The 55,745-nt window shown below is 73.6% G+C and carries 52 protein-coding genes, 1 tRNA gene and 1 riboswitch (1 of these 54 only partly in view); of the genes, 19 read left to right on the top strand and 34 right to left on the bottom strand.

The features are described from left to right. The 4 genes from AB0D67_RS04860 to AB0D67_RS04845 form a co-directional block, all read right to left on the bottom strand. Positions 1-820, bottom strand: the 5' portion of a protein-coding gene (locus AB0D67_RS04860; protein WP_362929976.1) for an alpha/beta fold hydrolase. Its footprint begins 38 nt before the window's first position; 820 of the gene's 858 nt are visible here — the first part of the coding sequence; the start codon lies at positions 818-820; its stop codon lies beyond the left edge, outside the window. Between the two features lie 380 nt (positions 821-1,200). Then, positions 1,201-1,956: a hypothetical protein gene (locus tag AB0D67_RS04855; RefSeq protein WP_362929974.1), complete on the bottom strand. Its 756-nt coding sequence runs from the start codon at positions 1,954-1,956 to the stop codon at positions 1,201-1,203. A 243-nt stretch (positions 1,957-2,199) separates the two neighbouring features. Beyond that, positions 2,200-2,344: riboswitch (cyclic di-AMP (ydaO/yuaA leader) on the bottom strand. A 267-nt stretch (positions 2,345-2,611) separates the two neighbouring features. Continuing rightward, positions 2,612-3,439, bottom strand: a complete 828-nt coding sequence (locus AB0D67_RS04850; protein ID WP_362929972.1) for a DUF4253 domain-containing protein — start codon at positions 3,437-3,439, stop codon at positions 2,612-2,614. Between the two features lie 93 nt (positions 3,440-3,532). Further along, positions 3,533-4,447, bottom strand: a complete 915-nt coding sequence (locus AB0D67_RS04845; RefSeq protein WP_362929970.1) for a LysR family transcriptional regulator — start codon at positions 4,445-4,447, stop codon at positions 3,533-3,535. A gap of 106 nt (positions 4,448-4,553) precedes the next feature. Here AB0D67_RS04845 and AB0D67_RS04840 point away from each other — a divergent pair, with 106 nt between their 5' ends. Continuing rightward, the gene (locus AB0D67_RS04840; protein WP_362929968.1) at positions 4,554-5,444 is read left to right on the top strand and encodes an oxidoreductase; all 891 of its coding nucleotides are present in this window, start codon (positions 4,554-4,556) and stop codon (positions 5,442-5,444) included. Between the two features lie 65 nt (positions 5,445-5,509). Here AB0D67_RS04840 and AB0D67_RS04835 read toward each other — a convergent pair whose 3' ends face one another. Continuing rightward, positions 5,510-7,357, bottom strand: a complete 1,848-nt coding sequence (locus AB0D67_RS04835) for a S8 family serine peptidase (protein ID WP_362929966.1) — start codon at positions 7,355-7,357, stop codon at positions 5,510-5,512. Between the two features lie 473 nt (positions 7,358-7,830). Between AB0D67_RS04835 and AB0D67_RS04830 the strand changes: the two genes are divergently transcribed. Further along, complete coding sequence (locus AB0D67_RS04830) at positions 7,831-8,778, top strand: glycerophosphodiester phosphodiesterase family protein (protein ID WP_362929964.1); 948 nt, start codon at positions 7,831-7,833, stop codon at positions 8,776-8,778. A gap of 40 nt (positions 8,779-8,818) precedes the next feature. On the opposite strand, the gene AB0D67_RS04825 is transcribed toward AB0D67_RS04830, so the two are convergent. From AB0D67_RS04825 to AB0D67_RS04790, 8 genes are all read right to left on the bottom strand, one after another. Continuing rightward, entirely contained in the window at positions 8,819-9,043 is a 225-nt protein-coding gene (locus tag AB0D67_RS04825) for a type II toxin-antitoxin system HicA family toxin (protein WP_362929962.1), read from the bottom strand. Next, positions 9,043-9,252, bottom strand: a complete 210-nt coding sequence (locus AB0D67_RS04820; protein ID WP_362929960.1) for a hypothetical protein — start codon at positions 9,250-9,252, stop codon at positions 9,043-9,045. The genes AB0D67_RS04825 and AB0D67_RS04820 overlap by 1 nt, the downstream gene beginning before the upstream one ends. A 105-nt stretch (positions 9,253-9,357) precedes the next feature. After that, a complete protein-coding gene (locus AB0D67_RS04815; RefSeq protein WP_362929958.1) occupies positions 9,358-10,176 on the bottom strand; it encodes a nucleotidyltransferase domain-containing protein in 819 nt (272 codons plus the stop codon). 150 nt (positions 10,177-10,326) lie between these two features. Further along, entirely contained in the window at positions 10,327-10,740 is a 414-nt protein-coding gene (locus AB0D67_RS04810; RefSeq protein WP_362929956.1) for a PepSY domain-containing protein, read from the bottom strand. Between the two features lie 233 nt (positions 10,741-10,973). After that, positions 10,974-12,221, bottom strand: coding sequence for a formamidase (gene fmdA, locus AB0D67_RS04805; protein ID WP_362929954.1), 1,248 nt, complete (start codon positions 12,219-12,221; stop codon positions 10,974-10,976). Between the two features lie 54 nt (positions 12,222-12,275). Next, complete coding sequence (locus tag AB0D67_RS04800) at positions 12,276-12,551, bottom strand: FmdB family zinc ribbon protein (RefSeq protein WP_362929952.1); 276 nt, start codon at positions 12,549-12,551, stop codon at positions 12,276-12,278. 309 nt (positions 12,552-12,860) lie between these two features. Beyond that, complete coding sequence (locus AB0D67_RS04795) at positions 12,861-14,144, bottom strand: HAMP domain-containing sensor histidine kinase (RefSeq protein WP_362929950.1); 1,284 nt, start codon at positions 14,142-14,144, stop codon at positions 12,861-12,863. A gap of 10 nt (positions 14,145-14,154) precedes the next feature. Continuing rightward, on the bottom strand, positions 14,155-14,847 hold the full coding sequence (locus AB0D67_RS04790) for a response regulator transcription factor (RefSeq protein WP_362929948.1): 693 nt from the start codon (positions 14,845-14,847) through the stop codon (positions 14,155-14,157). 116 nt (positions 14,848-14,963) lie between these two features. Between AB0D67_RS04790 and AB0D67_RS04785 the strand changes: the two genes are divergently transcribed. Continuing rightward, positions 14,964-15,416, top strand: coding sequence for a hypothetical protein (locus AB0D67_RS04785; protein WP_362929946.1), 453 nt, complete (start codon positions 14,964-14,966; stop codon positions 15,414-15,416). Between the two features lie 125 nt (positions 15,417-15,541). On the opposite strand, the gene AB0D67_RS04780 is transcribed toward AB0D67_RS04785, so the two are convergent. Together AB0D67_RS04780 and AB0D67_RS04775 are read right to left on the bottom strand one after the other, a co-directional pair. Further along, positions 15,542-16,756 (bottom strand): MFS transporter, encoded by a 1,215-nt coding sequence (locus AB0D67_RS04780; protein WP_362929944.1) that lies wholly within the window; start codon positions 16,754-16,756, stop codon positions 15,542-15,544. 48 nt (positions 16,757-16,804) lie between these two features. Next, entirely contained in the window at positions 16,805-17,002 is a 198-nt protein-coding gene (locus tag AB0D67_RS04775) for a hypothetical protein (protein ID WP_362929942.1), read from the bottom strand. A 39-nt stretch (positions 17,003-17,041) separates the two neighbouring features. Between AB0D67_RS04775 and AB0D67_RS04770 the strand changes: the two genes are divergently transcribed. The 4 genes from AB0D67_RS04770 (at position 17,042) to AB0D67_RS04755 (ending at position 19,895) form a co-directional block, all read left to right on the top strand. Then, the gene (locus AB0D67_RS04770) at positions 17,042-17,314 is read left to right on the top strand and encodes a hypothetical protein (RefSeq protein ID WP_362929940.1); all 273 of its coding nucleotides are present in this window, start codon (positions 17,042-17,044) and stop codon (positions 17,312-17,314) included. Between the two features lie 165 nt (positions 17,315-17,479). Continuing rightward, complete coding sequence (locus AB0D67_RS04765) at positions 17,480-18,625, top strand: FAD-dependent oxidoreductase (RefSeq protein WP_362929938.1); 1,146 nt, start codon at positions 17,480-17,482, stop codon at positions 18,623-18,625. A 56-nt stretch (positions 18,626-18,681) separates the two neighbouring features. Continuing rightward, positions 18,682-19,305, top strand: coding sequence for a TetR/AcrR family transcriptional regulator (locus tag AB0D67_RS04760; RefSeq protein ID WP_362929936.1), 624 nt, complete (start codon positions 18,682-18,684; stop codon positions 19,303-19,305). 125 nt (positions 19,306-19,430) lie between these two features. Then, complete coding sequence (locus tag AB0D67_RS04755; RefSeq protein ID WP_362929934.1) at positions 19,431-19,895, top strand: GNAT family N-acetyltransferase; 465 nt, start codon at positions 19,431-19,433, stop codon at positions 19,893-19,895. 173 nt (positions 19,896-20,068) lie between these two features. On the opposite strand, the gene AB0D67_RS04750 is transcribed toward AB0D67_RS04755, so the two are convergent. The 6 genes from AB0D67_RS04750 to AB0D67_RS04725 form a co-directional block, all read right to left on the bottom strand. Beyond that, complete coding sequence (locus tag AB0D67_RS04750; protein WP_362929932.1) at positions 20,069-21,379, bottom strand: hypothetical protein; 1,311 nt, start codon at positions 21,377-21,379, stop codon at positions 20,069-20,071. Positions 21,380-21,424: 45 nt separating this feature from the next. Continuing rightward, complete coding sequence (locus tag AB0D67_RS04745) at positions 21,425-21,571, bottom strand: hypothetical protein (protein WP_189247281.1); 147 nt, start codon at positions 21,569-21,571, stop codon at positions 21,425-21,427. A gap of 244 nt (positions 21,572-21,815) precedes the next feature. Next, a complete protein-coding gene (locus tag AB0D67_RS04740) occupies positions 21,816-23,057 on the bottom strand; it encodes an MFS transporter (protein ID WP_362929930.1) in 1,242 nt (413 codons plus the stop codon). Beyond that, positions 23,038-25,068 (bottom strand): DUF4910 domain-containing protein, encoded by a 2,031-nt coding sequence (locus tag AB0D67_RS04735; protein ID WP_362929929.1) that lies wholly within the window; start codon positions 25,066-25,068, stop codon positions 23,038-23,040. The genes AB0D67_RS04740 and AB0D67_RS04735 overlap by 20 nt, the downstream gene beginning before the upstream one ends. Before the next feature lie 19 nt (positions 25,069-25,087). After that, on the bottom strand, positions 25,088-27,016 hold the full coding sequence (locus AB0D67_RS04730) for an aminotransferase class I/II-fold pyridoxal phosphate-dependent enzyme (protein ID WP_362929927.1): 1,929 nt from the start codon (positions 27,014-27,016) through the stop codon (positions 25,088-25,090). Positions 27,017-27,149: 133 nt separating this feature from the next. After that, positions 27,150-28,358, bottom strand: coding sequence for a hypothetical protein (locus AB0D67_RS04725; protein WP_362929925.1), 1,209 nt, complete (start codon positions 28,356-28,358; stop codon positions 27,150-27,152). Positions 28,359-28,644: 286 nt separating this feature from the next. Between AB0D67_RS04725 and AB0D67_RS04720 the strand changes: the two genes are divergently transcribed. Then, positions 28,645-29,481, top strand: a complete 837-nt coding sequence (locus AB0D67_RS04720) for a GNAT family N-acetyltransferase (RefSeq protein ID WP_362929923.1) — start codon at positions 28,645-28,647, stop codon at positions 29,479-29,481. Next, positions 29,478-30,785, top strand: coding sequence for a peptidogalycan biosysnthesis protein (locus AB0D67_RS04715; RefSeq protein WP_362929921.1), 1,308 nt, complete (start codon positions 29,478-29,480; stop codon positions 30,783-30,785). The genes AB0D67_RS04720 and AB0D67_RS04715 overlap by 4 nt, the downstream gene beginning before the upstream one ends. A 114-nt stretch (positions 30,786-30,899) precedes the next feature. Here AB0D67_RS04715 and AB0D67_RS04710 read toward each other — a convergent pair whose 3' ends face one another. The 3 genes from AB0D67_RS04710 to AB0D67_RS04700 all read right to left on the bottom strand — a co-directional run bounded on the left by AB0D67_RS04710 (position 30,900) and on the right by AB0D67_RS04700 (position 34,781). Further along, complete coding sequence (locus AB0D67_RS04710) at positions 30,900-31,760, bottom strand: nucleoside-diphosphate kinase (protein WP_362929919.1); 861 nt, start codon at positions 31,758-31,760, stop codon at positions 30,900-30,902. A 622-nt stretch (positions 31,761-32,382) separates the two neighbouring features. After that, on the bottom strand, positions 32,383-33,609 hold the full coding sequence (locus AB0D67_RS04705) for a pitrilysin family protein (RefSeq protein ID WP_362929917.1): 1,227 nt from the start codon (positions 33,607-33,609) through the stop codon (positions 32,383-32,385). Next, positions 33,606-34,781 (bottom strand): hypothetical protein, encoded by a 1,176-nt coding sequence (locus AB0D67_RS04700; protein ID WP_362929915.1) that lies wholly within the window; start codon positions 34,779-34,781, stop codon positions 33,606-33,608. Before AB0D67_RS04700 ends, AB0D67_RS04705 begins: the two co-directional genes overlap by 4 nt. 297 nt (positions 34,782-35,078) lie before the next feature. Here AB0D67_RS04700 and AB0D67_RS04695 point away from each other — a divergent pair, with 297 nt between their 5' ends. From AB0D67_RS04695 to AB0D67_RS04685, 3 genes are read left to right on the top strand one after another with little or no spacing between them, the layout of a single operon-like run. Further along, positions 35,079-35,528 (top strand): hypothetical protein, encoded by a 450-nt coding sequence (locus AB0D67_RS04695; protein WP_362929913.1) that lies wholly within the window; start codon positions 35,079-35,081, stop codon positions 35,526-35,528. Positions 35,529-35,538: 10 nt separating this feature from the next. Then, positions 35,539-36,135 (top strand): cell wall protein, encoded by a 597-nt coding sequence (locus tag AB0D67_RS04690; RefSeq protein WP_362929911.1) that lies wholly within the window; start codon positions 35,539-35,541, stop codon positions 36,133-36,135. 9 nt (positions 36,136-36,144) lie between these two features. Continuing rightward, the gene (locus AB0D67_RS04685) at positions 36,145-36,921 is read left to right on the top strand and encodes a MauE/DoxX family redox-associated membrane protein (RefSeq protein ID WP_362929909.1); all 777 of its coding nucleotides are present in this window, start codon (positions 36,145-36,147) and stop codon (positions 36,919-36,921) included. A gap of 106 nt (positions 36,922-37,027) precedes the next feature. Here the strand turns inward: AB0D67_RS04685 and AB0D67_RS04680 are convergent, their stop codons facing one another. Genes AB0D67_RS04680 through AB0D67_RS04670 form a run of 3 tightly spaced genes read right to left on the bottom strand, consistent with a single transcriptional unit; the run spans position 37,028 to position 38,669 of the window. Then, positions 37,028-38,017, bottom strand: coding sequence for an NAD(P)-dependent alcohol dehydrogenase (locus tag AB0D67_RS04680; protein ID WP_362929907.1), 990 nt, complete (start codon positions 38,015-38,017; stop codon positions 37,028-37,030). After that, positions 38,014-38,247 (bottom strand): helix-turn-helix transcriptional regulator, encoded by a 234-nt coding sequence (locus tag AB0D67_RS04675; protein ID WP_362929905.1) that lies wholly within the window; start codon positions 38,245-38,247, stop codon positions 38,014-38,016. The genes AB0D67_RS04680 and AB0D67_RS04675 overlap by 4 nt, the downstream gene beginning before the upstream one ends. Then, positions 38,241-38,669 carry a hypothetical protein gene (locus tag AB0D67_RS04670; RefSeq protein ID WP_362929902.1) on the bottom strand — a complete coding sequence of 143 codons (429 nt, stop codon included), beginning with the start codon at positions 38,667-38,669 and terminating at the stop codon, positions 38,241-38,243. Before AB0D67_RS04670 ends, AB0D67_RS04675 begins: the two co-directional genes overlap by 7 nt. A 398-nt stretch (positions 38,670-39,067) precedes the next feature. Between AB0D67_RS04670 and AB0D67_RS04665 the strand changes: the two genes are divergently transcribed. Further along, complete coding sequence (locus tag AB0D67_RS04665; RefSeq protein ID WP_362929900.1) at positions 39,068-39,847, top strand: hypothetical protein; 780 nt, start codon at positions 39,068-39,070, stop codon at positions 39,845-39,847. Here the strand turns inward: AB0D67_RS04665 and AB0D67_RS04660 are convergent. The 3 genes from AB0D67_RS04660 to AB0D67_RS04650 form a co-directional block, all read right to left on the bottom strand. Then, positions 39,825-40,280: a DUF488 domain-containing protein gene (locus tag AB0D67_RS04660; protein ID WP_362929898.1), complete on the bottom strand. Its 456-nt coding sequence runs from the start codon at positions 40,278-40,280 to the stop codon at positions 39,825-39,827. The genes AB0D67_RS04665 and AB0D67_RS04660 overlap by 23 nt on opposite strands. 178 nt (positions 40,281-40,458) lie before the next feature. Continuing rightward, positions 40,459-42,105 (bottom strand): protein kinase, encoded by a 1,647-nt coding sequence (locus AB0D67_RS04655; protein WP_362929896.1) that lies wholly within the window; start codon positions 42,103-42,105, stop codon positions 40,459-40,461. A 9-nt stretch (positions 42,106-42,114) separates the two neighbouring features. Then, entirely contained in the window at positions 42,115-43,812 is a 1,698-nt protein-coding gene (locus tag AB0D67_RS04650; RefSeq protein WP_362929894.1) for a DUF4407 domain-containing protein, read from the bottom strand. Positions 43,813-44,045: 233 nt separating this feature from the next. Here AB0D67_RS04650 and AB0D67_RS04645 point away from each other — a divergent pair, with 233 nt between their 5' ends. From AB0D67_RS04645 to AB0D67_RS04635, 3 genes are all read left to right on the top strand, one after another. Then, entirely contained in the window at positions 44,046-45,587 is a 1,542-nt protein-coding gene (locus tag AB0D67_RS04645; protein ID WP_362929892.1) for a hypothetical protein, read from the top strand. An 8-nt stretch (positions 45,588-45,595) separates the two neighbouring features. Next, on the top strand, positions 45,596-46,606 hold the full coding sequence (locus AB0D67_RS04640; RefSeq protein WP_362929890.1) for a hypothetical protein: 1,011 nt from the start codon (positions 45,596-45,598) through the stop codon (positions 46,604-46,606). Positions 46,607-46,700: 94 nt separating this feature from the next. Continuing rightward, complete coding sequence (locus AB0D67_RS04635) at positions 46,701-49,169, top strand: hypothetical protein (protein ID WP_362929888.1); 2,469 nt, start codon at positions 46,701-46,703, stop codon at positions 49,167-49,169. 280 nt (positions 49,170-49,449) lie between these two features. Here AB0D67_RS04635 and AB0D67_RS04630 read toward each other — a convergent pair. Together AB0D67_RS04630 and AB0D67_RS04625 are read right to left on the bottom strand one after the other, a co-directional pair. Continuing rightward, positions 49,450-49,523: transfer RNA gene (locus AB0D67_RS04630), tRNA-Lys, on the bottom strand. A gap of 78 nt (positions 49,524-49,601) precedes the next feature. Continuing rightward, a complete protein-coding gene (locus AB0D67_RS04625; RefSeq protein ID WP_362929886.1) occupies positions 49,602-51,338 on the bottom strand; it encodes a hypothetical protein in 1,737 nt (578 codons plus the stop codon). 290 nt (positions 51,339-51,628) lie between these two features. Here AB0D67_RS04625 and AB0D67_RS04620 point away from each other — a divergent pair, with 290 nt between their 5' ends. Together AB0D67_RS04620 and AB0D67_RS04615 are read left to right on the top strand one after the other, a co-directional pair. Further along, positions 51,629-52,480: a MoxR family ATPase gene (locus AB0D67_RS04620; RefSeq protein WP_362929884.1), complete on the top strand. Its 852-nt coding sequence runs from the start codon at positions 51,629-51,631 to the stop codon at positions 52,478-52,480. Between the two features lie 136 nt (positions 52,481-52,616). Then, a complete protein-coding gene (locus AB0D67_RS04615; RefSeq protein WP_362929882.1) occupies positions 52,617-54,041 on the top strand; it encodes a VWA domain-containing protein in 1,425 nt (474 codons plus the stop codon). Positions 54,042-54,044: 3 nt separating this feature from the next. Here AB0D67_RS04615 and AB0D67_RS04610 read toward each other — a convergent pair whose 3' ends face one another. Both AB0D67_RS04610 and AB0D67_RS04605 read right to left on the bottom strand, forming a co-directional pair. Beyond that, entirely contained in the window at positions 54,045-54,260 is a 216-nt protein-coding gene (locus tag AB0D67_RS04610) for a hypothetical protein (RefSeq protein ID WP_362929880.1), read from the bottom strand. Between the two features lie 96 nt (positions 54,261-54,356). After that, the gene (locus AB0D67_RS04605; protein ID WP_362929878.1) at positions 54,357-54,935 is read right to left on the bottom strand and encodes a dienelactone hydrolase family protein; all 579 of its coding nucleotides are present in this window, start codon (positions 54,933-54,935) and stop codon (positions 54,357-54,359) included. A gap of 504 nt (positions 54,936-55,439) precedes the next feature. Here AB0D67_RS04605 and AB0D67_RS04600 point away from each other — a divergent pair. Next, on the top strand, positions 55,440-55,745 hold a 306-nt coding region (locus AB0D67_RS04600), incomplete at its 3' end, for a hypothetical protein (RefSeq protein ID WP_362929876.1).

The raw sequence follows: 55,745 nt of genomic DNA, 5'->3' as shown, positions 1-55,745 counted from the left end.
CGGCGAAGGCCGGCCAGAGCAGGCGCGGCAGGTCGTGGCCCATGCCGGGGAAGGTGACCAGCCTGGCGCCGGGGATCGCGTCCGCCGTGGCGATCCCCCCGGCCACCGGGATGAGCTGGTCGGCCTCGCCGTGCAGTACGAGGGTGGGTACGGTGATCTTCCCGAGCAGCGCCGTACGGTCGCCCGAGGCCAGGATCGCGGCGAGCTGCCGGGCGGTCCCGGCCGGGTCGAGGCCGCGGTCGTAGCTGAGTTCGGTGATCTGGGCGACGCGCTCGCGGTCCATCCGGTATCCGGGGGATCCGAGGATCTCCCAGGTGCTCAGCGCCTGACGGATCGCGGCCTCGCGGTCGGGCGGCGGCGGCGCCATGAGCACCGCCATCGCCGCCTCGGTGGGCGGGGCGACCGCGTGGCCGGGGGTGGACATGATCGAGGTGAGGCTCCGCACCCGGCGCGGATGGCCGATCGCCATCGCCTGGGCGATCATGCCGCCCATCGAGGCGCCGACCACGTGGGCCGACTCCCAGCCGAGCGCGTCGAGCAGCCCGGCGGCGTCGTCGACCATGTCGTCGAGCAGGTAGGGGGCCCGGCCGCCGCCGAGGGCGGGCGCCCCGGCGTCGTTCAGGTGGGTGGACTCGCCGGCGTCGCGGTTGTCGAACCGCACCACGTGGTGCCCGCGGCCGGCGAGCAGCTCGCAGAACTCCTCGTCCCAGTGGATCATCTGGGCGCCGAGGCCCATGATCAGCAGAAGCGGCCGGTCGCCGGGAGACCCGAAGGTCTCATAGGCGATCTCGATGCCGTTGGCCCGGACGCGCGTCGTCATGTCGCTCCCTCTCCCCCATCCGTCCGCGGGCGGGCCGGGTGGCCGCCCGGACGGCTCCCGCCGCCTGGAGATGACGGACCGGTAACCCGGAACAGAATGTCATTCTGCCCAGGTCGGGGCAAGGCATCCCCGCACCGAAGGGCCGGAGAGCGAAAAGCAGGAGCGGACGCCCTGCGCCGGCGTCCGCTCCCGTGTCCAGGAAAGTCTGAGGTGAAGCTCTTCGCCTCCGGCCGTCACGGCCTGACCGAGCCGTCACGGCCCGGTGGAACCTTTATGACCCGGTGAGCCGTCACGGCCCGATGGTGCCGCACTGGCGCGGGGCGGCGTCGTGACGGTCCGGCGGCGCCGCCGTGATGGTGCGGCGGCGCCGTTCCGGCCGGTTACGGCTTGACGGTGATCTGGACCGGCTTGGCCGGGTCGCCGTCCCGCTTGCCCCAGGCACCGGTGGAGAAGGGGACCGGGTCGTTCTTCTTGCCCGGACCGTCGCCCCACTTGGTGATGACGTAGTCGACCTTGATGTGGCCCATGCCGCCGTTGCCGTCCACGCCGAGGGTGCCGGGGTTGAACGTGCCGCCGGTCAGGTCGGCGAAGGTCTTGGCGTCGAGGTCGATCATGACGCCGCTGCTGGAGGGGACACCGGGGCCGCGGTCGCCGACGAAGAACTTGGCCTTCTTGCCCTTGTAGATGACGTAGCCCTCGGTGAACAGCGGCCAGCTCGGGCTGGCGATCATGCCCTTCTGCATCGGCTTGCCACTGGCGGGGAGGCCGGTGTCACCGGCGCGGCCGGAGGAGTCGTCCCAGAAGTAGGAGGCCTTGGTCTGGCCCTTCAGCATGACGGTCTTGGTGACCTTCTGCGGCTTGGCGGGGGCGGCCTGCTCCGGCGCGGCGGCCTGCTCGGGAGCGGCGGCGGCCTTCGGCGCGGCGGCCTGGGCGGGGGCGGCCTCGGGGACCGCGGCCGCGACCGGCTCGCTCACCGCGGTGACCCCGGTGCCGGCCGCCGAGGCGGCGGGCGCGTCCCGGTCGGCCGAGGGGAGGGCCGAGACGGCGGCGGCGGAGGCGAGGAGCCCGGCGCCGACGAGGCCGGCGACGGCGTAGCGGGTCTTGCGGGCGGACGTGCGGGGATCCAGGGAAGGCATGAGGAAACGAACTCTTTCGCGAGGGAACGGGGCAGCCGGACGCCATGCGTGAAGGGAGGCATCGGCGGGGTCGCGCTCACAGGGAAGAAGAGGCGCAGGGGTGGATCAGGTGGCGCTACACGGAGCGCTGGGGGATGCCGCGACCGATCGCGGCGGAAGAACCCAGGGGATGTGAAAGTCTCAGAGGACCGGCAGCGAAATGCTGCATACCGGTACGAAGGTGGCGCGGTCTCCCACTGAGGGATCTCCTCTCCATCTCGTCTACCGGGTTAGCTGACGGGTTCGGGCGGTGGAGTGCCCTACCACCGCGTTCGCGGCGGATTCACCCCGGAAGGTGGGTCCCCGGCTCCCATACCATGACGGCTTCGGGATTCGACGTCGGCCCGGTCGCCCCCTCGGATGAGGGTGCAGGTCACCTGCCGATGACTAGGACACTACCGGGCAAATCAGACAAAGCAAAGCAGAACCCATGGAATGACCAGAAGATCTACCTTCTATGGCCAAGAAAGGGCACATGATCCGGTTCATCGGCCCCTGAACCGGCGCCGACCAGGGCGTACACGCCGCGGCGAATTACATACGGGTGATTCACCGCCGCCATTTCCCGCGGCCCGCGGTCCCGCCCGGAACCCCGGGAAACGGCCGCCCGCCCCGGTCAGTCCCACCAGAACGACCAGGCGTTCCTGCCCATGATCTGCTCGGCGTAGCCGGCGAGCGTGCCGGCGCTGTAGACGACGCTGTCCGGGCAGAACGTCCAGTGCTCCGCCGCGACGTGCAGGGCGTGCTCCGCCGTCGTGGGGGGCGCCGCGACGCTCAGGTCGAGGGTGTTGAAACCCACGCCCACCAGCCGCGCCCCGAACCGCTCCTCCCAGCTCCGCACCACGGCGGCCAGCGGGACCATCCACTCGTTGTGGTTCAGCGCGCCCTGCCACCCCATGACGGCCAGCGCGTCGGCCCCCCGGTCGACGGCCACCAGGCCCAGGGGGGTCCTGCGCTCGGCGACCAGCCCGGCGTACCAGTCGGCGACCACGTCGGGGTCGGTGGCGAGCCTGCCCGCGGGGGCCGGACCCGGGCACCGCGCGCCGAACGGGGCCAGCAGCTCCAGCTGCTCGGCGTCCGCCCTCTCGGTCCAGTCGGCCCAGACCTCCGCCATGAAGGCGGCGGTGTGATAGTTGTCGATCTCCTCCACCGTGTCCGGGGCGATCTGCCCGGACGACCACGGCTGGACGGAGTCCTCCAGCAGCAACGGCCACAGGCCCGAGCGCGGGTGCTCGGCCCGCAGGCCGGACCACAGCCCGGCGGAGACCGGCTCGTCACTGAGCCAGAACGCCGGACGATAACCGACCATCAGCTGGGAGTAGCCGGGGTCGGGCCACACCACGTCGCCTGGAGGCAGCTCGACCGAGAGCGCCCGCCCCTCACCGCCGCCGGCGAACAGCTGGCCCAGCAACGGCGGAAGTTGCTCCCGCTCGCAATCGCTCATCCCTGTCGATCCGATCCTGACCACGGACCAATTTTGGCCTGTCAGGCGGCGGGAGGACAGTTCTCCCCCCAGCACGGCCGAAAAACACCGCGTTCACGGCCCTCGCGGGGAGGGCCGAGGGGCCGTCGCGGGCTCCGCGAGCTCGCGGACCACGTCGGCGAATCCGCGCACCAGCGGGTCGTCCGCACCCCTGGGCCAGGCCAGGGCCACCCGCAGCGGCTCGACGTCGGTGAGGGGCACCCAGGCGAGGTCGGGGCGGGCGTAGTAGCGGGCCATGCTCGACGGGGCGAAGCAGACGGCGGCGCCCTCGGCCACCTGCTCCAGCATCTCCTCGACGTTGTCGTTGGTCGGCCCCCAGCGCGGGGCGGAACCGTCCGGCCGGGGGTTGACCGCCCACCAGTCCACCCATTCGCGCGGCGCCCGTTCGGTCCACATCAGGGGCTCGCCGGCCACCTCCATGACGGAGACGCCGTCGCGACCGGCGAGCGGATGGCCGGACGGCAGGCCGACGACCCGCCCCTCGACGTGCACGATCTCGGACCGCATGCCGGTGAGGTCGGCGGGCAGCCAGACGAAGGCGACGTCCACCCGGCCCTCACGCAGCGCGGCGGCCTCCTGCCCCCAGTCGAAGCGCTTGGGCTCCACCCGCACGCCGGGATGGCGGCGGGCGAACTCGGCGCGGGCGCGGGTGGTCAGCTCACCGGCCCCGCTGGCCTCGAACCCGACGCGCAGCCGCCCCGCCCGCCCCAGCCGGTGCCGCTCCGCGGCGGCCGTCACCCGGTCGGCCTGCAGGAGCGTACGGCGGGCCTCGTCCACCACCTCCCGTCCGGCGGCGGTCGCCCGCACGCCCCCGGCGTGCCGGTCGAACAGCCGGACGCCGAACTCGCCCTCCAGGCTCCTGAGGGCGTAGGACAGGGCGGGCTGGCTGACATAGAGGCGCTCGGCGGCCCGCCCGAGATTCCCCACCTCGTCGATCACCACGAGGTACCGCAGCTGGCGAAGCTCCACCCTGCGATCATAAATCCTCTTTATGGCCCTCCTCATCATCTGTCTTGGACGCCCCCGCGGGCCGTCCGGCATAACAGAGGACATTGACGACGACGTGGAGGCCGAAATGGACATCCGTACGAACATCGAGACGAACACCGGCGCCGCTCCGGCCCGCCGGGCGGAGGGCCGGGTCTGGCTGATCACCGGCGCGTCCTCCGGCTTCGGCCGGGCGATCGCCGAGGCGGCGCTGGCCGCCGGTGACACCGTCGTCGCGGCGGCCCGCAGGCCCGAGGCGCTCGACGACCTGGTCGCCGCCCACCCGGAGCGGGTCGTCGCGGTCGGGCTGGACGTCACCGACACCGCCCGGGTCGCCGCCGTGGTCGCCGAGGTCGTCCTCTGGTACGGGCGCGTGGACGTGCTGGTCAACAACGCCGGGCGCGGACTGGTCGGCGCCGTGGAGGAGACATCGGACCGCGAACTGCGCGACCTGATGGAACTGCACTTCTTCGGTCCGGCGGCGTTGACGCGGGCCGTGCTGCCGCACATGCGCCGGCAGGGATCGGGTGCGATCGTGCAGATGAGCAGCATGGGCGGCCGGTTCACCTTCCCGGGCGTGGGCGCCTACTCGGCGACCAAGTTCGCTCTGGAGGGGCTCTCGGAGGCGCTCGCCCAGGAGGTCGCGCAGTTCGGGATCAAGGTGCTGGTCGTGGAGCCGGGGGCGTTCAGGACGGGCTTCGCCGGCGGCGGCGCGCTGCTGCAGTCGGCCGCCATCCCCGCCTACGAGACCGTCGTCGGCCCGGTCCGCTCCGGCCTGCCGGAGTCCGACGGCAGGCAGCCCGGCGACCCGGCCAAGGCGGCGGCGGCCGTCCTCGCCGCCCTCGACGCGGAGGAGACCCCGCTGCGCCTCCCGCTGGGCGACGACGCCGCCGACGCGATCGCGGCCAGTCTGGAGAACGCCCGCGCGGAGTTCGCCGCCTGGGAGAAGGTGGCCCGCAGTACCGGCTTCGACGCCTGACCGGCCCGGCGCCTCCTCCGGGGACCGGCGGGCCGCCCCCTCTTCCCGGCTCAGCGCGGGAACGCTCAGCCCCGTCCCGGAGGCGGCGGAGGCGGCCAGGGTCCGGCCGGCAGGACACGCGTGCCGTCGGGCCCGGTCGGCTCGTGGCCCGGCACGGGCGGCGTCGGGCCGTACGGACCCTGGGCGGCGTGCGGCGGGGGCTCCACGCGGGGAGGGAGCGGCGGGACCGGCGTACCGTGCGGAGGCGGCTGCGGGTGACGCGCCGGGCCGGGCGGCGCCTGGTGAGCCGGATACGGAGACGGCGGCGTCTGGTGAGCCGGGTACGGGGTCGCCTGATGGGAGGGGTGCGGCGTCACCGGCCCCCGGTCGTGGGAGGGGTACGGCGGCCCCTGATGAGGGCGCGGCGACGGTGGCATCTGATGGGGATGCGGCGATCCCGGGCCGTGCGGCGGCGGGAGGTACGCCGGACCGGCCGGGCCGGGTGGGGGGAACGCCCCGCCCGGCGAGGGAACCGGTCCGCCGGGCGGCATGCCGTACGGCGGAGGCGGCGCGTACGGCCCGCCGGGCGGCGCGCCGTACGGCGGGAGGGGGGCGGACGGGGAAAGCGGTACGGCCGGCGCCGCGCCCTCACGCCGCGCCTGGCGGCGGTTGCGGATCACGAAGAACACGACGAGGACCGGGACCAGCACCATGACGACCGTCTGGGCGATCGCGCCCGGCACGCTCGAGACGCCGAATTCGATCCAGGGCCCGTCGTCCTCGGTGGGCTCGGGGCGGGGCGTCGGGGTGGGTGAGGGGGGCGGGGTGCCGAGCGGGTTGGCCTTGACGGTCCCCACCTTCGCGGTCAGCGCCCGCACCGGGTCGACGACGCCGTGGCTGAAGGCCGCCTTGTCAGAAAGGAGCGGGCTGTCGTGCGCGGTGCTCACCAGACGGTTGATCACATCCCTCGCGCGCAGTCTGGGTTCCTTCGATCTGATCAACGCCGCCACCCCGGCCACGATCGCCGCCGCGTCGCCCGTACTGCTCCCGACGCCGTATCCGTTGCCGGACTCCCGGCGGGGCAACGGAACGATGATTTTCTCGGCGGGGGCGGCGAGCGCCACCTGCCGTCCCACAACGGAGCCGGACCACAACTTCCCCGACCGGGTCGTACCGCCGACCGAGACGACGCCCGGGATCGACGCCGGGCACCTGAGGTTGTAATCGTCACGGTTGTCACCGGCCGGCGCGACCACCACGACATCACTGGAAAGCGCGTAGCGGACGGCCTCGATGTCCTCCTGGAGGCAGAACCGGAGGTTCTCCGACAGCACGATGACCCGCGCGTCGTTCCGCACGGCCCAGCGGATGGCCTGGCCGTAGGTCTCGTGGTCGTATCTCCGGCCGAGGTTGACCGGCAGGATCCTGGCGTCGGGCGCGATGCCGAGCAGGCGCATGTCGCTGCCGCCGGGCCCCACGATGAGCCCGGCCATGCCCGTGGCCCGTCCTCCGTCCACCTCCTCCCGCCCGTCGGCCGCCACCGCGGTGTCGAAGGAGTGGCCCCGTAGGACGCGGCCCTTGAGGTCGGGGTGGTCGGCGTCGACTCCGCCGCCGATCACCGCCACCACCTCCTCCCGCCCCCGTGAGATCCGGTGCGCCTCCTCGATCCGCAGCGCGTCGAGGTGCCAGGCCAGGCCCCGGACGGTGTCGGCGTGCGCGGGTACGGCGAGCAGCCCGGGGACGGCCACGACGGCGGCCGTCAGCACGCCGAGCGCGGCGGCCGCGACGGCCCGGACCGGCCGCCGGGGAGTCCCGGAGGTCGGGGAGGTCGGGGAGGTCCGAGAGACCCGGGAGTGCCTGGAGGTCCGGGAGACCCCGGAGGATCGGAAGGGCCAGGGGGTCCGGAGGACCCGGGAGACCCGGAGGATCGGCATGGGGCTCCATCGGCTGGTCGGGACGGCTGGGGACAGTACGTACCTTGCCGGATCCGGATCATCACCCGCGACCCAATCAGCCAATGTCCGGAAATATGACTACAAACAGACTTTTCCTGGCGGCCGTGAAGGCACTCCGTCACACCGGACCCCGCCCACCCCGGACCCCGCCCGCCCGGAAAGCCGTCCACACCCCGGAACCGCGCCCGAGCCGATGACCGCCCGCGTCCCGAAGGCCCCGCGACCGGCCCGTCCGCCGGAGGGACGCACCCCTCGAGTCAGATCACGGGAAGATAACGGTTGACCGTTGCCGTCCCAATGAAGATCGGAACCGGATATCCAGGAGCGGCTCCGCCCCTTTTCGACCTGGAAGACGGCCCATGTCCCAGCCTGAACGCCCCCGGCGCTCGCGCCGCGCCCCGCGCCCCCGGTCCGCCTAGCCCGTCCGGCTCGCCCGGAGCCTCCCCGTCCGGGTGGTCCTCGTCGCGGCCGTGACCCTGGCCGCCTTCGCCTACTCCAACAACGGCTCCTGGCGGGCACACGGCAAGGGCGAGCCGCTGCTCCTCGCCCACCGCGGCCTGGCGCAGACGTTCGGCTTCGAGGGCATCACGAACGAGACCTGCACGGCCGGGCGCATCCACCCGCCGGAGCACCCCTACCTGGAGAACACGCTGCCCTCCATGCGGGCGGCCTTCAAGGCGGGGGCCGACATGGTCGAGTTCGACGTCCAGGTGACCCGGGACCGCAGGATCGCCGTGTTCCACGACGCCACCCTCGAATGCCGCACCGACGGCCGGGGCGAGGTCCGCGACCACACCCTCGCCGAGCTGCGGCGTCTCGACGTCGGTTACGGATACACCGCCGACGGCGGCGCGACCCACCCCTTCCGCGGCAAGGGCGTGGGCCGCATGCCGGCCCTGGAACAGGTCCTCGCCGCGTTCCCCGAGCAGAAGCTGCTGATCCACGTCAAGAGCGACGTGGCGGCCGACGGCGAGCTGCTCGCCTCCCGCCTGGCCACGCTGTCTCCGAAGCGGCTCGCCGCACTCACCGTGTACGGCGGGGACAGGCCGGTGGCCGCGCTGGCCGCGCGGCTGCCGGCCGTACAGGTGATGTCGAAGGCCCTCATGCTGGACTGTCTGAAGGGTTATCTCGCCGTGGGCTGGACCGGATACGTCCCCGGCTCCTGCGCCGGTCTGGAGCTGCACGTCCCGGAGAAGTACGGCCGGTGGCTGTGGGGCTGGCCCAACCTGTTCGTCGAGCGCATGCGCGCCCACGGCACCCGTGTCATCGTCGTGGCGGGATCCGGCGACTTCTCCGAGGGCTTCGACGCCCCCGCCGACCTATCCCGCCTGCCCGAGGACTACACCGGCGGCGTCTGGACCAACCGCGTCGACGTCGTCGCCCCGCTCCTCCACCGGTGAAATCCGCCGGAAAGCACACGATGCTCAGCGTCAGGTACGGCTACAGCAGATCGTTCAGTTCGTCCACGGTGATGCCGGTCAGGGCCAGGACGTTGCGCAGGGTGCCTTTGGGCATGTCCTGACCGGAGTGAACGGGCACGCTGACCACCCGCCCGTCGTCATGCCGCAGGATGTGGTTGCTGCCCCGTACCCGGGAGAGGACGAAGCCCGCCTTCTCCAGGGCGCGCACGACCTGGGCACCGGGGACGGACGGGACCGGCGGCATCAGGCGACGTCCACCGTCACGGTCACCTCGGGTGACAGGCCGACCTCCTCGATCAGGGCGGTCAGCGCCTCACGCAGATCGGCCACCGCCGCGTCGGCCGTGGGACCGTCGCCTACCGCACCCACACCGGGCCGGAGCTGGGCACTGGCGCACCAGACCCCGTTCTCGTCCCGCTCCAGGGCGTAGGGCACATGCTGGATCCCGGTCATGATTCTCAGTGTACGGTCCCGGATCCGGCCGGCCGGGCTTCTTCCATCATCCGCACCCGTTCCACCGCGACGTCCGGCCGTGCTCTCCCGGCCCGGTCACCCGCCTCAGCGGCCGACGGCCGCCCGTACCTCTCTCATCAGGGCCGCCGCCTCGGCGACGGTCCCGGCGATCGGCTCCGGCGGCTCGCCGACGCGGCCGAGCAGCCGCCCCGCCCGTACGGCGAAGCCCCCCGGTGCGCCGGGCAGCCGGCCCGCCGAGGCCACCATGCCCTTCTCGTTGATCAGCCACCTGCCGGCGTGCCCGTGCAGCGCGTGGCAGGCGACGCCGACCGCGCGGAACAGGCAGCCGGCCGCGTAGGCGGGGTCGGCGCCGGACACCCCGTAGCGGGCCAGCTCGACGCAGAAGTCCGCCTCCCACATCCCGTCGGCGAGCGCGTCGCCCAGCGCGGGCGGATAGGCGCGGGTCCGCTCCCGCAGGTCCGTCAGCTCCCCGCCGGGGTCGGCCAGCACCCGGCACAACGCGACCTCACCGGCGTAGGCGTGGGAGTAGAAGCCCAGCGGGTGGCCGGTCTGGACGCCGATCTCGTAGCGGCCCTCCCGGCAGTCGTCCCAGATCCGGTGGACCCTGTCCAGGTCGCGATAGATCCAGTCGACCCGGTGGCCGTCGACGGTCAGCCAGCCCCCGCCGTTCACCCAGGGCCCCCAGCCGCCCGGCGCGGTCAGCTCGGCCCGGTCCCCCGCCTCCCGTACGGCCAGCGCCCGGAGCGCCGCGACGTCCGGCTCTCCCCGGTAGTACAGCCCGAGGTCGAAGTCGGAGTCGGGGCGGTGTGTGCCGCGGGCCCGGCTTCCGCCGAGCGCCACGGCGACCACTCCGGGCACCTCCGCCAGCCGCCCGGCGAGCGCCTCCAGTCTCGTGTCGTCCATGACGGCATGATCACACAGCGGCCCGCCCGGCGAGCCGCGTGGGCTCGTCACGGGGTTCCTCGCTAGATGAGGCTGAATTTCCCGGGCGTGCCGAAGCGCGGACCGGGGCGTCCCCCGCGCCCCGGTCCGCGGTGGCCGGCGGTGCCGGCGTCAGTCGTCGTCCTGGCCGTTCTTCTCCTGGGCGTCGTCCTTGTCGTCGTCGTCCTGGTCGGCGGCGGCCGTCGAGGTGATCCCGCCGGTGGCGGCGTCCACGACGACCTCCTGCACGGCGCCCTTGCCGTCGGCGACCTCGACCTCCCACGAGGCCGCGTCGCCCTCGGTCTCCAATTCGGTGGAGACGACCCATCCGCCGCTCACCTTCGACAGCGCGGTCCGCTGGGCCTGCTCCGCCGGCACGGCGGGCTTGCGCAGGGCTTCCGTGCCGTCGCCGGAGCCGGTCCCGGGGGCGGCGGACTGAGACGGCGAGGCCGGGTCGGCCTGGATCCCGTCGGCGAGGGCGGCGCCGCCGCCGGCCACGAGTCCGGCGAGGGTGAGTCCGGCAACAATGATCATCGGCTTGCGCATCGGGCTTTCTCCGTATCCGTTGAGAGGCGCGGTTCCGTGGAATCCGCGACGACCCCTCAAGGCTGCTCGCCCGGGTGATAGCGCGTTGCTGCGAAGTTCCTAAGGAATCGTTAACAGACCGCTCCGGACGGCCCGCCGGCGCCTCGGGACCGGCCGGCGGACCGGGAACCGCGGCCATGCCCGCACGGGCCGCGGTTCCCGGTCCGCCGGGGATCGACGCCCGTGCGCGCCGGTCAGGACGTCACGGCGCACTGCCCTCTGTCCTGCCTGACGGGACCGTCCCCGCCGGGGCGGATGTCGAAATCGAACATCTCCGTGGGCAGGTAGAGCGTGCAGCAGGCGTTCGGGACGTCGACGATCCCGCTGATCCGCCCCTCCACGGGCGCGGAGCCGAGGAGCAGGTACGCCTGCTCGCCCGTGTAACCCCACTTCTTGAGGTATTCGATGGCGTTGAGGCACGCCCGGCGGTAGGCCAGCGTCGCGTCGAGGTGGTGGTTGACGTCCTTGTCATGGTCGACCGAGATGCCGACGAACGACAGGTAATCCGAATAGTTCGGTTCCACCCTCCCGGGCATGAAGACCGGGTTGGTGGTCACGCCGTACTTCTCCATGCCCCCCTTGATGAGGTCCACGTGGAAGTCGATGAAGCCACCCATCTCGACCGCGCCGCAGAAGGTGATCTCACCGTCGCCCTGGCTGAAGTGCAGGTCGCCCGCGGAGAACTTGGCGCCCTCCACGTAGACGGGGAAGAAGACCCGCGCCCCGCGGGTGAGGTTCTTGATGTCCTGGTTGCCGCCGTTCTCCCGGGGCGGCACGGTGCGGGCGCCCTCGCGGGCGATCCGCGCGGCCAGTTCGCCGGTGGCCGTTCCGGCGAGGGCGCCGTCGGGCACCGGTGGCAGGGCCAGCGGCGGGACCCGGTCGGGAGCGGTGTCGATGAGGGCCTGCTCCCGGCGGTTCCAGCGGCCGAGCATCTCCTCCGACGGCGCCGTGCCGAGCAGCCCCGGATGGGTGATGCCGGCGTACCGGACGCCGGGCAGGTGGCGTGACGTCGCGAACACGCCGTGGAAGTCCCAGACCGCCTTGTAGGCGTCCGGGAAGTAGTCGGTCAGGAAGCCGCCGCCGTTCGCCCTGGCGAAGATCCCGGTGTACCCCCACCCCTGTCCGGACACCGGGCCGGACTGCTGGGGAATCGGACCGAGTTCGAGGATGTCGACGACCAGGAGGTCGCCCGGTTCCGCGCCCTCGACCCCGATGGGACCGCTCAGCATGTGCGGGACGGACAGGTCCACGTCCCGCACGTCGTCGGCCGAGTCGTTGTTCCCGATCTGGGAGTCGGTCCAGTCGCGGCACTCCAGCCGGAACTCGTCTCCCGGGCGCACCATGGCGACCACCGGGATGTCCGGATGCCACCGGTTGTGGCCGGGCACGTCCTGGTCCCGCATGGATTTCGACTGGTCCACGCCGAACACGACCTCTGGCATGACAGCCCCCTTTTTTCATGGAATCCGTACACGCGGCGGGTGATCCCGCGCCTCTCACGGCCTGGGCAGGCGTGCCGTCGCCGGGTGCGGGGAGCACGCGGCCCGCCGGCCGGGCGGCACGGGGACGACCTCGGGCGCCTCCCGGCTCCGCTCCTCCCGGTCGAGGGCGGCCGACAGCGCGGAGGACACCCGGGACAGGCGCGGGGCGGACGGGACGCGTCGCGCGGCCCGCTCGCAGGCGGGGCAGTCACGGGCAGGCGGCGCGGCCCCCATCGGCAGGCGCACCTCGAAGCGGCCGCACTCCGGGCAGAGAAACTCGTAGGTGACCATGGGCACCCCTCCGCGTCGGGTGGATGGACCTCCGGTGCGGCCACGGGGCCGGCCCCGGAATCGGACGGACCGCCTCTCATCACGCCGGAAGACCCGGACACGCGTTCCCGTCGGGCCGGTCGTGTTCCCCCGGGCGCCCGGCGATGTCTCCCGGGCGGTGTTTCCCACGGACGACGCCTCCCGGGGTGACCGCGGACGTTTCCCGGCAGACGGGACGTCATCCCGCCGCCCGGCGTTCGACCGTCGAGAATCCATTTCATACCCGCCCTTAGCAGGGCAAATCCTGATTAACCAGATACGGGTCCCTTCTCAGCGGGCCGGGCCGGGGCCGAGTTCGACGACGACCTCGGCTCCCCCCGAGGCGCGCGTGCGGACCAGCAGGCCGCCCCCCGACTCCTCGGCGGTGCGGCGCGCGATGTCGAGGCCGAGACCGGTGGACGCGCCGCCGCTCACCCCCCGGCCGGTCGGATCCGCGTGGGCGAAGCCGGGCCCCTCGTCGCTGATCACGAGCCGGGCCCCGCCCCCGGCAGGCCGGGGCGTCAGCTCGACGGCGAACGGGGTGCCGTCGGGGGTGTGGGCGAACACGTTCTCCAGCAGCAGGTCCACGCAGGCCGCGAGGTCGTGCTCGCTCACCCCCACGGGGATCGGGCCGTCCGCGAGGTCCAGCCGCAGCGGCCGGTCCTGGTCCTCGGCGAGCGCCGACCAGAAGGCGACCCGTTCGCCGACGACCCGGAGGGCGTCGCAGCCCGGCACGCCGTCCCGGTCGAACCGGCGCGCCTCGCGGATGATCTGGTCGACCATGCGCTCGACGCTGTCGACGACCCGTCCCACCCGTTCCGCCTCGTCCCGGTCGCGCATGCCGTCGGCCTCCAGCCGGAGCGCGGTGACCGGGGTGCGCAGCCGGTGGGAGAGGTCGGCGACCGCCTCGCGTTCGTGGGCGAGCAGCTCGCGGATGCGGGCGGCCAGGTGGTTGAGGGCGCTGCCGACCTCGCGGATCTCCGGCGGGCCCGCCGGTTCCACCCGCGCCCGCAGGTCGCCGCGGGCCAGCCGCCGGGAGACCTCCGCGACCTGCCCGACCGGCCGGATCAGCGAGCGGGCGAGCCGGTCGGCGACGGTGATGCCGACGGCGAGCAGCGCCAGCCCGGTCAGGCCGAGCACCAGCCAGGCCCACCCGACCCCCCGGCGCAGCCGTTCGGCGTCCACGAACGCGCGGACGACCATGGTGCCGCGCTCCCCGCCCTGGACGGCCACCAGCACCTCCCGGCCCGCGGGCGTGTCGACGGTGATGCTCCGTCCACGCGCGGCCAGCTCCACGCCGGGTCCGCGCGGCGCCGCCGCGCCGATGAAGCCGTGGCCGGGCAGGAAGACGGTGATCGGCACCCCGCCGGAACCGCTCGCCTGCCGTACGGTGGCCTCCAGGACCTTCGGGTCGTCCAGGGCCGCGGCGGTGGCGACCGACTGCGCCCACGTGGTGGCGGCGGCCGTGGCCCGCTCGGCCGCCAGCGTCCTGACCAGCACGGCGAGCGGCACGAGGAAGGCGATCAGGACCAGCGAGGTGGTCGCCACCGCGAGCAGGGCGAGGCGTCGCCTCATCGGGGGCCCCTCACGTCCCCGGATCGACGATCTTCACGCCCACGCCGTGGACGGTCTGCAGGTAGCGGGGCCGCTGGGCGCTCTCGCCGAGTTTGCGCCGCAGCCACGACAGGTGGACGTCGACGGTCTTGTCCGCGCCGCCGTACGCCATCCGCCACACCTCGGCCAGCAGTTCCCGTTTGGGGACGACCTGGCCGGGGCGGAGCGCGAGGTAGTGCAGCAGGTCGAACTCCTTGGGCGTCAGGTCGAGGCGCTCCCCGTCGAGGAACGCCTCCCGGCCGGCCGGTTCGATGAGCAGCCCGCCGACCCGCACCGGCTCCGCCTCGGCGCCCGCGCCCGGTTCGCGGCCGCGGCGCAGCACGGCCCGGATGCGCGCGTCCAGCTGGGCCGCGCTGAACGGTTTGACGACGTAGTCGTCGGCCCCGGCGTCCAGCGCCCGGACGATCTCCGGCTCGGCGTCGCGCGCGGTCGCCACGATGACCGGGACGGCGCTGACGGCCCGGAGCATGCGCAGCACCTCGCAGCCGTCGAGGTCGGGCAGGCCCAGGTCGAGCACGACCAGGTCGGGACGGTCCTCCACCGCCAGGGCGAGTCCGGGCATGCCCGCGACGGCCGAGGTCACGGCGTGGCCGCGGTCGGTCAGCGCGCGGCTCAGCGCGGATCGCACCTGGGAGTCGTCCTCGACGAGCAGCAACCGGGCCACGGTGACGTACCGACCCCTCCTGGCTGGTTAACGGTCCCGACGAGAGTGGAAGGTTCCCCGTCGGACAGGAAAGACACCGGAAGACCGACGGCCGCGTGTCCGACGGGAGGGATGTGATGGGACGCCGCGCGTTGCTGGGGGCGGGGGGCTGGCTGGCCGCCGCCGTCCTGACCACGATCGCCGTCCTCTGGGCGGTCTCCCTGATCGGCACCGACATCACCGGCCCCGCCGCCCGCCCCATGACCCTGGAGGAGGTCGAGCGGGCCCTGGCCACCGCTTCCGCCGCGCCGGGCGCCGGGCCGCCGGTCTCGGCCGGTCCCGGCTCGCAGGCCCTCGGTTTCTCCTACGCGGCGGGGTCGGTGACCGCCGTCTGCGACGCCGGGCGGGCCCTGCTGCTGTCCTGGACGCCCGCCCCCGGGTACGGCGTCGACGACGTCGAGCGCGGTCCGGGCCGCACCGCCTCGGTGGTCTTCGAGTCGGACGACCGCAAGACCACCGTCAGCGTGACGTGCCGCTCGGGAACGCCCGTCGCCGCGGTCCGTTCCGTCGCCGAACGCGACGACGACTGACCGCCCGCGACGACGGGCGGCGGGACGCCCCGCCGCCCGGGGTCCGGACCGGTGACGACGGCGTCCTCGTACGGACGGACCGGGCACGGAGCCCGCCTGCCGGTCCGGCGGCCGGTTCCGGACGGTCAGGTCTCGGTGGGGACCACCGGCGGCGCGTCCTGAGCCGCGGCGGCGTCCCGGCCCGCCGCCAGCCGGTGCCGTCCGGCGAACAGGAGGAGGGCTCCGGCGGCGGTGCCCGCCGCGCCGCACGCGGCGGCCCAGTTGGCGCTCGCGTGCTCCAGGACGAACCCGGCGACCGCCGACCCCAGCGCCGTCCCGCTGGTGATCAGGGTGACCAGCCAGGCGAACGCCTCGGTCACCGTCCCGCGCGGAGCGAGGTCCCCGATCAGGGTGAACGTGACCGTCAGCAGGGGCGCCAGGAACAACCCGGTGACGATCATCAGGCAGGCCATGAGGGGCGGGGCGGGCAGCAGGCAGAGCAGGGCGTAGCCGCCGGCCAGCCCCGCGGCCAGCGGCGGCACCCGCCGGGCGGGGATCACCGCGGGGCGCGCCGCGCCGTACAGCAGGGCTCCGATCATGGCGCCGAGGGCGTTCAGCGCCAGGAGTGCCGGGGCGCCGCCGAAGACGCGGTGCTCCTCGGCGTAGGAGACCACCAGGACGTTGAGCGTGCCGAGGGAGACGCCAGCGCCGGTGAGCCCGGCCAGCAGGAGGACCAGGGCGCGGCTGCGCAGCGGCCCGAGCCAGTCGGTCGAGCGGAACGGGGCCCGCCAGCCGCGGGAGGGCGGAGCGGTCACGACCATCAGCACCCCGGCGACGCCCAGGGCCGCCCCGGCCCACAGCGCGGCGACCGGCGAGGCCAGCGCCACGGCGCCGGCCACCACCAGCGGTCCGGCGATGAAGATCAGCTCCTGGGCGGCGGCGTCGAGGGCGTAGGCCGGGCCCAGCAGCTCCGGGCCGACGAGGTTCGGCCACAGCACCCGCAGGCACGGTTCGAGCGGCGGCGTCGCCACGCCCGCGAGGACCGCCCCGGCCAGCACCGCGTACGGGTTCCCGGGTGCGACGGCGATGGCCGCGAACCCGGCGGCCGCCGCGAGCGCCGCCGGGAGGAGCACCCGCACCTGGCCCGCCCGGTCCACCATCCTCCCCAGGACGGGCCCGCCCACGGCCGCCGCGACGGCGAAGGCCCCGGCCGCGGCCCCGACGAAGGCGTAACCGGCGCCGTTCTCCCGCAGCGCCAGGGGGATGGCCACGGCCGCCATCGCGCTGGGCAGGCGGCCGACCAGACTGCCCAGCAGCAGCCGGACGACGTATTGGAGGCGAAGCAGACTGAGATATCCCATCCGAGCATTCTGGCCTCATCCGCGGGTGTCCGGGAGGTGCCGTCCGTCTCACCGGTCACGGCGGGAACGGCCGACCCCCCGAACACCCGGCCCGGCCGCGCCCGCGAAGACGCGGGCCCGCCGTACCGGCGAACGCACGGGCCCGCCGTACCTGCGGCGGAACGGGCCGACCGCACCGGCGGCGAGGGCCCGCCGTACCCGCGGCCATGCCTCGCGGGAGGGTCCGGTACGGTCGTAGATCGCCATCGCCGTGACGAAAAGCGACGAAACGGAAGGAACCACACCGTGCGCAAGGCGCGTGAGGCGCTGCCCGTCGCCGTCCTGGCGGTGAGCCTGGCCGGCTGCGGCCTCGTGGCCCCCTCCTCCTCGCGGACGGCCGGCTCCCCCGCGGCCTCCCCCTCCGGGACGGGCGGCTTCGTCACCCGGAACGGCGGCTCGTTCTACCTCTTCAGCCTGCTCAACCACCCGCAGGGCATCACGCAGGTCCTCACCGTCGGCGCGTCCGTCCCTCGGGGCCGCAGGACGATCGACGAGATCGCCGGCGACTGGTACTCCTGACCGGCCGATGGCGCGGCGCGTCATCGGCCGGGCGGTGATCGCGCCCGACCGGAGGCCCCATCCGCCCGATCCCGGCGGACCCCCTGGCCGTCTGTCCGTTCAGGCGCCACCGGTTGAAAACATATTTTCAATCTGTTTTTATAGACACATAGAGGAGGTGGCGACATGCGAGCCATCATCATCGGAGCGGGGATCGCCGGGCTGGCCGCCGCGCTGCGACTGGAGCAGGCCGGCTGGGACATCCTTGTGGCCGAGCGGGCGCCGGAGCGCCGCAGCGGCGGCTACGGCGTCGCTTTCGGCGGAATCGGCCACGACGGCGCCGAGCGGATGGGGATCCTTCCCGCCCTGCGGCGGCGGGCCTTCGTCACCCGGGAACTGGTCTACCGCAAGCCGGACGGAGAGCCCCGCTTCACGCTCGGCGGCCCGGTCATCGCCGCCGCCATGGGCGCCCGATCCTTCAACATCCTGCGCGGCGACATCGAGGCGGTGCTGTACGAGGCGGTCGGGAACTCGGCCGAGATCCGCTTCGGCACCACGATCACCGCGGTCGACCGGGACGACGAGACCGTGCGCGTCGCCCTCAGCGACGGCACCGTCGAGCACGCCGACCTGCTCATCGGCGCCGACGGGCTGCACTCCGCGACGCGCGCCCTCGTCTTCGGCCCCGAGGAGGACTACCGCCTCGACATGGGACACCGGGTCGCGGTCTACATGCTCGGTGAACGGCCCGCCGGCCTGCCGGACGGCGTCACGGGAACCATCAGCGCGGGCGGACGCACCTTCGCGATGATGAGCGTCGGCGACGGCCGTACGGCCGCCTTCTTCGGTTACCGCAGCGACCTCGGCCGCCCGCAGAGCTCGCCGGAGGAACTGCACGAGGTCTACGGCGACATGGGCTGGCTGGTCCCGCAGGCGCTGGAGGGCCTCAGGACCGCCGGCTCGGTCTACTTCGACACCATCAGCCAGATGGTGGTGGACCGATGGAGCCGCGGCCGGGTCGCACTGCTCGGCGACGCCGCCTGGTGCGTCACGCTGTTCGCCGGCTACGGCTCCTCCCTCGCCGTCGGCGGCGCCGACCTGCTCGGCGCCGCCCTGGAACGCCACCCCGGCGACGTTCCGGCCGCGCTCGCGGAATGGGAGGCGCGGCTGCGGCCGGAGGCGGAGAGGAAGCAGCGGCTCGGCCGCCGGGTCAGGGGCGTGTACGCCCCGCGCAACCCGGTCGCGCTGGAGCTCACCCAGCTCCCGCTGCGGCTGTCCTCGTGGAGGCCGGTCCGGCGGCTGGTCGAACGCGGGTTTCAGCTGCGGGAATGAGGCCCTGCCCTTCTGAAAACATATGATCAGCATGTTCATGTGGAAGGGACCCGCTCATGCCCCCTGCTTTCTCCGCCGAGGAGCGAGCCCGCATCACCGGGCTTCTCGTGGCCAACGGCCGGCGCCTGTTCACCACCCAGGGCCTGCGCAAGACCTCCCTGGAGGAGCTGGTCACCGGCACCGGCATCGCCAAGAGCACCTTCTACGTCTTCTTCGACTCCAAGGAAACGCTCTATCTGGAGCTGATGCTCGCCCAGATGGCCGAGATCAAGCACCGCGTCATCGACCAGGCACTGCTGGGCGGGCCAGACACCCGCGCGGGGCTGCGCCGCTTCCTGTACGCCACCATCGAGGAACTGACCACCGACCCGCTGTACGGCAGGCTGATGACCCATCCCGAGGAGATGGAGGCCGTGACCCGGAAGCTGGACCCCGCCCGGGTGGCGTCCGCGCCGGAGAACCCGGTCACCGCGCTGGCCGCCTTCCTCACCCGGCGCGGCGAGGACTTCGTCGACGCGGACCCCGCCGTGATCACCGGTGTCCTGCAGGCCGTCCTCCTGATGCCCATGCACAGGGACCGGCTGGCCCGCCCCGACCTGTACCCGAAGATCCTCGACCTGCTCATCGACATCGTCGCCACGGGTCTGACCGAGAGATCGCCGCCACCCCGCCCCACGTGACGGCACGACCGCCCGCGTCCGCGGCCCGGGATCCCGTGGCCCCGCCCCGGACCCCTCCGGCGTCAGGACGAGCCGGCGGCGGTATCCGATGGCCCGCCGCCGCGTGGATGTGCCACCGTGGGCGGATGCGACAGACCGAGAGCCCGCGCCGGGCCCTGCCCGGGGACGCCGGGCGGATCGCCGAGGTCTTCCTGGCCGCCCGCGCGGAGATGACCTACCTGCCGGACCTGCACACCGACGAGGAGACCCGGCGCTGGATCGCCCACGTCGTGCTCCTGGACGACGAGGTCTGGGTGACCGGGCCGGACGGCGAGGTCGCGGCCTTCGCGGCGCTCGGCGACGGGTGGCTGGAGCACCTGTACGTCGCGCCGGAGGCCCAGGGCCGGGGCTTCGGCGCCGCGCTGCTCGCGCTGGCCAAGGAGCGGCGGCCGGACGGGCTCGACCTGCACGTGTTCCAGGAGAACGCCGGTGCCCGCCGCTTCTACGAGCGGCACGGCTTCACGCTGGTGGAGCTGGGCGACGGCGGGGGCAACGAGGAGAACCTCCCCGACGCCCGCTACCGCTGGCGGCCCGCCGCCCGGGACGCCTGACCTCGTCCACCGCCCTGGCGTCGTCCCGGATCACGCCGCTCCGGATCGCGCCGGCGTCCCGGTGCCGGACGGCTCCGGCGCCTGACCGCCCGGGTCCCGGGCCCGCCGCGGCCGGCCGTACGGAGATCCGCCGGCTGCGCGGGACCCTCGGTCTGCTGGACGAGGAGTACGGCTCAGCCCGCTGACCAGACGGCCAGCGGCACGAGCATCTCGTCCTCGGTCAGCGCCCCGTGCTCGAAACGCGGGCCGCGCACCGGGAGGGGGAAGCGGGGCGAGGTCGCGACGGCCACCACCTCCCCGATCCGCTCCCGGACGGCCGGGGTCAGCTCCAGCAGGCCCATGCCGGGCAGCTCGTCGGCGGGCACCACGAGCGCGTGCCCGCCGAGAGCGGCGGCGAGCCGTTCCACCGCCTCGTCCGCCCGTCCCGGACGCGGGTGGAGCCAGCGCACCCGTCCCGCGCCCCCGCCCGGCAGCGCACACAGCTCCGGGACGTCCACCCCGGCCCACGCGGTCTCCAGGGCCGGGTCGGGGACGACGGGCACCTGGCCGTGGTCGGAGTGCGCGATCACGTGCCACCCCCTCGCGGCCCAGGCCAGCGCGTGGCGCTCCAGTCCGGCGACGGCGCGCATGGCGCGGGGGTCGTAACCGTGCCGGTGGACGTGGTCGTCCAGGTTGACGTAGATCCACAGCAGCAGCCGCCGGCCGTCCGCGGCGTGCGCGGCGAACGCGGCCTCGACGTCGCGGGCCACGGCCGCCACCAGGCTCTCCGGGTCGAGCGCCTGGGCGGCGAGTTCGCTCCGCCGCGCCGCCGGGACCTCGCCGGCGTTCCGGAACGCCGGGAACCGGGCCGCTCCCCGCAGCAGCGCGGCGGACCAGGGGCTCCCGAGCGTGTCGATCTCGCGCCCGGCGGCGACGGCGACGGTTCCGGGAATCGCGGCCGCGCGCTCGAACACGGTCGTCCGCGCCGCGATGAGATCACCGCCGGGCGGGCCGTCACGGGGGTCGTCGCCCGGCGGACCACCCTGGGGGCCGCCCTGGGGGTCGCCGTCCCGGCGGGCATCGCGTGGGAGACCGCCGGAGAGGCCGCCGCCGGGCGGAGCGCCGCCCGGCCGATCCGGTACGGCTCGCGCGAGCGTCTCACCGGTGATCACGTTCATGAGGGAGCCGTCGGCGGGTGAGCGGCAGGCGGCCCCGATCGCCAGGTGCCCGGAGGCCGGGAGGCCGGTGACCGAGGTCATCCAGGCGGTCGCCGAGGTGCTGGGGAACGTCGAGGTGAGGCGGGTGAGACCGGCCGCGGGCCAGGCCGCGCGGGCCGCCCGCCAGGCCAGGCCGTCCACCGCCAGGACGACGACCCCGCGCTCGGCCCGTTCCAGCGCCGCCAGGATCCGGTCCGGCACCGCGCGCAACGACTCCCGGGGGTGGGGTGTGACACCGACCCCCGGGACGCCGGCGTGTCCGCCCGTCAGGTCCGCGTCATCCGGCAAGGCCGGACGGGTTTCTCGCGGCGGGCGTCCCGGGTCTTCCGATCATCAGTAATTCGGCACGCAGTCCGTGCAGGTCGTGCGGAATTTCATGACCTGTACGGCCTGGCGCTCGGAGAGCATTGTCTCCACGAGTTCAGGCGTGAGCATAACCGGGGTTTCGGTCGTCGTTTGCTGCAGGATCTCGGGCATCACGCTGGACCTCCTGATGGGGATTTGACGATTTCCCCTGAGATTATGTGAATGAACGTAAAATGGGACGACTTACCTGTCAACGGGGAAATCAAACAGTCCGCCGATCATTGACGAATGCGCCCGCGCTCGCGCGCCGTCTCGGCGGACCTCCCGCCCGGCGTCCCAGACAGCCGCTCAACCGGCCTCGGCCCACTCCAGCCCGCTCCGGCCCGCTCCGGCTCACCCGGCCTCGGCCCGCTCCGGCTCACCCGGCCTCGGCCCGCTCCGGCTCACCCGCGGCCACCGGGGACCCGCGGCGCGACAGCAGCACGTACGCCGCCACCGCCGCGAACGCCACCGCGCTGAAGGCGTAGACGAACCGGAACTCCACGAACCGGATGGCGAACGCCCCCACCGCCATCGACGCCACGAACGGCAGGTCGATCAGCGCGTCCATCGCGGTCAGCGCCCGGCCCTGCAGCCCGGCCCCGGTGCGGCGCTGCACGAGCGTGGTGGTCGCGACCATGAACATCGGGATGGACAGCCCGACGAAGACGCCGCTCACGCACACGCTCACCACGCTCGTCGGGATCACCAGCAGCAGGCCGAACGCGCTGGAGGCGAAGCCGACGGCCGCCGTGCGCTGCTCGCCGTACCTCCGGATGAGGGTCCCGGTGATCAGGCCGCCGACGATGGCCCCGCCGCCCTCGAACGCGGCGATCACCCCGATGAACGCGGGCGGCCGGTTCAGGCCCTGGTCCACCGCGGCGAACATGGCGGAGTTGATGAGCCCCGCCGCGCCCAGCGCCAGGCCGAGCGCGACGACGCCCGAGCGCAGCTCCGCGTCGCGCAGGATGTGCCGGATGCCGGCGGTGAGATCACGCGTCAGGCGGCCCGGCTCACGTCCGCCCTCACGCCCGCGCTCGCCGGATCGCGTCAGGTCGGGTGCGCGCCGCAGCGCCAGGAGCACCAGCACCGACACCAGGAAGGTGCCCGCGTCCAGCACCGCCACCGCGCTCAGGCCCATCGCGGTGAAGAGCGCGGCGCCCAGCAGCGGCCCGACGATCCGCAGCCCCTGGCTGAAGGAGCCGAACAGGCCGTTGGCGTCACCGAGCAGTTCGGACGGGAGCATCGAGTGGACCAGCCCGCCCCTGGCCGCGTTGAACACCTGGTTGGAGACGCCGTAGCCGAAGGTGACGACGAAGACGATCCACAGGTCGCCCGGGTGCCGCACCAGCAGCAGCGACAGCACCAGCACGGCCGCGACCAGGTCGTTGACGATCATCGTCGCGCGCCGGGGGAACCGGTCCACCAGCAGCCCGGTGAGCGGGGCGACGAAGGACGGCAGCGACAGCAGCACCAGGACGACGCCGGCCATCGAGTCCGACCCGGTCAGGTCCTTCACGAAGATGGCGAGGACGATCAGCAGGGCGCGGTCGCCGAACATGTTGACCGCCTGGCCGAAGAAGAGCAGGACGAACTGTCGGTCACGCAGGAGCCTGCGCATCGGCGCCCCTTTCGGCGTTGGTCGTCTCCTCTGCCCAGCCCGCCTCGACGAGGACGGACAGGAACCCGTCGGCGAAGTCCGTCCCGACGGGCAGTCCGGCGGCGTACCCGGCGTACCGGGCCAGCTCCCCGCGGTCCCGCGCGCCGTCGATGCCGTGCGCCAGCGCCAGCATCAGCGCGTACGCGCCGGAGCGGTCCGCGGCCAGCCGCCCGTCGATCCAGCTCCGCCCGGCGGGACTCGCGGCCTCGGCCAGCCCGCGCAGGTTGAAGGGCCCCTCCCAGGTACGGCGCAGCGGCGGCCCCGCGGGCTCCGCGGGTGCGGGCTCCGGACGGGTGCCAGGGAGCAGTCCGGCCACGTGCGCCGACAGACCCTCGACCCACCGGTGCCGTTCCGGGTCGCCCGGCCGGCCGCACAGCCGGTCCACCCCGTCGAGCACGCCGAGCGCCACCGCCGTACGGTGCCTCAGCAGCCCGCACGCCCCGTCCACCATCCGGTCCGCCGTCCGTCCCGCCGCCCCCTCCACCGTCCGGTCCGTCGCAGGGTTCGCCGTTCGGTCCGCCGCACGGCCGGTCGTCCGGGCGGCCGTCCGGTCCGCCGGGGGCGCGCCGGGCGAGGGCAGGCACTCCAGCAGCCGCGCCGCGGCCCAGCGGGTCGCGATCCGCTCCAGCTCACCCCGGGTCTCCTCGCCCGCGTCGGCCAGCACCGCGGCACAGGCTCCGGCGATCGTCGCGGTGCGCCGCAGCTCCTGGAAGTCCACCTTGTCGAAGGTGTCGGCGGAGCTGTGGTTGAACCGGTCCGGCCAGTGGCCGAGCGTGACGGTGGGGCAGCCGACCGACCGGTCCACCAGCAGGCTGTGGTCGGAGGCGCCGACGAACGGCGTCGCCCGCCAGGCCCAGGTGTCGCAGGCCACCGCGCCCGAGTAGGAGCGTCCGGCCTGCGGTATCTCGCCGACGACGTGCTCGGCCAGCGCGTTGACGAAGCCCGGCAGGTGATCGGGACTGCGCTCGACGATGAGCGGGCCGCCGCACAGCCGCTGGTCCTGGCCCGCCATGTCCACGTTCACCGCCGCCACCGGCGGAGCGGGCGCGACATCGTGCAGGTAGGCGGCCATGCCGGTGAACTCCGGGCCCCACACGAAGCGGACGGACCGGCGTCCGCGCCGGAGGCCCGCCAGGACGGCCGCCGCACCGAGGAGGGCGGCGACCCCCGAGGCGTTGTCGTTGGCGCTGGGCCGGGGGTGGCACAGGTGCGCCGACAGCAGCACCTCCTCCGCCGCGGGGTCTCCGGACCCCCGGGGCTCCCCGGGCAGCAGCGCTGTGACCACGGGCATGGGCGCCGCGCCGTGGGCCCGCACCGTGACGCGCACGCGGTCACGCCGCGCCAGGTCCGCGAGCTGTCCGGAGGTGAGGCTGAAGGCGAGGAGCGGACCGCCCGCGCGCAGCTCGATCCGCCCGGTCCGGCCGGGGCCGGAGACGCGGTCGGTCGCCAGGCCGAGCGCGCCGTACCGGACGGCGAGGTCCAGGGCCGCGGGCAGCGGCAGGTCCGGGTCGTCGTGGACGACGATCGCGCCGCGCAGCCGTTCCGGGTCGTCCGGTCCCGCGCCGAGCCGGACGACGGGTGCCTCGACCCCGCCGGGACCGGTGGACGCCGAGTACGCCGCGAGCGCGAACGGCCGGTCCGGGTAGGCGGTCACACCGGCCAGCTCGGCGTGGACGGGCGTCCACGAGGCGGGGGCGCGGAAGGTCCACCAGTGCCTGCCGCCGTCGGCGGGGAACTCCAGCAGCCGCACGTCGGAGAGCCCCGCCCGCTCCGCGCGTCCTGCGACGTACGCGGCGGCCGCCATGATCCCGTCGGACGCCTGGTAGCGGTCGAACCGGCACAGCTCGGCGACGTCCCTCTCGGCCGCCCCGACGTCGAACCGGGCGTGCACCAGCCCGGTGGTCCCGCCGACGTCCGCCGCCGCGCCCGGCCCCGTCATCCGGTCCTCCCGCCCGCCACCGTCCCCGTCCACCCGTCTCCGTCCGGTCCCGTCATCCGCCCACCGCCGTCCGGCCGGTCCGCTCGCCGCCGCCCGCGGCGGCCACCGCCTCGCGCAGCGCGCGCCTGCGGACGGCCGAGAGCGGCACGCTGATCCTCGTCAGCGCGGGGCCCCCGGCGCGGTGGCGCAGCGGCCTGCCGAGAACGCCCGGCGGGGCGTCACCCTCGACCGTCACCCACGGCAGCGCCGGGTGCCCGGGGTCGGCCTCCCGGCCCAGGTAGCGCAGGGCCGCGACGAGCTCCGGCTTGGCCTCCGCCACGGCCGCGCGCAGCGGGCCGAGGACGTCGCCCTGCTCCAGCAGCCGCAGCGCGACCTCCAGCGACAGCGGTGACACGGCCAGCGGCGGGGCCACCGCGCGCAGAGCGCCGGCGGCGCCGGCGGAGGCGACGGCGAACCCGGCGCGCAGGCCGCCGCAGCAGTACCCCTTGGACACACTGCGCAGCACGACGAGGCCACGGGTCCGCGTCGTGAGCGGCACCGCGCTCACCTCCGGACCCGCGTACGCCGCGCACGCCTCGTCGACCACCAGCAGGCCGCCGGCCTCGCTCACCGCCTCGGCCAGCTCCAGGACGCGGCCGGGCGGCAGCAGGTCGCCGCGCACCCCGGGCCGCTCGACGAGCACCATCGAGGGCCGGAGCCGCGCCACCAGCTCCGGGGCCTCGCCGTCCGCCGGATCGAACACGTGGAGGGCCGCACCCCGCCGCGCCGCCCACGCGGGCAGGTCGGGATGGGCGTACGGCGTGCACAACAGCGGCGTGCCCGGCGCGACGAGTGCGCTCAGCGCGTTGAGCAGCCCGGTCGTCCCGGCCCCGGTCACGACCCGGTCGGCGGGCAGGTCCGCGCCGAAGTGCCGGCCGAGCACCGGGGCCGCGCGGACGCCTCCGTACGGATCGTCCAGCGCGTAGCGCCGGGCGGTCTCGGCGAGCCCGCCCGGCTCCGCGGCCACCCGCGCCCAGGCCCGGTCGACGGCCTCGCGCACGTACTCCACCTCGTCGGGCGCCCAGCGCAGGTCCACCTGCCCGGCGGACGGCTCCGAGCGCGCGTGGTCGAGCACCGCGAGCTCGGGGCGCGCAGGCGCCACGGCGACGAACTGGACGTACCGGGTGCCGGGCCGTACCGGGGAGCCGGCGGTGAAGTCCGCGTCGGCGCGCACGACGTCGTAGCCGGTCTCCCGGAGCAGGGCGGTCACCTCGCTCGGCTGGTAGAGCCGCACGTCGTCTCGGAGCACGGCGACCGTCTCTCCGGAACCCGAACCGGAGTCGGGGCCCGAACCGGAACCGGACTCGGACTCGGACTCGGGTCCGAGCCTGGACTCGGACTCGGACTCGGGCACGGACCCGCCGGACCCGGCGCGGCGGGTGACGCGCAGTTCGCCACGGCTGCGCCCGCTCACCGGGTCGTAGGAGCGCAGGAAGTCGAAGACCTCCCCCTCGGCCTCGAACCGCGCGGCGGGCTCGTAGCGGCTCAGGATGGCCGAGACGTTGGAGTGGTCCAGGATCAGCACGCCCCCGGCCGCGAGGCGCTCGCGCACCCGGGCCAGCAACGCGCGCTGCTCGGCGTCGGAGCCCCAGCCGAACGACTGCACGCAGATCGCCGCGTCCGCCTCCGGGAGGTCGGGAGCGGCCAGCAGGTCGGCGTGGAGGAGCCCGACCCGGACGCCCGCCCGGCCGGCCGCCTCGGCGGCCCGGTCGAGCGCCCAGGCGCAGACGTCGACGCCGACCACCTCGAAGCCGTGCCGGGCCAGGGGGACGGCGTGCCTGCCGATTCCGCAGCCCAGGTCGAGCACCCGCCGCCCGGGGGCGTGCTTCCGGAGGATCCCGGCCAGGTAGGCGACCTCGCCCGCCGTACGCTCGGCGGTGTACTCGTGACGGGCGAAGCTCCAGTAGTCGGCGGTGAAGTAGTCGGCGTACCAGCCCGTCACGCGGACCGGCCCGTCGGACGGACCCTGGACACGAACCGGCCCGGCACGCGAATCCCCACCGCACGAGCCCGCACCGCGCGAACCCCCGGCACGCGAACCCCCGGACGGCGAGGTCCGGGTGCGAGGAGGCCCGTCACGCGAACTCCCGGCGCGCGAAGAAGTCGCACACGTCGCACAGGCCGGCCGGGTTGCCGGGGACGCCCTCCTGCATGACGTACACGCCCTCGCACACCCGGCACTTGTCCTCCACCAGCGGGAACATGTACCGCTGCATGTTCGCGAAGGCCTCGAACAGGTAGTAGTCGATGCCCGGCCACAGGTCGTAGAGGTGGTCGGCCATCGCGTAGGCCATCGACCTCTCCTGCGGCCCGGTGGTGAACCGGCCCGGCGTGCCCTGACGGTTCAGCTCCGGGGCGACGAACTCCAGGTAGAGGGTGAGCTCCTTCTTGGGGATCCGGTAGAGCGGGAAGATGTAGCGCATCCCGCCGATCTCCCGGACGGGGATGCCGCCCATCCGGTAGCCGCTCGTCATCCAGGTGACCATGCTGGCGACGAGGTCGTCGGCGTTGAACCCGAAGGCGACGGTGCCCGCGCCGATCCGTTGGGCGTGGTCCTCCAGCATGCGGCGGAGCACCTGGTGGCCGACGACCATCGTCAGGTGGTTCGCGTCGCCCGCGACCACGCTGTTCATCGCCTCGACGAACGGCCTGCGCAGCTTGAAGACCCGTTCGATGTCGGTGGCGTCCACGATGACCTGGTCGATGCCGAGCCCCTCGGCCGAGGCGCGGGCCGCGGCGAACGTGGCGGGCTCCTCCCAGTCGGGCAGCCCGGTGATGGTCACGGAGGTCATCGTGAAGGCGGGCAGGCGGTCCCGGGTGCGTTCCAGCAGCTTGAGGAAGGCCACGCTGTCCCTGCCGCCGGACAGCCCGATCACCACGGAGTCGCCCTGCCGCAGCACCTCGCCGCGCAGCACGCTCTGGACGAAGGTCTCCTCCACGTAGCGGACGAACCCCTCGGCGTCGAACTGCTCGACGCGCTGCTCCAGGCGGCCCAGGGTGTCGAACAGGACCGACTTGACGTAGACCGGGTCGGGCGTGCCGTAGACCGTGCGGGCGGGTCTGCGGGTGACGTCGAGGTCGTAGTGGCGCACCTGGCGGACCTCGATGAGGTCGTCCTCCCCGACGATCGTCGTCTGCTCGGGGACGATCCGCCCGTCGCGGGTCGTCAGGACGGCGTTGAGCGGGATGCCGTGCGCGGCGAGGACCGCCGTCAACGGCTGGCCGGGGGCGGCCGCGAGATTTTCGGACCCACCGACTTTGTTGTGGAAGACGACGTGAACCACGGCTTTCTCCCTCGCTACGGAGAGCAGTATCCGCTTAGTATTGCGCCATATACGACATTGTCGTCAAGCGTCTCATCTCCCCCGACCCGCGCCGGTTTCCGAGGCTAGGTGTGCCATGAGTGCTTCCTTAACCGTCGATATCAGCACGTCCATAGAGACCGTTGACACCGCCGAATGGGATGAGGTTGTATCGAGGTCGGGAGCGCCGGTTTTCTACCGGTCCCGTTATCTGCGCGCCTACGAGCGGTTTCCCCTTATCCCGATCGAGGCGTTTTTCTATTTCGTCGTGCGGGCCGGCGGACGTGCCGTCACGGTGCTCCCGGTCACGCTGCTGCGCGGGCTCGACCCGCTCGGCCAGCTCCGCGCCCGCTACCCGCTGTCGGGGGACGAGACCGGTCTGCTCAGCCACGTGTGGCACTGCTACGACGCCTGGGTGCCCGGGGAGCCGAACCTGGAGGCGGTCACCGCGGCCATGCGGGAGCTGGCCGCCCAGCGGGGGGCGGCCTGGTACGGCTTCGTCAACGTGCCGCGCGGGTCGGAGCTGGGCGACGGCCTGGTCTCCCTGGGCTTCCCGGCCCGGCACATCGAGGACCGGTTCCGCGTCGACCTGCGCCCCTTCGCCGACGTGGACGGCTACATCGCGAGCGCCAATCCCCGGGGGCGGGCCAACATGCGGCGCAACGGCCGCCGGGCCGAGGACGCCGGGGCGCGCAGCGCGTCCCTCCCCCTGGCGGAGGCGGACCTCGCCGAGATCGGCGAGCTGTGCGCGCGCACCGCCGCCCGGCACGGTACGGGGTCCTACTACCCGCGGGAGGTCTTCGCCGGGTTCCTCACCGAACTCGGCGACGCCGCGCACGTCATCGAGGTCCGCGAGCGCGGGCGGCTGGTCGGCGCGGCCGTCTGCCTGCGCGACGAGAGCCGCTTCCACGCCTGGGCCTGCGGAGTGGACTACGAGGTCGGCGGCAACTACAGCCCCTACCCGCTGCTCTACCCCCTCTCGGTCGGGCAGGCGCTGCGCGAGGGGCTGACGACCCTGGAGGGCGGCCGGGGAAACCACGTGTTCAAGCTCAGGCACGGCCTCACCCCGATCCCCCTCGACGCCTGCCTGCTCCCCGCCGGATGAGCGCCTTCGCCTTCGAGGCGGTGCCCGGCCGCCCGCCGGAGTGGCCGGCCCTGGCGGCGGACGGGCCGATGTTCGCCACCGAACGGTGGCTCACGGCGATGCGCGGCCGGGTGCCCGGCGCCGCGTACACCTTCGTGCTGCGCGAGGCGGGTGTGACCGTACCGGCCGCACCGGCCGCACCGGCCACGCCGGGCACGCCGGGCACGGCGGACGCGGCGGACGCGGCGGGTGCGGCGGGCACGCCGGGCACGGCGGGCACACCGGGTACGGCGGACGCGGCGGGTGCGGCGGGCACGCCGGGTACGGCGGACGCGGCGGGTGCGGCGGTGCTCGTCCTCTACGGCACGGTCGTGACCGGCGTGGACCGTCCCGGCCGGGGCGAGGTCTTCGACCTGCCGTACATCCTCGCCGGCGACCCGGCCGAGCTGCCGCTCAGCGCCGCCGCGCGGGCGGCGCGGGCCGCGGGCCCCCCTGAGCCCGCGCCCCCTCGGGACGACTGGTTCCCGCACCTGGTGGTGATGCTGCCGGGCTACGAGTGTCACCCGCTCGGGCCGCTGGCCCGCGACCGCGAGGCCCTGGACACCCTGGTGGCGGCGGTCACGGACTGGGCGGCGGATCAGGGGCTGCGCGCCGTCGCGTTCCTCTATCCCCCGCCGGACACCGCGCCGCTCGGGCGGGTCCTGGCCGCCCGGGGGTTCACCGAGGTCCCCCTGGCGTACTCCTGCGAGCTGCGGCTGCCCGGCGACGGGTTCGAGGACTACCTCGCGGCCCTGCCCCGCAAGCGGCGCGGCGAGGTCCGCCGCGAGCTGCGCCTGCTCCGCGAGGCGGGGGTGGAGGTGCGCGCGGAACGGGTGACGGAACCCGGCGCGGACGTCGTGGAGCTCAAGTGCGGCCACTCGGCGAAGTACAACGGCCGCCCGCCGGACCGGGCGAAGACGGCCGGACGGCTCCGGGACCTGTGCGCGGGCGGGGCGCTGCTGCTGCGCGCCGAGCGCGCCGGGGTCCTGCTCGGCTACGGCCTGTTCGTCGAGCACGCGGGCGTCCGGTACTGCGTGAGCACCGGCATGGACTACGCCTCCGCCGCGGCCCGGCACACCTACTTCGCGACGGTCTTCTACGAGCCCGCCCGGCTCGCCTACCCGGCGGGCGTACGGCGTCTGCACTACGGCCAGGGGAGCTGGCGGGCGAAGACGGCGCGGGGGTGCGAGGCGGTGGAGCTGTCCGGATGGGTGCTGCCGCTGGATCCGGCGCTGGCCCCCGCCGTGGCGTGGAGCGCCCGCACGACGTCCCTGCTGTCCCCCTGAGCCTCCCCGGTTCCACCCGGCCGGACGAGACCGGGCGGGACCGGGCGGGGCGGGTGTTACCGGGCCGGCCGTACGGGACGCGGAGAGGAGGCCGTACGGGACGCGGAGGGCGGGTCAGTCCCGCCGCAGCGGGGGGAAGATCATGGAGGTCTGCAGCACCGCGTTCTCCCACCGGTCGAGGGTGAGGCCGTACACCGCCATCCGTGCCGCCGCCCGCTTGAGGTCGGTCTTCGGATGGTCCGGCAGGAACTCGCAGGAGAGCAGCTCGGCCAGCGGGTGCGCGGTCCCGCCCGGCAGCAGCGCGGCCAGCTCGGCCCCCGCGCCGAGGCGGGTCAGCCGGGTCAGGCCGGGCGCCACCCCGCGCCCCTCGGGGGTCAGCTCGTTCCAGACTGCGGCGACCACCTTGGCACGCAGCCCGGTGAGCACGTCGTCGTACTCCCTGGTCTCCCTGGGGATGCCCGCCTCCAGCAGCGCCACCAGGTCGCGCAGTTCCTCCGGGCCGTCGAGCGGCCTGCCGAGGCCGGGGCCGAAGAACACCTCCGCCTCGTGCCGGGAGTCCTCGGGGCTGTCGGAGCTGTGCACGATGTCGAGCATGACGTTGATGCCGCGCAGGTCGCGGCGGATGGTGCCGGGGGCGGCCTCGGCGGGGTCGCTCGCGCCCTTGAGCGCGCGCAGCCGGGTGTGGCTCGTGCCGGGCGCGGCGTCCGCGCGCCTGTCCTCTACCAGCAGGGCGAGGGTGGGTCCGAGGTCGAACACCAGGTCGACCTGCCGGTAGAAGTAGGCCTTCCAGACGGAAGTGATGTTGCGTTCCTGAAAGGCGTCCTGGTTGGGAGGCCGGTGCCACAGGACGTCGTACCGGACCGGCGAGAACCCGTTCTCCTCCAGCATGTCGAGGACGGGGCCGCACAGGTGACGTTCGAGCGCGTCGGGCGGTAGGAGGAACAGGACGGTCCTTTGCCACTCGATCGCGGTCACCGATCACTCACCGTTCCGGCCTCCTCGGTCTCCCGGCCGGTGTCCGTTCCCGGCGGGTGTCGTTCCTGCCGGTCGCGGTTCCCGGCCGGCTCCGGCCGTCGCCGGCCTCAGCGTGGGATCAGATCCCGGTTTCCGGCCTGACTCAGGCCTTGGCCTTCTTCACGACGCGCGGCCTGCGGGCCGTCACGCGGTTACGGTCCATCGGTCACCCCTTCCTGGGTTTCGCCGTCCTGGGACGGCGGAGCAACTGGTGCCTGCGGTCCATCGTCAGCCCTTCCTGGGTTTCGCCGTCCTGGGGCGGCGGAGCAGATGGTGTCTGCGGTCCATCGGTCACCTCTTCCGGGATGTGGAGATCCTGGGACGGCGGAGCAGATTGCACCTGCGGTCCATGGTCACCTCTTCTTCGACGTGCCCGGCGCGACGGCCCTGGGCCTGCGGAGAAGCCTGCGCCCGCGGTCCACGGTCACTTCCTCTTCGGCTTGACGGTCTTGGGGCGGCGAAGGAGTTTTGCTCTCCGGTCCATCCCTATCCTCCTTTTCGGCCATGGATCACCGCCGAACAGGACAGGAAATGCCCCGCCGGACCGATCCTTGATAAACGAGTTTTTAGGGATAAATCCGTATTAGTCAATACCGGCGATGGCGATGACGAGGGGATCCATCGCCGCCCGCAGCGCGGCTAGCACATCGTCCGAGGTCACCGCGCGGATCGCGGCGACCTGCCCGTCGAGCGTCCAGTGCGGGTCGCCGCCGAGCAGCCCGTACCGGCCGTACAGCAGCGCCTCCTCCAGCGACTCCTCGGCCTCCAGCCGGAACAGCCCGGCCGTACGGCGGGCGGCCAGCGCCGCCTCCTCCTCCGTCCAGCCGAGCCCGGCCCGCTCCTCCAGCAGCGCCACGGCCGTGTCCACCACCTCACCGACGTTCTCGGGGGCCGTGGAGACGAAGGCCCGCCACACCCCCGCGTCGCGGTAGGCGTTGGCGAACCCCCACATGTCGTACGACAGGCCGCGCCGGTTCCTGATCTCCTCGGTGAGCAGCGCCGAGCTGGCGTCCGCGACCAGGTCCATGAGGACCTGCCAGGCGGGCAGCAGCCGGTCACCGTACGGCACCGCGCGCCCGCCGAGGACCACGCCCGCCGAGTCGCTGTTGAGCGCGAGCGTCCGCCGCCCGCCGCCGCCGAAGCGCGGCCGCTCCGGCTCGGGGAGCGGCCCCGCGGGCGGCAGCGCGGCGAGCGGCCCGCTCTCCAGCGCCCGCAGCAGCGCCCCGGGATCGGCTCCCCCGCAGATCACCGCGGCCACCGTCCCCGCGCGCACCCACCGGGCGTGGTGGGCGCGCAGCGCCTCCAGCTCCATCCGGCCGACGCTCCCGGCCGTCCCGCCGACCGGGCGGCCCAGGGCGCCGCCGGGGAAGGCGACGTCGAAGAACAGGTCGTGGACCACGTCGGCGGGGTCGGACGCGGCCAGGCGCAGCTCCTCCTGGACCACCCTGCGCTCGGCCTCCAGCACCTCGGCGGTGATGACCGGCCCGGTCAGCGCGCGGGACAGCACGTCCAGCGCGGCGAGCGTCTCGGAGGTGGGCACGCGGGCGTACAGCACGAGGTGGTCCCGGCTGGTGACCGCGTTGGCCTCGCCGCCGAGCGCCTCCAGCAGGTCCACCGGGCGGCCCCCGCCGGGCAGCGGCGCCTGCATCAGGACGTGCTCCAGCAGGTGGGTGCCGCCCGACAGGTCCTCGTCCTCGTATCTGGACCCGGTCAGCGTCCACAGCGTGACGGTCGTCACGCCCGCCCCCGGCCGGTGCAGGATCCAGGCGGGCACTCCGCCCGGCAGTTCGGCGCGGATCGGCTCGGTCATCCGTGTGCCTCCTCGCGCATGCCGCCCGCGGCCTTCTCCCCCGCCAGCAGCTCCTCGTCTATCTCGTCGCCGTGGACCAGGACGAACCCGCCCACCGGCGTGTACGCCCACAGCGCCCCGCCGCGCTCGGCCAGCGTGACCCGCTCCGCGCGGTGGTCGCCCTCCACGGGCAGGGCGAAGAGCGACAGCCCCGCGTCGAGCGCGGCGCGCGGGCTCATCCTGCGCGACACGGCGTCCCAGGCCCGTCTGCCGAGCATGCCCGCGGAGCCGCCGACCATGCCGTTCTGCAGCGCGGTCACCGCCAGGCCGAACGGCCGCCGCAGCCCGCCCACCGCGGTCGCCCGCCGCCACATGCGGCTGGCCCGGACCAGGACCCGTTCGTCCCCCGGCAGGCGCGGCACGGTGAACGGGCTCTCCTCCAGCAGGGCCGCCAGCTCCGCGTACTCGGGCCACAGCGCCAGCTCGTGGACCGCGAGCGCGCAGGACGCCAGCAGCCGCCGCGAGGCCCCGGTCAGCAGCACGGCCGCGTCGACGAGGTCGCGGGCCCGGTACGGCTGCTCGAACCGCTCGAAGAGCAGCGCGACCAGGTTCTTGACCACGGGGTCGGCGCAGAGGGCGGGCAGCGCCGTACGGACCGGCACGCCGATCCGGTCGCCGACCAGCGGCGTGGTGCTCAGCTCGATGCCGTACGGCAGCGCGTACGGGTCCTCCGGGAGCCTGCGCAAGCTGAGCAGGAACTGCAGCTCCCCGCCGGCCCGCATGAAGGTCGCCGTGTGCATCGACCAGCCGTCCGCGAGCAGCGTGCCCGCGGCCTCCCAGAGCCGGTCCCGCCGGGGGAACCAGTAGTCCAGGTCGTTCATGTAGCGCACCAGCGCGTCCGGGTAGCGGTCGGCGACCTCCAGGCCCTTGAGCGGCACCGCCTCCGGCCACGCCCGGCCGAGACCCGCCTGCAGGCCGCGGTAGAAGTCCGTCCGCGCCCGCTGCTGCCGCAGCTCGTGCGAGAGCCCCGGCCCGAGGTCTCGCCCCTCCCGCTCCCAGACGCTCAGCAGCGTCGCCACCAGGGACGGCTGCTCGCGGCGGGCGACGTGGAGGATCTCGCCGGGCGTCTCCTCCTGCTGCCCCGTGACCAGGGTCAGCACTTCCTCCAGGTCACCGGACGTCAGCTCGATCACCGCGTTCCGCCTTCCACGCACGCCGGCCGGGGTAGTGGATCTTCTGCCGACTGTGACAGACGGGGATACCTCCGACAAGAGGCGATCGGCCATTGGGGGCGGAGCGTCGGCGGATGCCGTCAGATGAGGGATTGACGAAATTTAGTTACATGCTTTTCATGTGAAAAGTCAGGAAATTTCGTGCTACCGCGCCACCTGATCGGGTCCATCGCCACCCGTCCCATCCCGGGCCCTTCGGCGCGCCCGCCTCACCTCCCACACCCCCCACCCCGCCTCCCACCCCCCAGGAGGACGCGCATGACGCGCACCCAGCCCACCGACCCGCCCATCGACCTCCTCGCCGCCGTGCAGGGAGAGGTCTCCTGGTTCTGCTGCGGCACGGCCTGGGGGCCGTGCAGCGGCACCGGCAAAGGGGCCTGCGGCACCTGCAACTCCGGAAGCCTGCAGCACGCCTGGCCCAACACCTCCGACGCCTGCTGGTCGATCACCCGGCCCGACAGCTGCGGGGTGTCGCTGAGCCGCAGGACCTGCGGCTTCCAGCACCGGATCACCTCACTGTGCGGCGGCGGCAGCGTCATCACCTCCATCGCCGACTGCGGCCCGCAGACGGACCTGTTCTGCGGCGAGCGGAGCTGCTGCGGCTCGACCTGCGCGAGCAACCGCCTGATCGACCTGACCCCGGCCGCCTACAGCCGGATCGCCAGCCTGTCCACCGGCCTGCGGCCGTGCGAGATCTCGACCCCCTAGGAGGACGACGATGACCAGCAGAAGGCAACTGCTCAAGTCCGCCCTCCTCGGAGGCGGGGCCGGCGTCGTCGCCGCGACCGCGCTGGGGTCGCTAGGGCCGGAGGCGGCGTTCGGCGCCGCCGCCCCCGACGTCGAGCCCGGCGCGCCCGACCCGAACTTCGCCGAGGGCCGCATCCGCTCCGTCAAGGAGGACACCCTCCTCGTCCTGGGGTCGAACATGGTGTTCCACCGCATCAGGATCGTGGACGGCACGAGCCTGTGGAAGCTGGGCCCCACCACCTTCGACCAGGCGAGACCCGGCGACGGTCTCTACGCCCGCGGGGTCCGCATGCCCGACGGCGTGCTGGCGGCCGAGGCGGTGTGGCTCAACATCGTCAACATCAAGGGACACGTCAGGAACATCACCGCCGAGCGGATCCACCTCGACCACAAAGGTCAGCAGGTCCTCTGTCACCGCGTGCCGGGCAGGTCCGTGGCGATCTACTCCGACGCGCCGCCCTCCGGCGACCTGTCGCTGCTGCGCGTGGGCCAGCACGTGCAGGTCATGGGCGCCTGGCGGCCCGACACCAACGAGGTCGACATCGCCACCGTCTTCTCCGCCCACTAGGAGCGACAGATGCAAGGGATCGCCGCGCTGCAGCCGTACGTGATCGGCCTCTTCCTCCTCTGGGCCGCCCTGCTGAAACTGCTCGACCGGCGGACGCGGGCACAGGCCGGGCAGACCGCTCTGGCCAGGCTGGTCGGCCCGGCGCGGGCGGTCCCCGCGCTCCGGCTCGTCGGGGTGCTGGAGCTCGCGGTGGCGGCGGCGCTGCTGCTGCCGCCCGCGTCCCCCGTGGAGGGCGTGGCCGCCGCCGCGCTCTCCACGGGGTTCCTCGGCTACCTCGTCTACGCGCGCCGGGCGGCGCCCACCTCGTCGTGCGGCTGCCTGGGCGCGCACTCGCGGCCCGTCGACCGGCGCGGATTCGTCCGGGCCGGGCTTCTGCTCGCCATGAGCCTCGTGGCGATCGGGGCGGGACCGTACCCGATGGACTCCTCGCTCGTGGCGCTCGGCCTGGCCGAGGCCGTCGCCCTGCTGGGGCTCTCGGCGGAGCTGGACCGCCACTGGCTCACCCCCCTGCGCCGGCTGCGCGTACGGCTGAGCGGGCCGCTCGCCCCGCCCCCGCCCGGGGAGGTCCCGCTGGAGGTCACGCTGCGCCTGCTGTACCTCAGTCCCGCCTACTGCTCGGCGTCCGCCCTGCTCACCTCGGACGTCCAGGACACCTGGGACGAGGACGGCCTGCGCTTCGTGGTCTACGGGGCCGGCCGGCGGACGGCGGTGTTCGCCGCCCCGCTCGGCGGCGGCGACCCGTCGGCCGTCCGCGTCACCCTCACCGAGGTCCCCGCCCTCACCTGACCGCCCACCGGACCCTCCGGGACACCGTACGAACGACCGCCCCTCACCCGGTACGGCGGTGCCGGGTGAGGGAGCGACGCGGGGGACGGCTCCGGGGCCCTTCACCTCAGGCCGTTCCGGGCACGGTGACGACGACCTTGCCGCCCGGGTGCCCCGCGATGAGGTGGCGGATCGCGTCGGGCACGGCGGCGAGGGGATGGACGCTGTCGATCGCCGGGATGACGGCGCCGGACTCGATGAGCCCGGTCAGCTCCTCCAGGTGCTCGGCGCGCTCCCTGGAGATGAGCGGGAGCAGCCGCTGCCCGGTGAACACCGACAGCAGCGGCGCCCGGAACGTGCGTCCCATGCCCCCGGTGAAGCGGTACGCGACGTGCCCGCCGCCGACGATGACCAGCGTCCCCCTCGGCGTCAGGGCGCGGCGCAGCAGGGACAGCGGCCGGTTTCCCGCGGTGTCGACGACGACGTCGTAACACGGCCCGTCCCGGTCGATCTCCTCCCGGGTGTGGTCGATGACGTCGTCGGCCCCGAGCGACCGGACGAGCCCGGCGTTCGCCGCCCCGCACACGCCGGTGACGCTCGCGCCGGAGGCCCTGGCGATCTGCACGGCGAACGACCCGACGCCTCCGGACGCGCCGATCACCAGCACCCGCTGCCCCGGCCGTACGCCGGCGGAGTGCCGTACGGCCTGCAACGCCGTCATGCCGGAGACCGGCACCGCGGCGGCCTGCTCGAAGGTGAGACCGGCCGGCTTCGGCGCGAGCCTGCCCTGCCGCGCGCTCGCGTACTCGGCGTACGAGCCGCTCTCGCAGGTGCCGTACACCTCCTGGCCCGGCCGGAACCGGGTCACGCGGGCGCCGACGGCCGCCACCACCCCGGCCACGTCACGGCCCCGGACCGCGACCTTGGGCCGGCGCAGCCCGAAGCCCATGACACGCGCGAGGTACGGCCGGCCGGTCATGAGGACCCACACGCCGGGGTCCACCGCGGCGGCACGGACCTCGACGAGCACCTCCTCGTCACCGATGCCGGGGCGGTCGATGTCGCGTAGGCGGAGCACGTCCGCCGGGCCGTACACGTCCTGGACGATGGCTTTCATGACGTTCCTTCCGGGGGGTCCGAGTACTGGAACACGTCGTCGAGCGGGGTGCCGAACACCCGGGCGATCCGGAAGGCCATCTCCAGCGAGGGCGAGTACCGGCCCTGTTCGATGGCGATGACGGTCTGCCTGGTCACACCGATGCGTTCGGCCAGCTCGGCCTGGGTCATCTCGTCGTGGGCGAACCGCAGCGTGCGGATGCGGTTGGTCACGTGTGTCGGCTTCACCATTCGGGAAGGCTCCTGCGATAGACGACGATCTTCGTGATTCCGCCGAGGACCGCCGACAGCACGAAGCAGAGGTAGACCGCGTTCGCGATCCAGAAGTGGTCCCATCCGGCCACGGACATGAGCATCGCCGCGAGCGCGCCGATGACCACGAACGCCTGGCCGGTGTACTCGCCGAGCCGTTCGATCTCCCGGTCGCGGACGTCGACGACGCGCGAGGCCCGCGGGATGGCGATCGCCATCCCGATCTCGGCCACGATCGAGACGACGATGGCCCCGCCGACCGTCCACAGCAGGGCGGCGGTGTACGGCACGTCCGGTAACGGCCCTCCGTCCGCCCCTCTGAGGACGGCGACGACGTACGCCGTGTAGCCGAGCACGGCGACGACCAGCCTGATCCAGGCGCGCTTCTCCACGTGAGTCATGATCGACCCCTTCCGATGTACAGAATCTTTGACATCTCAAAGGTAACCAATCTTTGACCCCATGTACAGAATTTTTTACACCGAGCTCTCGCCGACCACCGGCGGGGACCTACGCCGACGAGATGACACTCCTCCGCCGGAGGCCCCCGGCGGCATCGCCTTCGACTGAAGCCGGCAACCGCCCGATCGGCGCCGCAGACCGCGACGCGAACGCATGGCCGATGGAGGACATTTTCGATCGGTCAGGGATTCCAAAAGGAACGTAAAGATAATCTATTCGAAACGGCATTGAAATCAGCGGTAGCGAAAGGCAGCGAATGGCACAGAATTCACTTTTCGGCCCGGATTTCGGAGCATCCCAGAGTAAACCGCTCGACCCCCGCCACCAGCGGCTACGCGTGCTCATCACCGTCAAGGCCGCCCCGAACCCATCCGAGACCTACGGCGAGACCGTGTGCGTCGCCGCTCTCAACCTTGACCTCGACAATCCAGGCTGGATTCGCCTGTATCCGATCAACTATCGCGAGCTGGACGGCGACAGCAGATTCGGGAAATACGACATCGTCACATTGGAGGCCCGGCCCAACACCAGTGATCCACGGGCGGAGAGCTGGCGGCCCCGCATCGACAGCCTCGTGGTCGAAAGGCACATCAAGGGCTGGGACCGGCGGATGCCCTATCTGGAGGACTACGTCGAGGAATCGATGTGCGAACTCATCCAGGCCGTTCGCCGACGGCCCGGCGCGCGCTCCCTGGCGGCGATCCGGCCGAAGGAGATCCTGGGAATCGACATCGAGCGTCACCCGGGCTGGACCGCCGAGGAGCAGGGGAAGATCGACCGCTACGTGAACCAGCTCGGCCTGTTCGACTCCGAGCCGCGTACGGCACTCCAGGCTCCCAGGTTCAAGGGGTGGTATCGCTACCGCTGCCACACCGCCACGTGCGGCACCCACCGTCAGGGCATCTTCGACTGGGAGTTCGTCGCCCTCCAACGCCGGTTCGACGATCGTGACGACGCGGGCGTGGAACAGGTCGTCCGCGAGAGGTTCTGGGATCTGATGTGCGCACCGGACCGGGACACGATCTTCTACGTGGGAAACCAGCAGGCGCATCCGCGTAGCTTCATCGTCCTGGGCGTCGTCTACCCGCGACGGCCTAAACCGGGGCCGTGCAGCTGAACCTCTCGCGAACGGCCCGCAGGACCAGGTCTCTGTGGCAGCGGTGCTCGTCGGCTTCGAAGCACATCACCGCCACCATCTGCCGGCGAGCGGTCTCCGTGATGCGTTCCAGGCAACGGTGGGCGTCGTCTCCGGTGAGCGCCTGAGCGTAGACACCGCGAGCCGCTCCCAGCTCCCCCGGGCTTCCGCCGAACCCGGCTCGATTCCATTTGGGGTTGCCCAGCTCCCGCATGTGTTCGTAAGCGATCCCGGCATCGGCCAGCGCGTGGGCGAGCGCGGCCTTGCTGAAGCCGCGCTTACGCGAGATCGGATTGAGCCGTACATCGATCAGCGTCGTGACACCCTGCCGGTGCAGCCGCCGGATGAACCCGTCGAGGTCGCATCCTTCGTAACCGACGCCGGTCACTCCTGTCTGCCGATCGTTGGGAGCCATGATCTGTACTCTTTCACGTCGGGTCACAGCCGTCACCCCCGTTCCCGGAAGGCGCCCGCTGTGGTCGGGTTCGTCCCTGTGACTCCTGGACGAGGGTGAAGCCCGGGAGACACATCGTCCACCCCACAGGATCAGGGCCCACGAGGGCCCACGAGGGCCCACGTGGAGCCGGCCCGGTTCACGTCGCGCCGGTCAGGCGGGTGAACTCGTCGCGTACGGCGTGGCCGAGCCCGCCGAGGAGCCGATCGGTACGGCCGTCCGAGGTCGCCGACAGCAGGCCCGCGACGACGGCGGGCGGCAGGTGGGCGAGCACCCGGCAGGCGCGCCGTACCGTCATCGCCTCCACCAGGCGGACCGCGACGGGGACGACGCCGAGCGCCCCGAGGACGGCGGCCGCGACGCGGTCGTCCGTGTGCACCAGGACGGCGGCGGACGGGCCGGTGGGCATCGCGCCCAGCAGCCTGGCCGCCCGTTGCGGCATCATGTGGTCGACCAGCCGCGCGGCGCGCTGCGCCGGCAGCAGCGTCAACGCCTCGGCCGCCGGGCCCGGCGTCTCCGCCACGTCGTTCAGGAGCCGTCCGGCGGCGTTCGGCTCCATCGAGCCGAGCAGGGCGGCGGCCTCCCGGCCGGACCGGCCGAGCAGCGGGTTCCCGCCGTCACCGGCCTCCCCCGCCCGGCCCGCGGCCCCGTCCCGCCCTGGTCCACGCGCGCCGGATCCGCGCGCTCCGGGCCCGCGCCCCGCCTCCCGGGCGCGCTCCGGACCGTGGGCGCGCTCCGGACCGTGGGCGCGCTCCGGACCGTGGGCGCCCGCGCCGCGCCGCGCCTCTCCGCCGGACCCGTGCGCGCCCTGCGCGCGTCGCGCCTCATGGTCCGGCCGGTGGGCGTCGGGTCCGCGCCGCGCCTCACGGTCCGGGGGACGCGGGTCGTGTCCGCCTTCCGGCTCCCGGTCCTGCCCCCGGCCGGCGCGCCGTTCCTCCCGCCCATGGGTCCGCGGCTCGTCCTCGCGTCCACGGGGCCGCGGTCCCGGGTCGAGGATCGCGCCCAGCCGCCGGCCCAGCTCGGCCGCTCCCGTCCGCCCGGAGGGGTCGGCGACGAGCAGGCCGGCGATCGCGTCGGCGAGCGGGCCCGGCCGCCGGAAGTCCGGGGGACGCCCGGAGGTGACCGCCCGCACCGTCTCGATCGGACCGTCGCGGAGGAACGGCGAGTAGCCCTCCAGCGCGCAGAACAGCGTCACCCCCAGCGACCACAGGTCCGACGCCGGTCCCGCCGGATGCCCCTCGATCCGTTCCGGCGCCATGAACTCGACGGTTCCGATCAGGGTGTTGGCCGAGGTGAGGCCGCGCTCCCCGGAGATCCGCGCGATGCCGAAGTCGACCAGGAAGACCCGGTCTCCGGAGTCGACGATGATGTTCGCCGGTTTGACGTCGCGGTGCAGAACCTGCGCGTCGTGCGCGGCGGTCAGCCCGGCCAGCACCTCGCGTCCCACCCGGGCGATCTCCCGCTCGGAGAGAGGCTGCCGTTCGATCCGGTGTTCCAGCGAGGTGCCCTCGATGTACGACATGACGATCCAGGGCGACTCGTCGTCCATGATGACGTCGTAGACGTGGACGACCGCCGGATGCCGGATCCGCGCGGCGGCGCGCGCCTCGCGCAGCGCCCTCTCCCGCCGTACGGACATGTCCTCGCCGTACGGCGCCAGCACGACCTCCTTGAGCGCGACGGACCGCTGCAGCGTCCGGTCCCAGGCGAGCCACACCGTGCCCATGCCGCCCTTGGCGAGCCGGGACCTCAGTTCGTACCGGCCTCCGATGGTCCGTGCCGTCACCCGGGGGCCTCAGTCCTCGTCGGGGAGCAGTTCGACGCCGCCCGAGCGCCCCGCACCCGGTCCCGCGTCCGGTCCGGAGCCCGGTTCCGGCCTCCGCACGACGCGGGTGTCGGCCATGCCGCGCAGGGCCTGGTCCTCCAGGGGCCCGTACTCGTCGCCGGACGTGGGCCCGTACGCGCCGGACTCACCGGGCCGGGGGCCGTGCCCGCCGCGCGGGGAACCGTGCTCATCGGGCCGGGGGCCGTGTCCGTCACGCGGAGAGCCGTAACCGTCACGCGAGGAACCGTGCTCATCGCGCGGGGAACCGCGCCCGTCGCGCGGAGGATCGTACGCGTCGTGCGGATGGCCGTACCCGCCGGACGACGGCCCGTACCCGCCGGACCCGGGGCCGTACCCGTCGTCGTCCCCGGCCCGCTCGACCCGGGTGCCGTTCGGCCCCTGGCGCGTCCCCGTCCCCGTCTCCTCTCCGAAGGCGGAGCCGGATCCGAAGGCGGGGCCGGACCGTGAGGACGTGTCCTCCGGGGACGACCAGATGCTCCAGACGCTGTTCGATCCGCCGGGCCCCGTCGGCCGGGACCGGAGTCGCGAGCCGGAGCGGGCGCCGAACTCCTCGCGCACGTTGTCCATCTCGCGGCGCTCGGCGAGCGCGAGCGCCTTCTCGTAGACGCCGGGCCGCTGCATCAGCTTCACCGCGACCGGCAGGCACTCGATGAGCAGGAACAGCGCGAACAGCAGCAGCCGGGCCGCACTGAGGGTGAAGTCCTTGCCGGTCAGCTCGTTGAGCGCCCGGAGCCGGGTGAGCAGCCCGTCGGTGGCGAGGTTGTCCTCGTCGAAGGACTTCTGGATGCGGGCCTGCTGATCGAGCGCGGCGTCGAGCTGGCGCTGGACCTTGGGCAGGGCCTCCTTGGCGGCGGCGAGCCGTGTCTCCTTGGCCTGTTCCCCGGTGGCGTTCAGCTCCCGCTTGCGGTCCTCCATCTGCCGGGTGAGCAGCTCGATGCGGTCCTTGTCCTTCTCGTAGGCGATCCGGCTCTCCCTCGCGAGAGGGCCGTTGCCCTTCTTGGGGCAGTTCGCACCGCCATAGAGCTGGCACTGCCACTCTTTGTAGTGTTTGTCCGCCTGCTTCTGCTCGTCGGCCCGCCGGGCGGACAGCGCCTTTATCTTCGGGTCCTGTTCCAGGTCGAGGGGGACGTCCCCGCCGGAGGAGATCACCTGCTGGAGGCCGGTCGCCTCCTTGCGGAGCTGTTCGACGCTCTTGCCCGTCGCGCCCTGCGCCTGCTGCACGGTGAAGGCGTCGGCGCGCCGCTGCTTCATCTCGTTGATCTGGGTGTCGATCTCCGCTTTGAAGACCTGCAGCACCAGGGGGGTGGAGATCACCAGGCCGAGCACGATGGCGATGGCGACGCGCGGCGCGGCCATCATCCAGCGGTTCGGCGCGTCGGCCCTGAGGGTGGAGACGAGCCATCGGTCGAGGCTGAGGATGGCCAGGCCCCACAGGAGGGAGACGACGACGGCGAGGACGATGTTGACGCCGAGCGCGCTGTTGAGGGCGAACGTCATGGAGACGGTGGCGAGCACGCTCGTGGTGAGGACGGCGCCCCCGATGCCCTCGAACTTGCCGCGTTCGGTGGGGCACGCCCGGAGGACCTCGGGACGCGCCCCGGAGAGCGCGATGAGAACCGCGGACAGCGTTGCCAGGAAACGTCGCATACTCCTCCTCGGAAAGGAAGTCGTACCGCGCCGGCACCGGTCGGAACGCCGCGGGCCCCCTCGGAGGGGTTATCATAGGCGCCCAATGTCACATTTCCGGATACCCAGCGGAATTTAACCGGAGAAACTCACGGAACCTTATTCGGATAGCCTGCCATAACATTCTATAACCGACTAACCAGGATATTGAGGACACGGCGCAGCTGATACGACATATCTACGGAGGACTCCCCGTGCCGGAGCCCGACAGGGACCTGACCAGGAAGGCGATCGCCCAGGCTCTGGCCGACCTCGCCGACACCGGCCACCTCACCGTGGTGGAGGTCGCCGCCGACGGCGTCACCACGTTCCTGCTCCACCGGGACGGCAACGGCCGCCCCCGCGGCCGGAGCTGGCCGGCGACCTGGCCGGACCTCGCGGGCGAGCACGGCTGGGACGCCGACCCGGCCGCGGCCCGCGAGGCGGTGCTCCGCGCGGCCCGCGTCCACCCCCTCTCCCCCGACCCGCGCACGCCCCACGTCCACCCGCCCTCCGCCGACCCGCGCACGGCTCACGTCCACCCGCCCTCCGCCGACACGCTCCGTACGGCCCGCGGCACCCCGCCCTCCGCCGACGTGGTCCTCGTGTCCGCGTCCACCGACCCGAGGGCCGAGCAGGCCCTCGACTGGCTGCGCGCGGCGCATCCCGCCGCGCAGGTGCTGCGCGCCGACGTCCCGGCCGCCGCGCTGATCCGGGAAGCCATGGCCGACGACCCGCTGACCAGGTCGTACGAGCTGGTCGTCCTCCTCGCCGACCCCGGCACCGGCAGGCTCCGGCTGACCGGAAGGCGGCTCTTCCCCATCGGTTCCCGCCCGGGGGCCCGGACCCGGGTCGCCCTCCGCTGCACGGCGCCGGGCGCGCACGGCACCGCGCTGGCCGTGGTCACCTGGCAGGGCCCGGAGCCGCGGCTGCTGTCCGTCCAGTCCGCCCCGATCGCGCCCGGCCGGTACGAGGTGACCGCCGAGCTGGGACGCTCCGGCCGGGTACGCTTCACCGGCCTGCCCACGCTCTCCCCCGACCCCCGCGACTGGGACCGGCTCGTCGGCGCGCTCCCGGACCGGCTGCCGCTGCGCGCCGGACCGGCGCACCTCGTCTGCGCGGTGGAGGTCTGCGGGTCCGACGACCAGGTCTCGGAACGGCTGAGCCGGGCGCGCCAGATGATCAGCTTCGCCTCCGGAGAGCTCGGCGGCCTGATCCGGGTCTCCCTCCTCGCCTACGCCGCGCACTCGTTCGACCCGTCGGCGCCCGAGCACCCGGTGCGGGTCGCGGCCTGGGAGGCGGGCCCCGCCGAGGCCCTGGACGCGCTCGGCGCGCTGGAGGACGAGGGGGCGGTGACCAGGGGATATCCGTACCACCCCCAGGCGGCGCAGTTGGAGGACGCGCTCGCCGTGGTGGCCGGGCGGCTCGGCCCCGCGGGCCCGGCGCCCACCGTCGTCCTCACGGTCGGGGGCCGCCCCCCGCACCCGCCCCGCACCGACCGCTCCAGGATCCTGCCCTGCCCCCGCCGGCACGACTGGCGGCAGCTGGCCGCCGCCCTGCGGCAGCGGCCGGACACCACGCTGGGCGCGATCTGCGACCACGCCGCCGGCCAGGCGCACCCCCTGTGGCACGGGCTCGGCGCGGCGGCGCTGGCCCACCTGGAGGCGGTGGACGTACGCGGGCTGGCCGCCGACCTCGGCCTGACCGCCCCCTCCCCCGTCCGCCTCCCGTTCCCCCTGCTCGACGAGACGGAGTGACGACGCCCATGCAGCCCGATCCGAGCCGGGGACGCCCCGATCACAACATCGCCATGTGGGGCGCCCCCGGCAGCGGTAAGACCACCCTGCTGGCGGCGCTGTACACCGCCCTGACCAGGAGCGACGACGGCTGGAAGATCGTCGGCTCCGACCCCGCGTCGTCGGACTACCTGATCGAGCGGACCAACGACCTCCTGCGGGGCAAGGTGTTCCCCGAGGCGAGCATGGCCCTGGAGCGCTACCACTGGACGCTCATCGGCCCCCCTCCCCGGAGGACCGGCTTCTGGGGCAGGAAGTCCAGGCAGGCGGAGCCGCCCCGGATCGGCATCGGCATGATCGACGCCCCCGGGGGACTGTTCGGCACGGGACAGCGTACGGCGGGCGGCCCGAGCGGCCCGGACCCCTCGGAGGACCCCCGCAGGCAGGAGCTGCTGGACAACCTGGAGCAGAGCCGGGGCATCGTCTTCCTCTTCGACCCGATCAGGGAGTTCACCTTCGGGGACGCCTTCGACCACATGTACCCCCCGCTCAACCGGCTCGCCGAGCGGATGCTCGCCACCGGCGGGTTCACCGACGGGAAGCTGCCGCACCACGTCGCCGTGTGCGTCACCAAGTTCGACGACCCCCGGGTGCTGGAGACGGCCGAGGCACGGGGGCTGCTCACCACGGACGACGACGACCCCTACCGGCTGCCGCGGGTGGCCGGCGACGACGCGCGGGAGCTGTTCCACGAGCTGTCCCAGGTGTCGGCCACCGGCAGCGCCGACATGGTGCTCAAGACGCTCGAACAGTTCTTCCACCCGGACCGGATCCGCTTCTTCGCCACCTCCTCGATCGGCTTCTACGTCGACCGGCGCACGAGGCGTTTCGACTGGGACGACTTCCAGAACATGGTCCCGGGGGAGGCGGACGAGGACTCGCGCATCCGGGGGCAGCTGCACCCGATCAACGTGGTGGAGCCCATGCTCTGGCTGGGACAGCGACTCGCCGCGACCCGGCCGGCGAAGGGGGTCTCGTGACCGGCCGCACAGCGGGGCTCCGGCGCGGGACGCCCGCCGGGCGAGCGGGGCTCCGGTGCGGGACGCCCGCCGTACGACCAGGGAGGGGAGGCTCGTGACCGGCCACGAGATCCGGTTCGAGTGGGCGCTGGAGGGGAAACGGCCCGGCGCCCACAACGACTACGAACTGCTCTCCTGGAGCGACGAGCGCCTCGGGCCCGAGGTCTTCGAGGAGATCAGGAACAGGTACGCCACCGGCCTGTCGGCGGACCTGCCCCAGCTGACGATCGCGGTCGCGGCGACCAGGGAGCGGGAGCGGGTGTCGCGCCACGTCGTGCTCGCGGTCCAGGAGTGGTCCGGGCACCGGGACGCCACCAACCGGAAGATCGCCTACACCCGCTGGTTCTACGTCCCCTACGAGGAACTGGCCGCTCACCGGGTGTCCTACGAGGCGCTCTACCGCGCCCTCGCGCGCCTGCCGGTGACCCCGTACGCCCCGCTGGTCGTGCGGGTTCCTGAGGCCGATCCCGCGGCCTTCGACCCCGGGCCGGACGCGCGGTGCGCCGCCGCGCTGCTGCTGACCGGGCGGCCCGTCTGCGTGGTGGGCGCGGAACGGGTTCCCATGGCCGAACGGCTGCGCTTCCTGGACACCGTCGCCGCGCTCCTGCCGTACGGCATGCGGTCGAGGCTGACCGCGGCGACCTGGGTCAGCAGCACGGCCCGGCACCGGATCAGGCTGTCCTTCGCGCGGCACGCGCCCAAGGACGCCCACGAGGTGCGCTGGGGCCGCGGAACGGAGACCGCCTGGCAGGACAGCCGGGCGAAGGTCTGCCTGGACCTGCTGACCCGGCCCGACGTCCGCGTCGAGGACATGCTGGAGAACCTCGCCCGGATGACCGAGCCACTGTCGTTCGGCCCCGACGACCTTCCGGACGCCGTACGGCTGCTCGAACACTCGGGCTATCCCGAGGAGCGACTGTCCTCCGATGACGCCGAGGTGGAGGAGGAGGCGGGGTGGGAGCCGGGGTTCCGGGAGGCTCCCGGCGCGGCCCCGGGCTCCGCGGCCGGCCGCCGAGGCGCGGAGGACCCCTGGGCGGAGGAGCCCGGCGCGGCCCCGGGAGCCACGGCGGGGCTCCGGCGCGCCGTGCCCGGCGGCGGGGCGCCGGAACCGGTTCCGGCGGGCGGCTCCCCGTGGCCCGGCGCGGCCCCGCGCGCCCTCGGACCCGGCGAGGAGCGGGAACCCGAAGAGGCACGGCACACCTCTCCCGTCAGCAGGCTGACCTCGCTCATCGGCACGCCGTGGAGGCGGTTGAACCGGGGCGCCGGCGGGACGCGGGTCGGGCGGCCGCCCGGCGCGGCGCTCGACGCCGCGCCGGGGAGCCGGACCGCGCCCCCGCTCGATCTCCCGTCCGGAGGCCGGGCCGCCCCCGCGATCGGACCCTCGGCCGGGAGCCGGGCCGCGGCCGGCGCGGCGACCGTGCCCCATCGGCCGGGCGCCGTGCCGCCCTCGATGCGGACCGCGCTCGGCGGGCTGGAGCGGGCGGACCACGCGAAGCGGTTCGGGCCCCTCTGGAGCCCGCACGGCAGGCTCACCCTGGCCGCCGCGTTCATGGCGCTGGCCGTCACCCTGATCGCCGTCGGCGCCGTCGCGATGGTGAGCGCCTCCGGCGACGACCCGCCCGCCGAGGAGGGCGCCGCCGGGACGGGCCCGGACGTGGTCGTCGTCCAGGCATCGGCCGCACGGCGCGACGAGTTCGCCAGGCGTCTTGTGGAAGCGGCCGTACGGCGGGCGGGCCACCGGCCCGAGGTCCGGCTGAGCGACACCCCCGCCGCGGCCGCGCCCCTCAGGGAACCGGCCGTGCTGCTCGTGACGGCCCCTTCCCCGGACCCCGCCCCGCCGGACGGCGCCGCGCCCGAGCCTCCGGCGGACCCGCCCGCGGCGCAGGGGTTCTCGGAGGTGGCCACCGTCCCGGTCCCGGACCCGTACGTCCTGGTCTACGACGCCAGACGGACCGGGCCCGATCAGGTGGCGGCGGCCCTGACGAGTCCGGACGGCAAGGCCCGGGTCTCGGTGCCCGACACCCCTCCCGACGCCCTCTCCGGGGAGAGCCCCGAACGGTTCCTGCGCGAGCGCCACCCCTCGCTGAAGCCGCGGACCGTCCCGGCCGCCGACCCGCTGCACGACCTCCGGAAGGCAGAGGTGCTGGCCGCCCTCGTGCCCAGGGAGGTCGCCGGAGACTACTCCAGGTCGGAGGCGTTCGCCGACCCGCCGGGCCGCTCGATCCTCGTGCTGGCCAACGGGTCCGTCGGCCGCGGGCTGCGCGACGCGCTGGGCAGGGTCGCCCGGTCCGTCGATCCCGGCAAGCTGGTGTCGGCGGAGTTCGACACCCCGGCGCGGGCGGCGACCAGGCTGGTCGGGTCGGCCCTGCCGCCGCCCGCCGCCGCCCCCGCCGCGGACCGGGAGGACGACCGGGGGGAGGGCGACTGGCGGCTCGCCCTCATCCTGATCGTCAGCGGGGGCGTCATCGGGTTCCTGTCCCTCCTGCTGGCCATCCGGCTGCCGTCCAGAATCGAACCGCACTGAGACACCTGCATGAGGAGATCTGCACCGCGACGACGGAGGCCACGGGCGGGCTCGACGGTTCCGGTCTCGCCCGTGTGGCTCTGCTCACCGGCCTGTCGGCCGAGCGGATCAACGCCGTCGGCGGAGTCCGGGAGAACGATCCCGCGACGCGACGCGACGCGACGCGTCCGCCCCGCCCTGACGGATCCGCGCGTCGCCGCAGGACTCCTCGAAGCCGCGCGGGAGCCGTAGAGCGAAGAAACCCCGGCTCGGTGTGACCGAGCCGGGGTTTCTTGTCCGGTGCGCCGCCAGGGACTCGAACCCCGGACCCGCTGATTAAGAGTCAGCTGCTCTAACCAACTGAGCTAGCGGCGCGTGAAGCCCTTGAAGAATAGCGCACTCCGCCGGACGATCCGAACCGGAATCCGGGGCCCGTCCGGCGTACGCCACCCCCTAGGCGCAACCGGAACCGGTCCAGAGCACCCACCCCCGGCGGGCCCCGTCCTCGCCCGTGACCGTCCAGCCCGCCGGGGGCATGGCCGTCGGGGGCGCGATGACGATGCAGACGCCTGACGGCGGGAACCGCCGGGCACCGTCGAAACGCTCCAGTTCCGTCCACCGCACCCGATGGATCAGCGGCACCCAGGCGTGCCACGGCACCCTGAGGTCCACCGCCACCCGGCCCGAGGCGGGAACCGGAAACGGGTCCCGGGCCGGCGGGGGTGCGGAAGCGGGCGCCAGATACGCGACGAAGGCGAGGTTGATCGCCGCCGTCACAGCCGCCACCGCCGTCACGGCCGCCATCACGGGCAGGCGGACGCGACCGCGAGACAGGAGGATGCGACCGCGAGGCAGGAGGGCGGAGGCGGCCAGTCCGGCCAGCATGGCGAGAGCCGTCATCGACGCGGCGGTCATGTCGAGCGAGTCGCGCACGCCACTGAGGAAGATCACTTCTGGAAAGTCGAAGGCGATGAAGGCGTGGCGTTCGAGCCGGTCGCCCGCGTACCAGGCGGCCACGCCTCCGGCCCCCGCCATCAGGGCGGCGGCCGCCAGCGCGTGACGCGGCACCGTCAGGCGCCGGGCGCGGAGCAGGGTGATCAGCCCGATCAGCGTCCAGACCACCGCGACACAGGCCGTGTACCGGCCGTAGGCGTAGTTTCCCACCCGATGCTCGTCGGGCAGTGCGGCCGAGGACGCGTACGCGACGCCCAGCGTCATCAGCGCCAGAGCGGCCGCCGAGACGCGCCGGCCGGGCGGGACGCCCCGCCGTGCCAGCATGACGGCCACGCCCGCGAAGCCGACGCCCGCCAGCCCCCAGGTGCCGACGATCAGATACCAGAGCTGGCCGGCCGCCCCGGACAACGCCCATGCCTGCCCTTCGAGGCCGGTGAGACGGGTCACCAGCAGGCCCGCCAGGTCGCGTGGCCCGCCCGGGTACAGCGCGGCGGAGAGCACGCCGTTGAGCAGCGCGCCGATGGCCGCCACCGTCGCCGCCACGCCCAGTGCCGTGAACCCGGCCCGGCGCGGCACCCGCCCGCGCACCAGCAGCACGGCCACGACCAGCACCGACACCGCCAGGATCACCGTGCCGCGCAGGTGCACCGCCATCGCGAAGGCCGCCAGCCCGCCCGCGACCGCTCCGGCGGGGAGCGAGCCCCGCTCGGCGAGGTCGTGCAGCGCGACCAGGAGGCCGAGCACCAGGGTGGGCAGGATCGCGTCGGCCAGCGCCAGCCCGGAGAACAGCAGCAGCGACGGCGAGAGCCCGGTCGCGAACGCCACGGCCAGGGCCGCCCCGCTCCCCATCCCCCACCGCCGCACCAGCATGTACGCCAGCGGGAACGCGCCGGCCGCCGCCACGGACCCGATGCCCACCACCAGCCGGTAGACCTGCGTGGGATCGGAGGTCAGCCAGAAGGCCGGAACGAGCAGCAACGGATAACCGCCCTGGTAGAACGTGGAGCCGCTGAAGTCCACCCCCGGACCTCCGGCCAGCCATCGCGCCGCGGCGAGATAACCCGTCTCGTCCGGGTTCGCCACCGGCCCGGTGTGATACCTGAACAGCCAGAGCCGCAGCCCCACCTGGACGGCGAAGCCGACGGCCAGGAGCGGCCACGACCGCCGGTGGCCGTGGCGGATCCCCCGCTGGGCGGATGGCGGCGCGAGGGGCCTGACGACGGATGTGGACAGCATGATCTCCCCCGGATCCGGTGCCGGGACGTTCCCGGCTCCGGTCGAGGAGTCCAGCAAAAGACGGATAACTCGCCCGTGACCAGAAACGGTTATCCGGACGCCACACGGACCACCGGCCCACCGCCCCGCCGGGCGGGATCCGCGGCTACGCTAGAACAACATTCGGTATCGTCGGAATCCGTCCGTGTCCGCCTGAATCGTCCGCCCGAAGTCCTGCCCGCGTCCGTCTGAAAGCTCCGTGCGGAGAGCCCGCCCGAAGCGTCCGCCCGAAGTCCTGTCCGGGAGCACACATGTGGTTCGCCTCGCCCGCCGACGTCCGTGACCGGCTCGCCGCCGCGGACTACCTCTCCGACGACTCCATCGCGACCTCGGTGTTCCTCGCCGGCGCGCTCGGCAAGCCGCTGCTGGCCGAGGGGCCGGCCGGGGTGGGCAAGACCCAGCTCGCCAAGGCCGTGTCGGCGGCGACCGGGGCCGCGCTGATCCGCCTCCAGTGCTACGAGGGGCTCGACGAGGCGCGGGCGCTGTACGAGTGGAACTACAGGAAGCAGCTCCTGCGCATCCAGGCGGGCGGCGGCGAGGGCTGGGACGCCGCCCACGACGACATCTTCACCGAGGAGTTCCTGCTGGAGCGTCCGCTGCTGCGGGCGATCCGCGCCGACGCCCCGACGGTCCTGCTGATCGACGAGATCGACAAGGCCGACGTCGAGGTGGAGGGCCTGCTGCTGGAGGTCCTGTCCGACTACCAGGTCACGATCCCCGAGCTGGGCACGGTCACCGCCACGCGCCGGCCGTACGTGGTGCTGACCTCCAACGCGAGCCGCGAGCTGTCGGAGGCCCTCAGGCGGCGCTGCCTCTACCTGCATCTGGAGTACCCGACGCCGGAGCGCGAGCGTGACATCGTGCTGGCGCGGGTGCCCGGCGTCGAGGCGGCCCTGGCCGAACGGCTCGCCCGTACGGTCGCCACGATGCGCGCCCTGGAGCTGAAGAAGTCGCCCTCCATCGCCGAGACCGTCGACTGGGCCGAGACCCTGCTCGCCCTCGGACGGACCGAGCTGGACGAGGCGACCGTGGACGCCACCCTGGGGGTGGTGCTCAAGCACGCCTCCGACCAGGCGCGGACCCGCAAGGAGCTGGGCCTGTGACCGCCCGGACCGGACAGTTCGGACGCCCGTCCCGCGTCCACCCGGCCGAGACGGCTCACCGGACGGTTCGGATGCCCTCCCGTCCAGCCGGGATGACCCTCCGGACGCTCCGGGACAGCCGGGCGGGGGCCGGGCGGTGAGCCTGCTGGACCGGCACGTCGGCTTCGTGTGTGCGCTGCGCGAGGCCGGGCTGCCGGTGTCGCCGGCCGAGGGGCTGGACGCCGCGCGGGCGCTGCTGGTCGTCGACCTGGCCGAGCGCGAGTCGCTGCGCGCCGCCTACGCCGCCACGCTGGTCAAGCGGCCGTCGTACCGGCCGGGGTTCGACGCGCTCTTCGACCTGTGGTTCCCCGCCGCGACCACCGCCCCGCCCGCGGCCCGGGACGCGGAGGAGCCCGCGGGCCCGCACGACCCGCGCGACGGGGACCCCGGCGTCTCCGCGTCCCGGGACCTCACCGCGGGTGTGGACCCGGGGACCGCCGACCTGCCAGAGCTGCGCGACCGGCTGGCGGAGCTGCTGCTGGGCGCCGAGGGCATGGACGCCTTCGCCCGCGCCATGGTGGAGCGCTTCGGCCGCCAGGCCGCCTCCCCCGGCCGGCAGAACTGGTTCTCCTACCCGGTGCTGCGCGCGCTGTCCCCCGAGACGCTCATGGCCCGGCTGCTGGCCGAGGTCCTCGCCGGGCAGGAGCGCGGCGGCCTGGCCGAGAAGGTGGCGCGGCGGCGGATCGGCGACGGCATCCGGCGTTTCGAGGAGGCCGTCGCCACCGACGTGCGCCGCCGGATCGCCGAGGAGTCGGGGATCGAGCGGATCGCGCGCTCCGCCGTACGGCCGCCGCTGGAGCAGGTGGACTTCCTCCGGATCACCCGGGCCGACCTGGTGAGGCTGCGCCGGGAGGTCCACCCGCTCGCCCGGCGGCTGGCCGCCCGGCTGACGGTCAGGAACCGCACCGGCCACCGGGGCCGCCTGGACTTCCGCCGGACCGTGCGGGCCTCGCTGTCCAGCGGCGGCGTGCCGCTGACCGTCGTCAACCGGCCGCGCCGCCCGCACCGGCCGGAGCTGGTCGTCCTGTGCGACGTCAGCGACTCGGTCGCCTCCTTCGCCCACTTCACGCTGCTGCTGACCTACGCGCTGCGCGAGCAGTTCGCCAGGGTCAGGGCGTTCGGGTTCGTGGACACCGTGGACGAGATCACCCGTTTCTTCACCCCCGGCTCCGACGTGACGGAGGCGATGACGCGGATGACCGCCGAGGCCGACATGGTGCGGTTCGGCCGGACGAACTACGGCCACGCCTTCGAGCGGTTCGCCGAACGGTACGGCGACGCCGTGGGGCCGAAGACGTCCCTGCTGATCCTGGGCGACGCCCGCTCCAACTACCAGCCGCCCGCCCTTGCGACCCTCCGCGGCATGGTCCGCGAGGCCCGGCACGCCCACTGGCTCAACCCCGAGCCGGTGAGCCAGTGGGACACCGGCGACTCCCTGGCGAGCGCCTACGGCACGGTCGTCCCGATGCGCGAGTGCCGCAACGTCACCCAGCTCTCCGCCTTCGTCGAGGACCTCGCCTGACACCTATGCCACGATCCGAAATTTGATCGATACTTTGGGTGATCGAAAGTCCCGTTGCCGCTGGAAGGTGACCTCCTTCACTGGAGTCATGACGTTCGACGACGCCCGGAATGGTCTTCCGCCGAGCAGTTCGACGAGCCCCGGCTTCCCAGGCACCTGGCGGCGCTCGTCGGCGCGCTCCAGGGGCCGCCCGACCTCGGCGCGAATCACGACGATCACCTGATGTGCCTTCACAGCCAGGAGCCCGGAGGAGCGGTCACCGTGTGATCCTCTGCGACACCGGACCCCTGGTCGCGTCACTCGGCGGACGCCGCTTCAGCGGATGCGGTCGAGGAAGGCGAGCACACGTTCGGTGAGCAGCGCGGTGGCCTCCGCGTCGTACGTGGACAGGCTCGGGTCGGCGAACAAGTGCCGGTCGCCGGGGTAGAGGAACAACTCGGCATCCCCGGCCTCCGCGACCAGGGCTCGGGCCGCGTCGAGGTCGCCCTCGGCGACGAATAACTCGTCGGCGTCCATGCCGTGGATCTGGACCGGAACCCCCTCCGGCCACGCGTCGCCGAACTCCGCGACCGGCACGCAGGCGTGGAACAGCAGCGCGCCCTTCGCGCCGGGCCGCCTCTGGGCCAGCGACTGCGCCGGGAGGACGCCGAGCGAGAACCCGGCGTGGACCAGCTCACCCGGCAGCCCCTCGGCGGCGGCCTGTCCGCGCTCGGTCAACACATCGAACCCGACCTTCTGCGCGTGGGCGACACCCTCCTCGAAGTCGTCGAAGACCTTCCCCTCGTACAGGTCGGGGACATGGACGGTGTGACCGGCCCGCCTGAGCTCCTCGGCGAACTCCCGGACACCGGCCGTCAGCCCGTACACGTGGTGGAACAGCAGAACCTCGGCCATCTCGCTCCCTTCACCCGGCGGCACTCCGTACGGCCCGCCGGGGCCGAGTATTGCCGGGGCCACCGACAGTCTCGGTGGTCGCTCTCAGCCCGGGCGGATGGCCGCGTTCCCTGTCGTCCGGTGGTCATGCCGTTCGCTGGTGCGAGGGCGGCCGTGAGATCTCGTCAAGGCGGCCGGCCTCCTCGGTGAGCAGGCCCACGCCGAACCCAGCGAGATCGCCGCGAAACCGGCCGAGGACGCGGATCCCGATGACGACGGAAGCGGCGGCGGAATCGGCCGGCGGGATGGAACCGTCAGCCGGTCACTCGAAGGTTCTTCCTGACCAGCTTGGGAACAGGCGCCTGAGGGTGCCCGTGGCCGTAGCAGAGCCCGTGGTGCCCGTGGTGCCCGTGGCGGTAAGAACATGGCGCGGACTTGATCGGTTTCCTGATCCCCCTGATCGGCTTCTCCGCCGACTCGACCGGCTTCTCGGCCGACTCGACCGGCTTCTCGGTTGAGGCCGGGATGACCGCCGGGATCAGCCCTGGAATCACCCTTGAGATGCCCGTCCACGTCGGAGCCGGGGTCACCGTCGGAGTCGGAGTCACCGTCGGCGTCACCGTCGGCGTCGGCGTCGGCGTCGGCGTCGGCGTCGGAGTCACCGTCGGCGTCGGCGTCGGAGTCGGCGTCACCGTCGGAGTCGGCGTCGGAGTCACCGTCGGCGTCACCGTCGGCGTCGGAGTCACCGTCGGCGTCGGAGTCGGCGTCGGAGTCGGCGTCGGCGTCGGAGTCACCGTCGGCGTCGGAGTCGGCGTCGGAGTCGGCGTCGGC

Origin of the sequence: Streptosporangium sp. NPDC048047, from assembly GCF_040653115.1 — a bacterium.
In the GTDB taxonomy this organism is placed as follows: domain Bacteria; phylum Actinomycetota; class Actinomycetes; order Streptosporangiales; family Streptosporangiaceae; genus Streptosporangium.
This window is presented reverse-complemented; position numbering and strand designations above follow the sequence as displayed.

What these genes read in the sequence shown, in the direction of transcription:
- AB0D67_RS04855 (WP_362929974.1), bottom strand. Translation starts at nt 1,956, where the DNA reads ATGCCTTCCCTGGATCCCCGCACGTCCGCCCGCAAGACCCGCTACGCC.
- AB0D67_RS04850 (WP_362929972.1), bottom strand. Translation starts at nt 3,439, where the DNA reads ATGAGCGATTGCGAGCGGGAGCAACTTCCGCCGTTGCTGGGCCAGCTG.
- AB0D67_RS04840 (WP_362929968.1), top strand. Translation starts at nt 4,554, where the DNA reads ATGGACATCCGTACGAACATCGAGACGAACACCGGCGCCGCTCCGGCC.
- AB0D67_RS04835 (WP_362929966.1), bottom strand. Translation starts at nt 7,357, where the DNA reads ATGCCGATCCTCCGGGTCTCCCGGGTCCTCCGGACCCCCTGGCCCTTC.
- AB0D67_RS04825 (WP_362929962.1), bottom strand. Translation starts at nt 9,043, where the DNA reads ATGCCGCCGGTCCCGTCCGTCCCCGGTGCCCAGGTCGTGCGCGCCCTG.
- AB0D67_RS04820 (WP_362929960.1), bottom strand. Translation starts at nt 9,252, where the DNA reads ATGACCGGGATCCAGCATGTGCCCTACGCCCTGGAGCGGGACGAGAAC.
- AB0D67_RS04815 (WP_362929958.1), bottom strand. Translation starts at nt 10,176, where the DNA reads ATGGACGACACGAGACTGGAGGCGCTCGCCGGGCGGCTGGCGGAGGTG.
- AB0D67_RS04810 (WP_362929956.1), bottom strand. Translation starts at nt 10,740, where the DNA reads ATGCGCAAGCCGATGATCATTGTTGCCGGACTCACCCTCGCCGGACTC.
- fmdA (WP_362929954.1), bottom strand. Translation starts at nt 12,221, where the DNA reads ATGCCAGAGGTCGTGTTCGGCGTGGACCAGTCGAAATCCATGCGGGAC.
- AB0D67_RS04800 (WP_362929952.1), bottom strand. Translation starts at nt 12,551, where the DNA reads ATGGTCACCTACGAGTTTCTCTGCCCGGAGTGCGGCCGCTTCGAGGTG.
- AB0D67_RS04795 (WP_362929950.1), bottom strand. Translation starts at nt 14,144, where the DNA reads ATGAGGCGACGCCTCGCCCTGCTCGCGGTGGCGACCACCTCGCTGGTC.
- AB0D67_RS04785 (WP_362929946.1), top strand. Translation starts at nt 14,964, where the DNA reads ATGGGACGCCGCGCGTTGCTGGGGGCGGGGGGCTGGCTGGCCGCCGCC.
- AB0D67_RS04780 (WP_362929944.1), bottom strand. Translation starts at nt 16,756, where the DNA reads ATGGGATATCTCAGTCTGCTTCGCCTCCAATACGTCGTCCGGCTGCTG.
- AB0D67_RS04775 (WP_362929942.1), bottom strand. Translation starts at nt 17,002, where the DNA reads ATGGCGATCTACGACCGTACCGGACCCTCCCGCGAGGCATGGCCGCGG.
- AB0D67_RS04765 (WP_362929938.1), top strand. Translation starts at nt 17,480, where the DNA reads ATGCGAGCCATCATCATCGGAGCGGGGATCGCCGGGCTGGCCGCCGCG.
- AB0D67_RS04760 (WP_362929936.1), top strand. Translation starts at nt 18,682, where the DNA reads ATGCCCCCTGCTTTCTCCGCCGAGGAGCGAGCCCGCATCACCGGGCTT.
- AB0D67_RS04755 (WP_362929934.1), top strand. Translation starts at nt 19,431, where the DNA reads ATGCGACAGACCGAGAGCCCGCGCCGGGCCCTGCCCGGGGACGCCGGG.
- AB0D67_RS04740 (WP_362929930.1), bottom strand. Translation starts at nt 23,057, where the DNA reads ATGCGCAGGCTCCTGCGTGACCGACAGTTCGTCCTGCTCTTCTTCGGC.
- AB0D67_RS04715 (WP_362929921.1), top strand. Translation starts at nt 29,478, where the DNA reads ATGAGCGCCTTCGCCTTCGAGGCGGTGCCCGGCCGCCCGCCGGAGTGG.
- AB0D67_RS04705 (WP_362929917.1), bottom strand. Translation starts at nt 33,609, where the DNA reads ATGACCGAGCCGATCCGCGCCGAACTGCCGGGCGGAGTGCCCGCCTGG.
- AB0D67_RS04695 (WP_362929913.1), top strand. Translation starts at nt 35,079, where the DNA reads ATGACGCGCACCCAGCCCACCGACCCGCCCATCGACCTCCTCGCCGCC.
- AB0D67_RS04690 (WP_362929911.1), top strand. Translation starts at nt 35,539, where the DNA reads ATGACCAGCAGAAGGCAACTGCTCAAGTCCGCCCTCCTCGGAGGCGGG.
- AB0D67_RS04685 (WP_362929909.1), top strand. Translation starts at nt 36,145, where the DNA reads ATGCAAGGGATCGCCGCGCTGCAGCCGTACGTGATCGGCCTCTTCCTC.
- AB0D67_RS04680 (WP_362929907.1), bottom strand. Translation starts at nt 38,017, where the DNA reads ATGAAAGCCATCGTCCAGGACGTGTACGGCCCGGCGGACGTGCTCCGC.
- AB0D67_RS04675 (WP_362929905.1), bottom strand. Translation starts at nt 38,247, where the DNA reads ATGGTGAAGCCGACACACGTGACCAACCGCATCCGCACGCTGCGGTTC.
- AB0D67_RS04670 (WP_362929902.1), bottom strand. Translation starts at nt 38,669, where the DNA reads ATGACTCACGTGGAGAAGCGCGCCTGGATCAGGCTGGTCGTCGCCGTG.
- AB0D67_RS04660 (WP_362929898.1), bottom strand. Translation starts at nt 40,280, where the DNA reads ATGGCTCCCAACGATCGGCAGACAGGAGTGACCGGCGTCGGTTACGAA.
- AB0D67_RS04650 (WP_362929894.1), bottom strand. Translation starts at nt 43,812, where the DNA reads ATGCGACGTTTCCTGGCAACGCTGTCCGCGGTTCTCATCGCGCTCTCC.
- AB0D67_RS04640 (WP_362929890.1), top strand. Translation starts at nt 45,596, where the DNA reads ATGCAGCCCGATCCGAGCCGGGGACGCCCCGATCACAACATCGCCATG.
- AB0D67_RS04625 (WP_362929886.1), bottom strand. Translation starts at nt 51,338, where the DNA reads ATGCTGTCCACATCCGTCGTCAGGCCCCTCGCGCCGCCATCCGCCCAG.
- AB0D67_RS04620 (WP_362929884.1), top strand. Translation starts at nt 51,629, where the DNA reads ATGTGGTTCGCCTCGCCCGCCGACGTCCGTGACCGGCTCGCCGCCGCG.
- AB0D67_RS04605 (WP_362929878.1), bottom strand. Translation starts at nt 54,935, where the DNA reads ATGGCCGAGGTTCTGCTGTTCCACCACGTGTACGGGCTGACGGCCGGT.